Annotated in this window: 42 protein-coding genes (1 of these 42 running past the window's edge); 21 read left to right on the top strand and 21 right to left on the bottom strand. The window is 62.7% G+C overall.

The window, feature by feature from the left end; translation table 11 throughout:
• From gshB to DWU99_RS07770, 6 genes are all read left to right on the top strand, one after another.
• Window positions 1-24: the 3' end of a glutathione synthase gene (gene gshB, locus DWU99_RS07795; protein ID WP_115477448.1), read on the top strand. The gene continues 939 nt to the left of window position 1, outside the view; 24 of the gene's 963 nt are visible here — the last part of the coding sequence; the start codon falls outside the window, past its left edge; the stop codon is at window positions 22-24.
• Window positions 21-887: a cell envelope integrity TolA family protein gene (locus DWU99_RS07790; protein ID WP_115477447.1), complete on the top strand. Its 867-nt coding sequence runs from the start codon at window positions 21-23 to the stop codon at window positions 885-887. The genes gshB and DWU99_RS07790 overlap by 4 nt, the downstream gene beginning before the upstream one ends.
• 143 nt (window positions 888-1,030) lie before the next feature.
• Window positions 1,031-1,600, top strand: coding sequence for a YqgE/AlgH family protein (locus DWU99_RS07785; RefSeq protein ID WP_115477718.1), 570 nt, complete (start codon window positions 1,031-1,033; stop codon window positions 1,598-1,600).
• Window positions 1,597-2,052 carry a Holliday junction resolvase RuvX gene (gene ruvX / locus DWU99_RS07780; protein WP_115477446.1) on the top strand — a complete coding sequence of 152 codons (456 nt, stop codon included), beginning with the start codon at window positions 1,597-1,599 and terminating at the stop codon, window positions 2,050-2,052. Before DWU99_RS07785 ends, ruvX begins: the two co-directional genes overlap by 4 nt.
• 19 nt (window positions 2,053-2,071) lie before the next feature.
• The gene (locus DWU99_RS07775; protein ID WP_115477717.1) at window positions 2,072-2,998 is read left to right on the top strand and encodes an aspartate carbamoyltransferase catalytic subunit; all 927 of its coding nucleotides are present in this window, start codon (window positions 2,072-2,074) and stop codon (window positions 2,996-2,998) included.
• A gap of 86 nt (window positions 2,999-3,084) precedes the next feature.
• Window positions 3,085-4,851, top strand: coding sequence for a hypothetical protein (locus tag DWU99_RS07770; RefSeq protein WP_325048465.1), 1,767 nt, complete (start codon window positions 3,085-3,087; stop codon window positions 4,849-4,851).
• A gap of 134 nt (window positions 4,852-4,985) precedes the next feature.
• Here DWU99_RS07770 and DWU99_RS07765 read toward each other — a convergent pair whose 3' ends face one another.
• Window positions 4,986-6,155, bottom strand: a complete 1,170-nt coding sequence (locus tag DWU99_RS07765; protein ID WP_115477444.1) for a PilT/PilU family type 4a pilus ATPase — start codon at window positions 6,153-6,155, stop codon at window positions 4,986-4,988.
• A gap of 339 nt (window positions 6,156-6,494) precedes the next feature.
• Complete coding sequence (locus DWU99_RS07760) at window positions 6,495-7,532, bottom strand: type IV pilus twitching motility protein PilT (protein WP_115477443.1); 1,038 nt, start codon at window positions 7,530-7,532, stop codon at window positions 6,495-6,497.
• Window positions 7,533-7,817: 285 nt separating this feature from the next.
• Between DWU99_RS07760 and proC the strand changes: the two genes are divergently transcribed.
• From proC to DWU99_RS07745, 3 genes are read left to right on the top strand one after another with little or no spacing between them, the layout of a single operon-like run.
• Entirely contained in the window at window positions 7,818-8,639 is an 822-nt protein-coding gene (gene proC, locus DWU99_RS07755; RefSeq protein WP_115477442.1) for a pyrroline-5-carboxylate reductase, read from the top strand.
• 3 nt (window positions 8,640-8,642) lie between these two features.
• Window positions 8,643-9,218: a YggT family protein gene (locus DWU99_RS07750; RefSeq protein ID WP_115477441.1), complete on the top strand. Its 576-nt coding sequence runs from the start codon at window positions 8,643-8,645 to the stop codon at window positions 9,216-9,218.
• An 8-nt stretch (window positions 9,219-9,226) separates the two neighbouring features.
• Window positions 9,227-9,781 (top strand): hypothetical protein, encoded by a 555-nt coding sequence (locus DWU99_RS07745; protein ID WP_115477440.1) that lies wholly within the window; start codon window positions 9,227-9,229, stop codon window positions 9,779-9,781.
• 1 nt (window position 9,782) lies between these two features.
• On the opposite strand, the gene DWU99_RS07740 is transcribed toward DWU99_RS07745, so the two are convergent.
• Genes DWU99_RS07740 through pdxH form a run of 3 tightly spaced genes read right to left on the bottom strand, consistent with a single transcriptional unit; the run spans window position 9,783 to window position 11,660 of the window.
• Window positions 9,783-10,601 carry an ABC transporter substrate-binding protein gene (locus tag DWU99_RS07740; RefSeq protein WP_115477439.1) on the bottom strand — a complete coding sequence of 273 codons (819 nt, stop codon included), beginning with the start codon at window positions 10,599-10,601 and terminating at the stop codon, window positions 9,783-9,785.
• Window positions 10,602-10,621: 20 nt separating this feature from the next.
• Window positions 10,622-11,062 (bottom strand): secondary thiamine-phosphate synthase enzyme YjbQ, encoded by a 441-nt coding sequence (locus DWU99_RS07735; protein WP_115477438.1) that lies wholly within the window; start codon window positions 11,060-11,062, stop codon window positions 10,622-10,624.
• 10 nt (window positions 11,063-11,072) lie between these two features.
• Entirely contained in the window at window positions 11,073-11,660 is a 588-nt protein-coding gene (pdxH, locus tag DWU99_RS07730) for a pyridoxamine 5'-phosphate oxidase (protein WP_115477437.1), read from the bottom strand.
• Window positions 11,661-11,689: 29 nt separating this feature from the next.
• Here pdxH and DWU99_RS07725 point away from each other — a divergent pair, with 29 nt between their 5' ends.
• Both DWU99_RS07725 and DWU99_RS07720 read left to right on the top strand, forming a co-directional pair.
• The gene (locus DWU99_RS07725) at window positions 11,690-12,532 is read left to right on the top strand and encodes a kinase (RefSeq protein ID WP_233510964.1); all 843 of its coding nucleotides are present in this window, start codon (window positions 11,690-11,692) and stop codon (window positions 12,530-12,532) included.
• A gap of 347 nt (window positions 12,533-12,879) precedes the next feature.
• Window positions 12,880-13,638, top strand: coding sequence for a response regulator (locus tag DWU99_RS07720; RefSeq protein WP_115477435.1), 759 nt, complete (start codon window positions 12,880-12,882; stop codon window positions 13,636-13,638).
• A gap of 14 nt (window positions 13,639-13,652) precedes the next feature.
• Here DWU99_RS07720 and DWU99_RS07715 read toward each other — a convergent pair whose 3' ends face one another.
• A complete protein-coding gene (locus DWU99_RS07715) occupies window positions 13,653-14,489 on the bottom strand; it encodes an SDR family oxidoreductase (RefSeq protein ID WP_115477434.1) in 837 nt (278 codons plus the stop codon).
• A 25-nt stretch (window positions 14,490-14,514) separates the two neighbouring features.
• On the opposite strand from DWU99_RS07715, the gene DWU99_RS07710 reads away from it, so the two are divergent.
• The 4 genes from DWU99_RS07710 (at window position 14,515) to hemE (ending at window position 17,624) form a co-directional block, all read left to right on the top strand.
• Window positions 14,515-15,057 (top strand): shikimate kinase, encoded by a 543-nt coding sequence (locus tag DWU99_RS07710; protein ID WP_115477433.1) that lies wholly within the window; start codon window positions 14,515-14,517, stop codon window positions 15,055-15,057.
• Window positions 15,057-16,160, top strand: a complete 1,104-nt coding sequence (gene aroB, locus DWU99_RS07705) for a 3-dehydroquinate synthase (RefSeq protein WP_115477716.1) — start codon at window positions 15,057-15,059, stop codon at window positions 16,158-16,160. The genes DWU99_RS07710 and aroB overlap by 1 nt, the downstream gene beginning before the upstream one ends.
• Window positions 16,161-16,289: 129 nt before the next feature.
• Window positions 16,290-16,553 carry a WGR domain-containing protein gene (locus DWU99_RS07700; RefSeq protein ID WP_115477715.1) on the top strand — a complete coding sequence of 88 codons (264 nt, stop codon included), beginning with the start codon at window positions 16,290-16,292 and terminating at the stop codon, window positions 16,551-16,553.
• A complete protein-coding gene (gene hemE, locus DWU99_RS07695; protein ID WP_115477432.1) occupies window positions 16,554-17,624 on the top strand; it encodes a uroporphyrinogen decarboxylase in 1,071 nt (356 codons plus the stop codon).
• Between the two features lie 77 nt (window positions 17,625-17,701).
• On the opposite strand, the gene DWU99_RS07690 is transcribed toward hemE, so the two are convergent.
• Together DWU99_RS07690 and yoaA are read right to left on the bottom strand one after the other, a co-directional pair.
• Window positions 17,702-19,150, bottom strand: coding sequence for a sugar porter family MFS transporter (locus DWU99_RS07690; protein WP_425476806.1), 1,449 nt, complete (start codon window positions 19,148-19,150; stop codon window positions 17,702-17,704).
• Between the two features lie 281 nt (window positions 19,151-19,431).
• Entirely contained in the window at window positions 19,432-21,387 is a 1,956-nt protein-coding gene (gene yoaA / locus DWU99_RS07685; protein WP_115477713.1) for a DNA repair helicase YoaA, read from the bottom strand.
• Between the two features lie 110 nt (window positions 21,388-21,497).
• Between yoaA and DWU99_RS07680 the strand changes: the two genes are divergently transcribed.
• Window positions 21,498-21,887, top strand: coding sequence for an MAPEG family protein (locus DWU99_RS07680; protein ID WP_115477431.1), 390 nt, complete (start codon window positions 21,498-21,500; stop codon window positions 21,885-21,887).
• An 18-nt stretch (window positions 21,888-21,905) separates the two neighbouring features.
• Here DWU99_RS07680 and DWU99_RS07675 read toward each other — a convergent pair whose 3' ends face one another.
• The 7 genes from DWU99_RS07675 to hrpA form a co-directional block, all read right to left on the bottom strand.
• The gene (locus DWU99_RS07675; protein WP_115477430.1) at window positions 21,906-22,121 is read right to left on the bottom strand and encodes a hypothetical protein; all 216 of its coding nucleotides are present in this window, start codon (window positions 22,119-22,121) and stop codon (window positions 21,906-21,908) included.
• 4 nt (window positions 22,122-22,125) lie between these two features.
• Window positions 22,126-22,659, bottom strand: a complete 534-nt coding sequence (locus tag DWU99_RS07670) for a tetratricopeptide repeat protein (protein WP_233510962.1) — start codon at window positions 22,657-22,659, stop codon at window positions 22,126-22,128.
• A 2-nt stretch (window positions 22,660-22,661) separates the two neighbouring features.
• Entirely contained in the window at window positions 22,662-25,007 is a 2,346-nt protein-coding gene (gene mrcB, locus DWU99_RS07665; RefSeq protein ID WP_115477712.1) for a penicillin-binding protein 1B, read from the bottom strand.
• Window positions 25,008-25,142: 135 nt separating this feature from the next.
• A complete protein-coding gene (locus tag DWU99_RS07660) occupies window positions 25,143-25,982 on the bottom strand; it encodes an SDR family oxidoreductase (RefSeq protein WP_115477428.1) in 840 nt (279 codons plus the stop codon).
• Complete coding sequence (locus DWU99_RS07655; RefSeq protein ID WP_115477427.1) at window positions 25,979-27,664, bottom strand: tetratricopeptide repeat protein; 1,686 nt, start codon at window positions 27,662-27,664, stop codon at window positions 25,979-25,981. The genes DWU99_RS07660 and DWU99_RS07655 overlap by 4 nt, the downstream gene beginning before the upstream one ends.
• A 316-nt stretch (window positions 27,665-27,980) precedes the next feature.
• Window positions 27,981-30,104 carry a RelA/SpoT family protein gene (locus DWU99_RS07650; RefSeq protein ID WP_115477426.1) on the bottom strand — a complete coding sequence of 708 codons (2,124 nt, stop codon included), beginning with the start codon at window positions 30,102-30,104 and terminating at the stop codon, window positions 27,981-27,983.
• Window positions 30,105-30,190: 86 nt separating this feature from the next.
• Window positions 30,191-34,291 carry an ATP-dependent RNA helicase HrpA gene (gene hrpA / locus DWU99_RS07645; RefSeq protein WP_115477711.1) on the bottom strand — a complete coding sequence of 1,367 codons (4,101 nt, stop codon included), beginning with the start codon at window positions 34,289-34,291 and terminating at the stop codon, window positions 30,191-30,193.
• Window positions 34,292-34,779: 488 nt separating this feature from the next.
• Here hrpA and DWU99_RS07640 point away from each other — a divergent pair, with 488 nt between their 5' ends.
• The 3 genes from DWU99_RS07640 (at window position 34,780) to DWU99_RS07630 (ending at window position 43,059) form a co-directional block, all read left to right on the top strand.
• The gene (locus DWU99_RS07640; RefSeq protein WP_115477425.1) at window positions 34,780-37,359 is read left to right on the top strand and encodes a glycosyltransferase; all 2,580 of its coding nucleotides are present in this window, start codon (window positions 34,780-34,782) and stop codon (window positions 37,357-37,359) included.
• Window positions 37,360-37,514: 155 nt separating this feature from the next.
• Window positions 37,515-39,275, top strand: a complete 1,761-nt coding sequence (locus DWU99_RS07635; protein WP_115477424.1) for an autotransporter assembly complex protein TamA — start codon at window positions 37,515-37,517, stop codon at window positions 39,273-39,275.
• 7 nt (window positions 39,276-39,282) lie between these two features.
• Entirely contained in the window at window positions 39,283-43,059 is a 3,777-nt protein-coding gene (locus DWU99_RS07630) for a translocation/assembly module TamB domain-containing protein (protein WP_233510960.1), read from the top strand.
• A 24-nt stretch (window positions 43,060-43,083) separates the two neighbouring features.
• On the opposite strand, the gene DWU99_RS07625 is transcribed toward DWU99_RS07630, so the two are convergent.
• Window positions 43,084-43,857: a DUF899 domain-containing protein gene (locus tag DWU99_RS07625; RefSeq protein ID WP_115477423.1), complete on the bottom strand. Its 774-nt coding sequence runs from the start codon at window positions 43,855-43,857 to the stop codon at window positions 43,084-43,086.
• A 47-nt stretch (window positions 43,858-43,904) separates the two neighbouring features.
• Window positions 43,905-45,371 carry a DHA2 family efflux MFS transporter permease subunit gene (locus DWU99_RS07620; protein ID WP_233510958.1) on the bottom strand — a complete coding sequence of 489 codons (1,467 nt, stop codon included), beginning with the start codon at window positions 45,369-45,371 and terminating at the stop codon, window positions 43,905-43,907.
• A 216-nt stretch (window positions 45,372-45,587) separates the two neighbouring features.
• Here DWU99_RS07620 and DWU99_RS07615 point away from each other — a divergent pair, with 216 nt between their 5' ends.
• Together DWU99_RS07615 and DWU99_RS07610 are read left to right on the top strand one after the other, a co-directional pair.
• Complete coding sequence (locus DWU99_RS07615) at window positions 45,588-48,947, top strand: GH92 family glycosyl hydrolase (RefSeq protein ID WP_115477422.1); 3,360 nt, start codon at window positions 45,588-45,590, stop codon at window positions 48,945-48,947.
• A gap of 279 nt (window positions 48,948-49,226) precedes the next feature.
• On the top strand, window positions 49,227-51,314 hold the full coding sequence (locus DWU99_RS07610) for a M13 family metallopeptidase (protein WP_115477708.1): 2,088 nt from the start codon (window positions 49,227-49,229) through the stop codon (window positions 51,312-51,314).
• Between the two features lie 149 nt (window positions 51,315-51,463).
• On the opposite strand, the gene murD is transcribed toward DWU99_RS07610, so the two are convergent.
• From murD to DWU99_RS07590, 4 genes are all read right to left on the bottom strand, one after another.
• Entirely contained in the window at window positions 51,464-52,822 is a 1,359-nt protein-coding gene (gene murD / locus DWU99_RS07605) for a UDP-N-acetylmuramoyl-L-alanine--D-glutamate ligase (protein WP_115477421.1), read from the bottom strand.
• A gap of 1 nt (window position 52,823) precedes the next feature.
• Window positions 52,824-54,173 (bottom strand): UDP-N-acetyl-alpha-D-muramoyl-L-alanyl-L-glutamate epimerase, encoded by a 1,350-nt coding sequence (gene murL / locus DWU99_RS07600; RefSeq protein ID WP_115477420.1) that lies wholly within the window; start codon window positions 54,171-54,173, stop codon window positions 52,824-52,826.
• A 97-nt stretch (window positions 54,174-54,270) separates the two neighbouring features.
• Entirely contained in the window at window positions 54,271-54,651 is a 381-nt protein-coding gene (locus DWU99_RS07595; protein WP_115477419.1) for an endonuclease domain-containing protein, read from the bottom strand.
• A gap of 171 nt (window positions 54,652-54,822) precedes the next feature.
• Window positions 54,823-57,435, bottom strand: a complete 2,613-nt coding sequence (locus DWU99_RS07590; protein ID WP_267897507.1) for a bifunctional aspartate kinase/diaminopimelate decarboxylase — start codon at window positions 57,433-57,435, stop codon at window positions 54,823-54,825.
• Between the last annotated feature and the right edge of the window lie 236 nt (window positions 57,436-57,671).

Genomic DNA, 57,671 nt, shown 5'->3' with positions numbered 1-57,671 from the left:
GCCATTGAGAAAACCGCTGCGTGAATGCTGTTGCCCGCACCCCCGGCGATAACAAAATCGGGGCCACCTTCATCTTTTCGTTGCTGGTCCATGGCCTGCTGCTCTTCGGTATCGGTATCAGCTACGTCGCCACGCGGCCGGCGCTGCCGACGCTGGATGTCACGCTGGTCAACGTGGCCAACAACGAGGCGCCGGACAAGGCCGACTTCCTCGCCCAGGCCAACAACAAGGGGGGCGGCGACAGCGACAAGGCACAGCGGCCCTCGCAGCCTTTCTCAGGACTGCTGCCCACGCCCACCCAGGGCACGGCCGTGCAGCCTGTCGAAGCCACCACGCCGTCACCGCAGCAAGCCACCGACAGGCGCATGCTGACCACCTCTGGCAACGCCAGCTTCAGCGTCAACAGCGATACCGCCAAGGACGCGCGCGAGACCCCAGACAGCGCCACGGCCGATGAAGCGAACATCGAGCAGCAGGAAGCTCAGCTCGCCGCCGAAGTGCGCAAACAGAGCCAGGCGTACTCCAAGCGCCCGCACAAGAAGTACATCTCGGCCAGCACCAGGCAGTACGCGTATGCCGCCTACATGAACGGCTGGGTAAACCGTATCGAGCGCGTGGGCAACCTCAATTACCCGGAACAGGCGCGCGAGCAACACCTGCATGGCGACGTGATACTCACCGTGGGCCTGAATCGCGACGGCAGCGTCAACAACATCGACGTGACGCAAAGCTCGGGATACCCGGTGATCGACAACGCCGCCATGGCCATCGTGCGCCTCAGTGCGCCGTTTCCCTCGTTGCCTCCGGACAACAAGGAAAAGGTCGATATCCTTTACATCACGCGCACCTGGGAGTTTCAGCCGGGCGACGTGCTCAAGACACGCTGACGGGCTGTCTGGACGGCCCGCGACCGTGAGATCCCGCCTCACGCGCCAATAACATCGTGATAACTGTCCAGGTTGCCATTCAGCATCAGGCGGTGCCGTCCGTACCGCAGACGCGATACAGCTGCAGCGCTTACAATGCGCACATGCGCCCGAAGACTCCCCAATCCCTCGCGGGACAATTCTTGATCGCCATGCCCGGCTTGACCGAACCGCCGTTTTCGCGCGGCGTCGCGTTCCTGTGCCAGCACGATGAGGATGGTGCGGTAGGCCTGTTGGTGAATCAGCTGTCGGAATATCGTTTCGGCGACGTGCTTGCACAGATGAAACTCGGTTGCAGCGACCCTGAGCTCGTCGACGCGCCGGTGCTGATCGGCGGACCGGTGCAGCAAGAGCGCGGCTTTGTGCTGCATCGCGAACACGGTCACTGGGAATCGAGCTACCGCATCAACGGCGATTGGTCCGTCACCACGTCTCGCGACATTCTCGTCGCCATGGCCGCCGGCGAAGGTCCGCGACTGGCGCTGATGGCACTGGGATATGCGGGCTGGAGCGCCGGCCAGCTCGAGCAGGAATTGAAAGACAACACATGGCTCACCGCCGAAGCGAGCGAGCGCGTGGTCTTCCACACGCCGCTGGAAGAACGCTGGAGCGCGGCGGCCGGCCTGGTGGGCATCGATCCATTGCAACTCCCGGGCTACGCGGGACACGCATGAGCTGCGCACTCGGCTTCGACGTGGGCAGCAAGCTCATCGGCGTCGCGGTCGGCAATCGTGTCACTTCCAGCGCACGCGCCATCACCACCATCACCATGCGCGACGACACGCCCGACTGGGCGGCGCTCGATGCGCTGCGCAGCGAATGGCTGCCGGAAGCACTGGTGGTGGGCCTTCCGCTCACGCTCGAAGGCGAGGAACAAGCCGCCAGCAAACGCGCGCGGCGCTTCGCCGATCGCTTGCGCGAACGCTATCGCGTACCCGTCATGCTGGTCGACGAACGCCACAGTTCGCGCGAAGCGGCCGAACGTTTCGCCGGTGCGCGTGCCGCAGGCTTGAAACGTCGCCGCGACGCCGCGCAGATCGACGCGGAAGCCGCCGCCGTCATACTCGAACGCTGGCTCAACGACGGCACCGGCACGCCGTCAAACACCCTTCCAAGCACCGAATAACAACATCAAGATGGTCACCATGATTCCACGCATTCGCCACCTCACCACGCTGGAAAACCTCCCTCGCGAATGCATCGAGCGATTGCTCGATCGCGCCATCACCATGCGCGATGCCTGCGCACACGGCACGCGGAAGCTGGATCTGCTCAACGGCCGCACGATACTCAATCTGTTCTTCGAACCGTCGACACGCACGCGCACCTCGTTCGAGCTGGCGGCACGTCGCCTCGGCGCGGACGTGATCAACTTCGACATCGGCTTCTCGTCCACCAGCAAGGGCGAAGAGTTGTTCGACACGCTGCACACGCTCGAAGCGATGCATCTGGACGCCATCGTGGTGCGTCACAAAGTTTCCGGCACACCCGACGAACTGGTACGCCACGCGATGAGCGGCGTCTCGGTGATCAACGCGGGCGACGGCAATCGCGCGCATCCCACGCAAGGCCTGCTCGACGTGCTGACCATTCGCCAGCACCGCCCGGATTTCAGCAAGCTCACCGTGGTGATTTGCGGCGACGTGAAACACTCGCGTGTCGCGCGTTCCGACGTGCACGCGCTGACCAAGCTCGGCACGGGAGAAATTCGACTGTGCGGACCGGCAGCGTTGATGCCCGAAGCCAGCGAATTCCCGCACTGCAAGTTCTACAACGACTTCGACAAGGCCATCGAAGGTGCCGATGCCGCCATCATGCTCCGCCTGCAAAAAGAGCGCATGGCCAGCATCGACCTGCCCGACGAAGCAGCTTATTTTCGCGAATACGGCCTCGACAGCCGCCGCCTGGCCATGGCCGGACGCGGTTGCCTGGTGATGCACCCGGGCCCGATCAACCGCGGTATCGAGATCGCGCCGGAGGTGGCCGATGGGCCACAGTCGCGCATCCTCGAACAGGTGGGCAACGGCGTCTTCGTGCGCATGGCCGTGCTGGGTGAAATGCTGGCCAGATAAGGCCATTCGCTTATTTTTTCGGCGGCACTGCAACAAAGCGGGCATAATGTCGCCGTAAAATTTTACCCCCGGGGATGATTATGCGTATGACCAAGCGCGTACTGGCGCTGGCGCTCACTGGCCTCTTGCTGGCCGCGTGTTCGCACAAAGACAAGGATGCCCCTCTGGCCTTCGTGCCGGCGGATACGCCTTACGTATTGGCCAATCTGGACGTGCTGGATAACGACACGCGCCAAGCCATCCTCACCCAGATCGACGCCGAGATGCCGGCCCAGGTTGCGCAGATGAAAGCGCAGGCCGATCAACTGTCCAACACCGACCCGGACATGGCCAAGTACCTGCGCACGGTCGCCGGGGAGTTCGACGGTAAAACCGCCGAGCAACTGATCCAGGACACGGGTATCGACCCCAAGGGTTACATGGCGTTCTACGGCCTGGGCCTTTCTCCGGTGCTGCGTGTGCAACTGGCCAATGCGCAGGCATTTGGCAATTTCGTTACGAAGCTCCAGAACGATTACGGCAAGAAGTTCGACAGCGTCACGCTCGGCACACAGAACTATCAGCGCTACGTCGCACCCACCTCCCACCTGCAATTCATCATCGCGGTGGCAGGCAAGCAGGCGGTGCTGGCGATGTTGCCGGATAACGCGCCGCAACCCCTGCTGCGTCAGGCCCTGGGGCTGGACCGCCCGTCCAAGAGCCTGCAGGACGCCGATACCCTGACCGACCTGGCCAAAGCCAAGGGCTACGCCAAGTGGGCGGTAGGTGAAGTGGATCTGACGCGCCTGCTGCCGCTGGCGACCAGTGGCCAGGATCCCTTGTCGCAAGCCCTGCTCAAGACGCGTGCCGAAAGCGAGTCGGCCAAGACCGGCGAGCCGGTCACCAACCTGATGCAGGTACCTGCGACCTGCCAGACCGACGCCACCCGCATCGCCTCGCGCGTGCCGCGAATCAGCCTCGGCTACACGACGCTCGACGAGAAGCATCGCGACGTTCGCTTTGACGTGTCGCTGGCCAGCGATATCGTCAGCGCGTTCAACGGACTCAAAATCGAGCTGCCGGGCCTGGGCAGCGATCCGACCTCGCCCTTCGAGCTGAGCCTTGCCTTGCCGATCGCGCAACTGCGTGCGTTCTGGGGCGCCCAGGCGGACGCCGTGGCCGCCAAGCCATTCACCTGCCCGGTGCTCGAAAACCTCAACGACAGCTTCGGCAGCCTCGGCGACACGGTTCAGAAGGCGGCGGTGCCGCCCATCGGCGATCTGCTCGGCCTGCATCTGGCGCTGGACGGCTATACCCCCAATCCGGACGGCGGCATGCCGAAATTCTCCGGTCGCGTGCTGATTGGCACCAACAACCCGGCCGGATTGCTGGCCATGGCGCAAGTCACCAGCCCGTTGATCGCCGGCTTGAAGCTCACGGGCGACGGCAAGGCGGTGGAACTGCCGGCCCAGATCGCCAATGCGCTCGGCGAACAAGGCTGGGCGGCCATGGGGGCAAAGTCGCTCGGCGTCGCGGTGGGCAAGGATGAAGACGGCAAGCTGACCGACCTGCTGAAACAGCCGGGCGGCGATGCCGGCGAATTGATGCGCGTGCATCTGGATGGCGACATGTACAGCAACTGGATCCACCTGCTTCAACAGCGTGCCGAGAACGCGGCGAACATGGCCGCTGCCATGAATCCCGATGACTCCGGCAATCAGGACGAACAGAAAAGCGCCGCGGCCGCCTTGGCCAACACCAAGGCGCAGTTCGCGGCGATGGAGTCGGAGGCTGCCCACATCAAGGCTATCGGTGCGAATGTGCGCATGGACGATCACGGCCTGGTCATCACCACGCACACCGAGATCAAGTAAGACGTTGACCTAGCGCCCGTCGTTGGCCCGCTTCGCGGGTCAACGACGTTGAGGAAATTCGCACTCTCTCAAGAAACGTTCACAAAAAAGGAGCCAAACGGCTCCTTTTTTCTTTGACGAAACATCGCGAAAGATCAGCGGTGAAGGAACCCGCCGCCGAGTCCATTCTGGTTTGCGCGATCCTCTTCCAGCTCCACGCCCTCCAGGCCCTGCGACAAGGTATGCGCGTCGCCACCCTGCGACAGCTTGATGCGCAGGCGTACTTCGTTGGAGCTGTCGGCGTGGCGCAGTGCGTCCTCGTAGCTGATCTCGCCGGCCTGGTAGAGCGTCACCAGGCTTTGGTCGAAGGTCATCATCCCGAGGTTGGTGGATTCCTTCATCACTTCCTTGAGCTTGTGGATCTCGCCCTGGCGGATGTAGTCCTGCACCAGCGGCGTGCCCAGCATCACTTCAATCGCCACGCGACGCGCCTTGCCGTCTGGCGTGGGAATCAACTGCTGCGCCACGATGCCCTTGAGGTTCAGCGACAGATCCATGAACAACTGCTGGCGGCGATCTTCCGGGAAGAAGTGCAGGATGCGGTCGATCGCCTGGTTGGCGTTGTTGGCGTGCAGCGTGCACAGGCACAGGTGACCGGTTTCGGCGAAGTTGATCGCGTACTCCATGGTTTCGCGCGTACGCACTTCGCCGATCAGGATCACGTCGGGCGCCTGGCGCAGCGTGTTCTTCAGCGCGTTTTCCCAGGTATCGGTATCGATGCCCAGCTCGCGTTGCGTGATGATGCAGCCTTCGTGCTTGTGCACGTATTCGATCGGGTCCTCGATGGTGATGATGTGACCGGTCGAATTCTGGTTGCGATAGCCCACCATCGAGGCCAGCGAGGTCGATTTACCGGTACCGGTCGCGCCCACGAAGATGATGATGCCGCGCTTGGTCATCGCAAGCTGCTTGATCACCGGCGGAAGGTTCAGCTCCTCGATGGTCGGGATTTTCGCCTCGATACGGCGCAGCACCATGCCCACGCAGTTGCGCTGGTAGAAGCACGACACACGGAAACGGCCCACGCCCTGCGCGGAAATCGCGAACTGGCACTCGTGGGTTTTTTCAAACTCCTCGCGCTGCGCGGGCGTCATCACGTTGATCACCATGTCGCGCGACTGCTGCGCCGACAGCGGGCTCTGCGTGATCGGCACGATGCGTCCCTGCACCTTCATCGAGGGCGGCACGCCGGCCGTGATGAACAGGTCCGACGCTTTCTTGTGGACCATCAGTTTCAGGAATGAGGTGAAGTCGAATTCGCTCATGGCGATCTCCCCGAGGGATGCTCTGATCAATTTTCCGTAGGTGTCACCGGCCCTGTCTGTTCGCAGGCCACAGGGCCATCGGCGCAGGCAGACTGGCCGTCTGTCAAGACGATGGACCGAAGGCATGCGGACAGACAGGGCCGGCCCCGACGTCTTGGACTTAAATGATGGGGTGATGTCCAGAAGGCTCTCAGCCTGTGCCGCACGGCTTGGGAAGACGGCCAGTCTTCCCTGCGCCGCACGACACACCCTGAGAGCCTTCTGGACATCATGCCACCTACGGAAAATTGATCAGAGCATCCCTACAACATCGGAACCGGGGATCACCCCCGGCCCGTCTTACTTGAACACTTCCTTGTTCTTGGCGTAGCCAACGGCCTGCTGACGCGCGATCAGTCCGCGCTTCACCAGATCGAGCAGGTTCTGGTCCAGCGTCTGCATGCCGTACTGCTGGCCGGTCTGGATCGACGAATACATCTGCGCCACCTTGTCCTCGCGGATCAGGTTGCGGATGGCGGGAATGCCCACCATGATCTCGTGCGCCGCCATACGGCCACCGCCGACTTTCTTGAGCAGCGTCTGCGAAATCACCGCGCGCAACGACTCGGACAGCATCGAGCGCACCATCGGCTTTTCGCCCGCGGGGAACACGTCGATGATGCGGTCGATGGTCTTGGCCGCCGAGCTGGTGTGCAGCGTGCCGAACACCAAGTGGCCGGTTTCCGCGGCGGTGAGCGCCAGGCGGATGGTTTCCAGGTCGCGCAACTCGCCGACGAGAATGAAGTCGGGGTCTTCGCGAAGTGCCGAGCGCAGTGCCTCGTTGAAGCCGTGCGTATCGCGATGCACTTCGCGCTGGTTCACCAGGCACTTCTGCGAGGTGTGCACGAATTCGATGGGATCCTCGATGGTGAGGATGTGACCGTATTCGTTCTTGTTGATGTGGTCGACCATCGCCGCCAGCGTGGTCGATTTGCCCGAACCGGTCGGTCCCGTCACCAGGATCAAGCCCTGCGGCTGCTCGATCAGCTCGCGGAAGATCTTGGGGCAACCCAGATCGTCCAGCGTGAGCACTTCGGAAGGAATGGTACGGAACACCGCGCCCGCACCGCGGTTCTGGTTGAACGCGTTGACGCGGAAGCGCGCGAGGCCTGGAATCTCGAACGAGAAATCGACTTCGTAGAATTCTTCGTAGTCGCGGCGCTGCTTGTCCGACATGATGTCGTAGATCAGCGAGTGCACCTGCTTATGGTCCAGCGCCGGGATGTTGATGCGGCGGACGTCGCCATCCACGCGGATCATCGGCGGCAGGCCCGCCGACAGGTGCAAGTCGGAAGCCTTGTTCTTCACCGAGAAGGCAAGCAGTTCGGCGATGTCCATCGGATGTATCCCCTCAACCGATCGTCGGTTTGAAAAAATGCGTGCCGCAAATCGGGAAGACGGTGGTTTACCGCGGATGGACGTGCCGGCCATGGGCATGACTGCCCTGCCGCTCCCCCTCTCCCTTGCAGCCGACCTGATACTACTCGCGGCAATGGCCGGGCGGCCAGTCTTTCGTTAACACCCTTGCACCGCGAAGGCGCAGTTTGACGACCCCATCACCAACCCAAGCCGACGTCGGCTCCGGTAAGGTATGCCACCTGGAACCAGTCGGACCAAGGCAACATGACACGTATTGCATTCATCGGCGGCGGCAACATGGCGCGCAGCCTGATCGGAGGCCTGATCAAGACAGGCGTGGCCGCCGCCAATCTCCGCGTCGCCGAACCCCTCGCGCAGGCGCGCGAGGCCCTGGGGCGTGAGTTCGGCATCAGCACTTACGCCGACAACCGGCAGGCCGCGGCGGATACCGACGTGCTGGTCCTCGCGGTCAAGCCGCAGGTCATGCCGGCCATGCATGCCGAATTGCGCGATACCCTGCAACGCAATCGTCCACTGCTGATCTCGATCGCGGCGGGGGTGCGCATCGATCAGCTTGAACGGTGGTTCGGCAACCTGCTCCCTATCGTGCGCTGCATGCCCAACACGCCGGCGCTGATCGGCGCGGGCGCCACGGGTCTGTGCGCCAACCTGCGCGTCACGCCGCAGCAACGCGAACAGGCGCAGCACATCCTCGATGCAGTGGGCGTCACCCGCTGGATCCACGACGAATCGCAGATGGACACGGTCACTGCCCTCTCCGGCTCAGGCCCTGCCTATTTCTTTGCCATCGTCGAAGCGCTTGAGGACGCCGCTGTGGCGCAAGGCATGCCGCGCGACACCGCGCGGATCCTTGCCACCCAGACCTGCCTTGGCGCGGGACGCATGCTGGTGGAAAGCAACGAGGCGCCGTCCGTGTTGCGGCAGCGTGTCACGTCGCCCAACGGAACCACGCAGGCTGCGCTGGAAAGCTTCGCCGCCGATCAGCTGCCGCGCGTCGTTGCTCGTGCCGTAGCTGCCGCAACGCGTCGCGGCGCGGAAATGGCTGCCTCGTTGGACAAGGACTGACCCATGCCGTACTTGCTCAATGCGTTATCGATGCTGATCCAGGTCGCCTTTGGAGCTATTGCCACGCTGTTCCTGGTGCGGCTGCTCGCCGAAGCGACTCGCGTCGATTTCCACAATCCGCTCAGCCAGTTCATCTATCGCTATACCAATCCGGTGCTGGCGCCAATCCGGCGCGTGCTGCCCAATTGGCGACGCATCAACCTCGCCGCGTTGTTGATCGTCTGGCTGACCATGCTGCTCGAACGCGTGGTGATCTATGGATTGGCCGGTTACATGCCGGCGTTGCCGGGGCTGCTGGTGGCGTCGTTGGCCGATCTGCTCGACTTCGTGCTGTTGTTCTACATCATCGTGATCTTCGGCTGGTCGCTGCTCACCATGCTGTCTGCCGATCCGCATCAACCTGTCGTCCGACTTGCCGGCACCATCGTCCAGCCCCTGCTGCGCCCGCTGCGCGGAAAGCTCGTGGTCGGCAACATCGATTTTTCGCCGACGGTTGTGGTGATCATTCTGCTGCTGGCTCGCATGCTGCTTGTCGCCCCGCTGTTCGATCTGGGAGCGCGCCTTGCACAGGTGGGCTGACCGTTCCCATGAAACAACACTCGCTTCTGCTGGTTTTGTTGCTGCTACCCGCGATGGCGATGGCGCTACCCTCCGGACCGCCACAGGTCACCGTGCACGGTACGGTGACGACCAGCACCGGCGAGCATCCGGCATGGTTCACCTTGATCTGCACGCAAGGTAATGGTGCCGCACTCTCCCTGCAGCTGATGTTGAGCGTCGATAGCGCACCTGACTTTCCATTCGATGCATTCGAGGGGCCGCGTGCTCCAGCGTCGTATCAACCCAGCGCGCAACTACAAGCCGGGGATCGGCGATTCGCGCCAGCCGCCGTCGCTGGGTGGCGAAGCGGTGATGTAGACGGTGCGTTTGTGTTCGGTATCACGTCGGCACCCGGAAACGCCACAACGGCGACGCAGGTGGCAGCCGCACTCGGCAAGCCAGGCGTCAAGCTCACGTGGATACAACTGAGCGACAACATACAAACGCCACCGCTCTCCGCGACGTTCGCGCCGGATGATGCACAGAGCAAGGCGCTCAAGCAGATTGCGGCGCCCTGCCTTTCCAGTCACCCGGGCCGCTGAATCAGCGCTGGCGCTGCGCCCACTCGACAATCCGCGCGTGGATGGCATCGAGCCCGTCGAACAAGGCCGCAGGCCCCGGCTGCAGAATGATCGGCGACTTGATTTCGTGCATGTCGCCTGTGCGCACTGCCGGAATCGCATCCCAACCCGGCCGCGCCGCGACACGCTCGGAGCGAAAGCGCTTGCCGCACCACGAACCGAGAATGATGTCGGGTGCGCGCTGCACTACTTCATCGCCGTTGGCCAGGATGCGATGCTTGGCCAGCGATTCGCGCGCAAGTTCGGGAAACGCGTCGTCGCCACCAGCGATGCCGATCAACTCAGCGACCCAACGAATCCCGGTGATGATGGGCTCATCCCATTCTTCGAAGTAAACCTTCGGCCGCCGGGGCAATCTGGCCGCGGCGGCGCGCACGGCGGCGAGATGCGTCTCGGCGCGCTGCGCATACGACTCCGCTTTTTCGTACGCACCCACCATCGCACCCAACCGGCGAATGTAAGCGAGGATGCCCTCGACACTTCGGTGATTGCTGATCCAGACCTCGATGCCCGCATGAATCAATTCACGCGCGATATCGGCCTGGATATCGGAAAAGCCGATCACCAGATCCGGCTGCAGGGCCAGAATTTCTCCGACCTTGGCGCTGGTAAACGCAGACACTTTCGGCTTTTCCTTGCGCGCACGCGGCGGGCGCACGGTGAAACCGGAAATGCCAACGATGCGGTGCTCTTCGCCCAGGGCGTAGAGAACTTCGGTGGGTTCTTCGGTGAGGCAAACAATGCGCTGGGGAAACGAATCGCGTGATGTAGAGCTTGTCATGTAAGGCTGAAACCAGGAAATCAGTGACCGAGCACGGTGACGGTCACCTTGCGTTGATGGGGATCTATGCGGTGCTCCCATAGATAGATGCCCTGCCACGTACCCAGTTGCGGCTTGCCGCCATGCACGGGAATGGTCAGGCTGACACCGGTGAGAATCGCGCGCACGTGGGCGGGCATGTCGTCGGGACCTTCGGCATCGTGCTGGAAAATGGCATCGCCATCGGGCACGGCGCGGGCAAACCAGCGTTCAAGGTCGGTGCGCACCGCAGGATCGGCATTTTCGCTGATCAACAGCGAACAACTCGTGTGCGCGGTGAAAACATGGACGATCCCGACCTGCACGCCGCTTGCGGACACCAGTTGGGCGACTTTCTCTGTAATCTCGCTGAAACCACGTCCGCGCGTATGCACGGTGAAGCCATTTTGTGCGACATGTTCGGCGGTCGTGGCTCGGCTCATGGCGGATTCCTCAGGGGTAAAGAAGCCTGCTGGTCCAGGTCTGGCCGTGACGGTCCCACCGCACGCGTTCGTGCAGTCGGAAGTTGGCGCCGTACCAGAACTCGACCATGTCCGGCTCCACCATGTAACCACCCCAGTTTGCCGGGCGCGGTACATCGCGCCCGGCAAACTGCTCCTCGAAGTGAGCGACGCGCTGCTCGAAGACTTCGCGCTGCGGCAAGGTTTGCGATTGGAGCGATGCCCAGGCGCCAATCTGACTTCCACGCGGCCGGGTGGCGAAGTAGGCATCCGACTCTTCCGCCGACAGCTTGCGCGCGAGGCCTTCCACGCGTACCTGGATACCTTCACGCAACCGCTTCCAGTGGAAACACAGGGCCACCTGCGTGTGCGCGTCCATCTGCACGCCCTTGTCGCTCTGGTAATTGGTGAAGAAACGGAATCCGCGTTGATCGGCCCCTTTCAGCAGCACGATGCGCGAACTGACGCGCCCGGCGGCATCGACGCTGGACAGGGTCATGGCCGTCGGCTCCGGATCGCCGCTGGCGACGGCCTGGTCCAGCAACGTATTGAAAGTGTCAAGAATCTCGGGTTTCAGCATAGGGGCTTGAATCGTGGCGGACGCACGTCATGATTGAGGCAATGATGGAGGATGCTAGCACGCAAAATCAGGCCCTCGCCGGGCACCTGTTGGACCATTACGCCGGCCGCATCGCGCGGACGCACCGGCCGTACGTGCTCGGCCTGTCGGGTCTGCAAGGTAGCGGCAAAAGTACCCTGGCGCGGGTGATCAAGACCCAGGCCGAACATCGGGACTGGCCCACCGACGTGCTTTCGCTGGACGATTTTTATTATTCGCGCAGCGAGCGCGAGGCACTCGCCCATCAGATACATCCGTTGCTCAAAACGCGCGGTGTTCCAGGCACGCACGAAATCGAGCTGCTGCTTTCCGTACTCGCCGCGCTTCCGAATGCGTCGGAAAAGCTGCCCGTCACATGGCCGCGCTTTGACAAAGGACGCGACACGCGCACGCCACCCTCGAGGTGGCCGCGCGTTACCCGGCCACCTCGTCTGGTGATCGTGGAAGGTTGGGCATTAGGCCTGCGCCCACAGTTGGAAAGCGCGCTGGAGCAGCCCGTGAATGAACTTGAACGCACCGAAGACGAGGACGGGCGCTGGCGCCACTGGGTCAACAAACAACTGCGCGCGTACCAGCCGCTATGGCGCAAGCTCGACGCGCTGATCGTACTGCAGGCCCCGAACTGGGAAGTGATACGCGGGTGGCGCAGCGAAACCGAGAAAGAACTGCTGGCGCGCAGCGCCCCGCTGGCCATGAATCCCGAAGCCATGGATCGTTTTCTGGCGCATTTCGAGCGGCTTAGCCGACATGCCCTCGCCACGCTCCCCGTACTCGCCGATACCTGCGTGGAATACGACACCGAGCACCACGTTACGGGCCTGAGTCATAGTTGAGGCCTGCCTCCGCAGGCAGCTGACTTCAAATCCGCCGGGACAAGCAGCGTCGCATCTGAACCTTTGTGGGCAATCGTCCGACCCCGGAAGGCGGCCATGCTTTTAGGAATAGAACGATTGGCCCGTCCAGAGCGCGCGACCATAATCGGCATCGCTGAATCCCGGCAAGAAACAAAACGGGATTTCCAGCTCATTCGCTCTCGTCGTCTGTCTCCTTCCACTGTTTGGCGCGAGCGTCCATACGCCCAAGCGCGGCCCCATGATTTGGCGCGTTGAAAACGGCGCCCTGACGATGGCTGCCGAAAGGCGAATCACCTCATGTGATACAAGCAGCCGAATGTCGCCCCATGGATCCACAGCAGAACAACACCCGCCTCGAACAGCTCTCCATCCACGGCCGCCCGGTCCGGGTTGCCATCGCCGATGACCACCCGCTCCTGCTCGCCGGTCTTTCATATGAACTGGAAGAACATCTCGGCGTCACGGTCGTGGGATCGGCGGAGGACTCTTCCGAATTGGTCGAGCTCCTGAACAAGCACCCCGTCGATGTCGTCATTTCCGACTACACGATGCCCGGTGGCAACTACGGGGACGGAATAGCGCTGTTTGGATTCCTCAAACGTCGCTTCCCGGGCGTCCGACTCATCGCGCTGACCATGATGAGCAATCCGGCGGTCATTCGTTCCTTGATGGCGCAGGGCGTTCAATGCATCTTGAGCAAGGCCGATTCGCTGGTTTACGTCGCGGGCAGCCTGTATGCCGCGCTCGGCGCCAAACGCTACTACTCGCCTTCCATCGAAGCGATCCTGAAAACGCATCGGATCGAGGGAGAGTCGGGCGCTCCGTCGACCAGCCACCTGACCACACGCGAATTGGAAGTCGTTCGTCTGTTCGTGTCGGGGCTCACGGTAAGCGAAATTGCCGAGCGCCTTCATCGCAGCAAGCAGACCATCAGCACGCAGAAAATGAGCGCCATGCGCAGGCTTGGCATTCGTCGAGATGCCGACCTCATCATGTATGGCGTCAACGCCAACCTCACGTCGCAAGCTCCCGGCGTAAGAAGCGAGGTCACACGCTCCCATTCCGACGAAACCGTCGACGACTGATCTTGCGTTGCCTCTCAGCGCATGTTGAGAAGATGGGCGTAGCCCAGGCGCGCATCCGGCCACTGGAGGCGAAATCCGCTGTCACGCAAGCGTGCGTTGCTGAGCTTTTTGCTACCGATGGATGCAGGGGCGGGACCGTCGGGCACCGCGGGAGCGCCAATCCTATCGGCCAGATCCCCATACAGTTCATGCAGCGGCAACGGCGTGTCGTCCACACCGAGGTACAACGCTTGCGGCTCGTGCAACTGAAGCAGATGCACGATCGCTGCCGCAGCGTCATCGACATGGATGCGATTGCTCCAATGCACAGGCGCACGCGGCGCACACAAAAGTCCCGCACGCAGGCGCTCGATCAGCTGCAACCGACCCGGTCCATAGAGGCCAGCAAGCCGCAAGGCTGACGACGGTATCGACTGCGTTGACAGCAGATGCTCCGCTTCCAGCAACACCTTGCCGTTGAAACCGAGCGGCGCCGGCGGCGTGTCCTCGTCCACCCAATCGTCGCCGTGCTCGCCGTAAACCGCGCTGGAAGAAACGAACACGATGCGCTTGAGCGGCTGCCCATGCAAAGCACTCAGCAGGTGACGTAGCGCATCCACGAAAACCGCGCGATAAGCCTGCTCTTCGCGCACATCCGGCGTGGGCAGATAAATCAGTTGCGTGATGCGCCCGGGGAGCGCCGGCATCGTCTCGGGCCGAGTCAGATCGGCGCTCAACCACCGCACGGAAGAACCATCCTGCATCGGCGGATGACGCCGCAGCGCATAGACCTCGTCGCCGCGCGCCAGCAGCCGTTTCGCCACGCGCTGCCCCAGATCGCCGCATCCCGCCATCAAGACTCGTTCGGACATCTATCCACCTTGCTAAACTCGACGCATGAATCCTTCGTGCAACCTATTTCTCGTCGGCCCGACCGGCGCCGGCAAGACCTCGATCGGCCGGCAACTGGCCACCCGGTACGGCATGGAATTTCTGGACCTGGACCAGGAAATCGAGCGCCACACCGGCGTACCCGTCAGCAGGGTCTTCGACATCGAAGGCGAAGCGGGGTTTCGTCGGCGCGAAGCAGCCATGCTGGACGAGTGTAGCCGTCGACGGGGCATATTGCTGGCGAGCGGCGCCGGCGCCGTGCTCGATCCGGCCAATCGTCGCCATCTCGTCGAACGCGGTTACGTCGTATGGCTGCAGGTCACCGTCCCCGTGCAGTTGCAGCGCCTCGCGCACGATACATCGCGCCCGCTGCTGGCCGATGCCGACCGCCAGCAAAAGCTCGAAGGCATGGCCGCTGCGCGCACGTCGCTCTACGAGGAAATCGCGGACCTGATCATTCCACATGGCGGCGAACAGGAAGGCGTCGCCGCGGCAAGCGAGCGCTGTATCGCGCTGATCGATCAACACTGGAACCGGCAAGCCGCATGATGAGCCATTCGAAATCGCAAACCATCGACGTCGCACTCGGCGAGCGCAGTTACCCGGTATGGATCGGACGCGGATTGCTCGACGATCACGCACGCTGGCGCAGTACGCTGCGCGGCCGGCATGCCTTGATCATCAGCAATCGCACCGTGGCACCGCTGTATCTGGAGCGTGTCGCGCGCGGCCTTGAAGGGCTGCGCTGGTCATCGTTCCTGCTCGAAGACGGTGAGGCACATAAAACTTTCCAGAACGTCGGTCTCGCACTGGATGCGTTGGCAACGCTCGGCGCCACGCGCGATGCCTGCGTGATCGCGCTCGGCGGCGGCGTGGTGGGCGATCTCGCCGGATTCACCGCCGCCTGCTGGATGCGCGGCATCGACTTCATCCAGATGCCGACCACGCTGCTGTCGATGGTGGATTCCTCCGTCGGCGGCAAGACCGGCGTGAATCTTCCCGCAGGCAAGAACCTGGTGGGCGCCTTCCACCAGCCGCGTGCGGTGATCGCGGACATCGGCACCCTGGACAGTCTGCCCGACCGCGAATATCGCGCCGGCCTCGCCGAAATCATCAAGGGCGCGGCGATCGGCGATGCCGATCTCTTCACCTGGCTGGAACAACACGCCACGGCCCTGAACGCTCGCGAGGAAACGGCGCTGATACAAGCCATCGCCGCCAAGGTGCGCTACAAGGCCGGCGTGGTGGCCCTCGACGAAACCGAACAGGGCGAGCGTGCCCTGCTCAATCTGGGACACACTTTCGGCCACGCACTGGAAACCGCAGGCCACTACACCGCCCTGTTGCATGGCGAGGGTGTTGCCGTCGGCATTCTGCTGGCGGCCCGGCTTTCTGAACGGCTCGGCATGAGTGCCTCCGGCGACACGGAACGCCTGGAACGATTGCTCAAAGCCGTGAGCCTCCCCACCACGGTTCCCGCCGGGTTCGATCCAGATCAATTGCTTGCGCTGATGCGCCTGGACAAAAAAAACATCGCCGGCACCCTGCGCCTGATTCTGTGGCGTGGCATCGGCCGCGCAGAAATCGTGGCCGGCGTGAACGAAGCCGATGTACTGGCCGTTTTGCGGGACGCAACCCGTGGAAACCTTTGACCTTCCGCCTGCAGGGATGTGATGAACCGCCACAGTGGCCGCGCCATGGAGCCCCTCGCTAGCAACACGCCAGCCCTCTAGAATGTTGTTTCTGCGGCATGACAGCCGCACTGTTCAACCATGGACGCCATGCGCCTTTACCTGCAAACCATGCCAGCCTCGACCGAGGCGCCGCGCTATGTTCAGATCGTGCTGGAGCAGGATCTCCTCGGCGGTTGGACGCTGTACCGCGAATCCGGTACCCAGGGCGGCCGCGCCACGCTCAAGCGCGACCAGTATCTGGAACGCGACGAGGCCATCGCCGCTTTCGAGAAAGTGCGCGACGCCCAGCTCAAACGTGGTTTCCGCGTGATGTTTGCCCAGGGCATCGAAGGCCCTTACGGACGCCGATAAATGAGTTCACCGCTGAAGAACGACCGCTTGCTGCGCGCATTGCGCCGCGAGCCCATCGACACCACGCCCGTGTGGGTGATGCGCCAGGCCGGCCGCTACCTGCCCGAGTACCGCGCCACCCGGGCGAAAGCCGGCAGTTTCATGGCGCTGGCGCAAAACCCCGAACTGGCCTGCGAGGTGACGCTGCAACCGTTGCGCCGCTTCGATCTGGACGCCGCGATCCTGTTTTCCGACATCCTCACCATTCCGGACGCGATGGGCCTGGGCCTTTCGTTCGCGCAGGGCGAAGGTCCGCAGTTCGCCCGCCCCGTACGGAGTCGCGCGGACGTGGAACGACTCGGCGTGCCGGACATGGAGACCGAACTGCGCTACGTGATGGACGCGGTGCGCGTGATTCGCCGCGAACTCGATGGCCAAGTGCCCTTGATCGGCTTCTCCGGCAGCCCGTGGACGCTTGCCTGCTACATGGTGGAAGGCGAAGGCTCGCGCGACTTTGCCACCGCCAAAGCCATGTGCTGGAACGAACCTGTACTGGCGCACAAACTGCTCGACACGCTGGCGCAATCGGTGGCGGCTTACCTCATCGCGCAGGTCGTGGCCGGTGCGCAGGCGCTCATGGTGTTCGATACCTGGGGTGGCCTGCTCAGTCCGTCCGCGTTTCGCGAGTTCTCATTGCGCTACATGACGCGTGTGGTCGATGCGCTCAAAGCGGATCATCGCACGCGCGATATCCCGGTGATTCTTTTCTCCAAAGGCGCCGGTGCGCATCTTGCCGATATGGCCGACACCGGTTGTGCCGCGCTGGGCGTGGATTGGACCATCGATCTCGCCGATGCGCGTCGCGCAGTGAATGGCAAGGTGGCGCTGCAAGGCAATCTCGATCCCGCCGTGTTGCGTGCAAGCCCCGAGATCATTCGCCGCGAAGTGCGCAACGTGCTGGACAGCTACGGCAACCACCCCGGCCACGTCTTCAATCTCGGCCATGGCATCACGCCGGAAGTCGATCCCGAGCACGTCAAGGTGCTGGTGGACGAAGTGCACGATTACAGTCGAAGCGTACACGGCGGCTAACAACAGCCTGCAGGAAAGAAGCGCTACTGTTTCGGCACGGGCCGACATCATTCGACCCGTGCCTCTGCCTCACTCGCTCAGGAAGCGCGCATGTCTTCCAATTCCATGCCGCGCGTTTCGCGCACCGCGCGCATGACGAACAACAGCGACAGCAGCGCGAATAACGCATACAAACCGTAGGCAAAGCTCAACCCGATCTGAGCCAGCCACGGAAATGTGCTGGTAATGGCGAAGTTGGCGATCCATTGCGCGGCGGCGGCCACGGCAAGCGCAATCGCACGAATGCTGTTGGGAAACATTTCGCCGAGCAGCACCCACACCATCGGGCCCCAGCTCAGACCGAAGCACACCACGTAAGCATTGGCCGCCACCAGCGCGACCATGCCCCAGGGTGCGGGCAGGACTAGGTTCGCACCGCTTCCTGCAGCCTGCGAGAAACACCACGCCATCATGCCCAGCGTGACCGCCATGCCCGCCGAACCGATCAGCAGCAGCGGCTTGCGGCCGATCCTGTCGACCAGCGCGATGGCCACCAGCGTGACCAGCACGTTGACGATGGAGGTCACCACGGTGATGGAGAACGAATCGGCCTCGCTGAAGCCGACCGAGTGCCACAGCGTGGAGGAGTAATAAAAGATCACGTTGATGCCGACGAACTGCTGAAATACCGACAGCAAAATACCGACCCATACAATCGGCAGCAGGCGGCCGCCTGCACCTCGCAGATCTTTCAAGGTGGGTCGGTATTCCACCTTCAAACTATGCGCGATGTCGCCGATCTTGGCGTCCAAGGCATGATCGCTGTGCAAATCCAGCACTTTCGCCAGCACCACGCGCGCTTCGGCAGGACGTCCGCGCGCAACGAGATAGCGCGGCGATTCCGGCACGCCCAGCACCAGCACGCCGTAAATCAAGGCCGGCACCGTGGCGACGAGGAACATCCAGCGCCAGGCTTCCATCCCCAGCCACAGCATCTTCGACGCCCCGCCCGCCGTACTGGCGAGCCACGCATCGCTGAGCAGCGCCACGAAAATGCCCAGCACGATCGCCAATTGCTGCATCGAACCCAGGCGTCCGCGCACCTGAGCCGGTGAAATTTCCGCGATATACGCCGGCGCGATCACCGAAGCCATACCCACGCCGATGCCGCCGACCATGCGCCACAGCATCAGATCCCACACACCGTGTGCCAGACCCGAACCGATCGCGCTCAGCACGAGGAACAGCGCTGCCACCTGCATCGTGCGCACACGGCCCAGGCGGTCCGCCAAAGGACCGGCATACCACGCACCCAGCGCGGAGCCGAGCAATGCGCAGGAGACCGCGATGCCGATTCGCGCCGCGCTGAGGTCGAAACCCTGACGCACCGCATCAACCGCACCATTGATGACCGCGGTGTCGAAGCCGAACAGAAAGCCGCCGATCGCCGCTGCCGCCGCGATCAACACGACCCTGGCCGTGGTGCGCGCTTCTTCCCCTTGCGCCGCGCTTGCGTCCGTATTTGTATTTATGTGCATGGAAATCATGCTCCCCGCATGATGGATTCAAGTGATGGCCGATTCTGCGTACCGTCGCCAGTGTTGTCCTTGTGAATACGTATGCAGCGCCAAGACTCTAGCAGCATGCGCGAATGGGCTCCCTCTCCCCTCCGGCGCACGCGGGGAGGGCACATGGATGTGCCCGGTCTTGAGGAGCGAGGAAGACGGCTGGAGCGAGGGGCCACACTTGCCTCGAGCGTTATGGAGCGACAAGCGCCTGCCATGTTCCTACGCGTTGAACTTGCGTGCCTGCGAGGCTGGCCCTCACCCTAACCCTTTCCCCGGAGGGGAGAGGGAATAGGGAGCGTGGCGCGATTGAAAAACCGCTGCACATCCTCGACATCGCGTGTTCGCGGCATCGCCGGCAGGCTGTTGAGGAACAGTTTTCCGTAACCCTTGCTGGTGAGACGCGGATCGCACAACACCAGCACCCCGCGGTCATACACATCGCGAATCAACCGTCCCGCCCCCTGCTTGAGCGCGATCACCGCCGATGGCACCTGCCACCCCATGAAGGGATTGATGCCCGCCTGCTCCAGCGCCTCCAGGCGTGCCTGCAGCACCGGATCGTCCGGCGCCGCGAACGGCAGTTTGTCGATCACCACCACGGAAAGCGCGTCCCCTGCTACGTCCACGCCTTCCCAGAAACTTGCGGCGCCGAGCAGCACGCCATGACCGCTGGCGCGAAACTCCTCCAGCAATTGATGCCGCGGCGCACTGCCCTGCACGAACAACGGCCAGGGCACGCGGTCGGTCAGCAACTCGGCCGCACGACGCAAGGCGCGATGGGAAGTGAACAGCAGGAACGCACGACCATTGGAGGCCTGCAATACCGGAAGCACCGCATCGATCACGCGCTCGGTGTAATCGCGCACGGAAGGATCGGGCAGTCCATCGGGCATGTAGCACAACGCCTGTTGCGCATAGTCGAACGGACTTTCCAGGCTCAGCGTTTGCGGGTCGTCCAGACCGAGCTGGCGTGCGAAGTGATCGAAGTGTCCGGCCACCGACAACGTGGCGGAGGTATGGATCCACGCGGCATGCGTGCGCTCGCGCATCGCACGCAAGGGCGCGGCCAGATCCAGCGGCGTGGCATGGAGAGCGAAACCGCGCGGAAACAGTTCGTACCAGCGCACGTCCTTTTCGGAATGTTCTTCGATGATTCGATCAAGACGCTCCGCCAAGCTTGCCGCGCGCTCGTGCACATTCATGAAACCGCGCGAACGCTCGGCCTGCGACGCGAGCAGATCGGTCAGCGACGCGAGGAGTTCGCCCAGATCGTGCAAGCCCGCCTGCGCGCCGTCGCGCTGCAAGAGTTCATGGAACGGACCTCGCGTCGGCAACGGATCGAGCGTCAAACGCAGCTTGCGCACGGCTCCCTGCAGCGCCTCGACAGGTTCAAGCAGCAACCCGATGGCCCCCGTGATGCCGTTGCACTCGGACAGCGCGTCCTGCGCCAACTCGGTGAGCTGTCGCGCGCTCAGGCTTTGCGAAAAAAATTGTCCGGCCAGCTCGGGAATCTGGTGCGCCTCGTCCAGAATGAACGCTTGCGCACCCGGCAGGATTTCGCCGAAACCTTCCTGCTTCAACGCCAGGTCGGCAAACAACAGGTGATGATTGACCACCACCAGATCCGCCTCCTGCGCTTCGCGTCGCGCCGTCACGACGTGGCAGTCGTCGTAGAACGGACATTCCACGCCGAGACAGTTTTCCGGCGTGGACGTCACACGCAGCCACAGCGGTGAATCCTCGGGCACTTCGGCCAATTCCATGCGATCGCCGCGACGCGTGCGCGCCGACCACGCGCGAATCGCCGCCAATTGCTCGGCCTGGGTGCGATCAAAACTCGCGCCTTCGCGCACGGTCTGATCGAGTCGATAAAGGCACAGGTAATTGGCTCGGCCTTTCAGCAATGCGGTCTTCAACCGCGCGCCCAACACCGAGCGCACCTTGGGCAGATCGCGAAAAAACAGCTGATCCTGCAGCGCCTTGGTGCCCGTCGACACGATTACCCGTTCACCCGACAGCATCGCGGGCACGAGGTAGGCATAGGTCTTCCCCGTGCCCGTGCCGGCTTCGGCAATCAGCGTTTCGCACTCGGCCATCGCGTGCTGCACCGCGCGTGCCATCGCCTGCTGCGCAAGGCGCGGCGCGAAATTCGGCAACTCGCGGGCAAACGGGCCGTCGGCGCCAAGCAATGCGCCGATGTCATCCTGGTCGGTCATGCTTGCAGTATCGCGCAGCATCGACGTGCGGGGAACGGGTGTAACCTTCCGGACGTGATGCGCGAAGCTACGAAGTGTGCTGTCACGTCACCGCCACGAGGAGCAAAACCATGACCGTCGAACTGCAAATGCTGGCCTGGAGTGTCGCACTGGGGTTGTTGCAAGTCATCGTCGCCGCCACCGGCATGCTTGGACAACGCGGGCTGGGCTACGCTGCCAGTCCACGCGACGACGCACGAGGTCCCATGGTGGGCATCGCGGGCAGGCTGGACCGTGCCCAGCACAATCTCATGGAAACCTTCGCGTTCTTTGCCGCCGTCGTGCTTGCCGATTGCATGCTGCAACGTCATACCGCGACGACCGCACTCGGCGCGCAACTCTATTTCTGGGCACGCCTGGTTTATGTGCCGGTTTATGCGCTTGGCATTCCGTATCTGCGAACGCTGATCTGGACCGCGAGCATCGTCGGCATCGTCATGTTGCTGACGCCGCTTCTCTGAACGATCCCTTCGATACAGTCACGCAGCGCCTTCGATGCCGGCCGCGTCCACGACGCGGCCGATGCCGTCACGCTCGATGGCGATCATCGCGTCGCGCAGCGATGCAGCTACGCTATCACAGCCGGGATCGCGGCCGAACACACGCAAACCCATGCGCTGCTCGAAGAAACGGCGCAGCCAGCGTCCATAGGAACCCTGGCTGCCGACCAGCCCGATCCTTGGCGCGGTCGTCATCCGCTCAGAAACGCTGGATGCCGGGTTCCCGGCATGCTTCCACGTTCTTGTTGGCGGCCTCGGCACCGGCAGCGTCGTTGGCGTGCTGACGAATCTCGACGATCGTCTGCCAGTTGCGCGCGCACAGCGGACCTTGCTTGGAACCCAGCGACCACGACTGCTGTGCGAGTTTCGACGCAAGCTCGTAATTGCCCATATAGACGGCCAATTCGGCGCGGTCCTGCAGCACGTCCGGCGACTCGGGATTGCGCTTGAGCGCCATGTCCAGCTTCGCGGCAGCCGCATCGTATTGACCGTTGCGCTCGTCATCGCGCGCGGCGGCCTGCAATGCCGTGATACCCGGATCGATCAGCGGATGCACGTTGATCACCGATTTGTCGCGTTCACCCGCCGCCTGGATTTCGGCCACCATCGCGACATTGGATTTTCCCGTCGGCTTGGGCGCTTCCGGCGCCGGCTGCGCGCAGGCGGCAAGCAGAGCGGCTGCCATCGCAGCAGGCAGAAGGGGCGTGCGGAAAACAGGCGAACGGAACTGCATGATCATTCTCGGGTTGTGACGGTGGGCGCCGCAGGGGCAGTGGCGGCCGGAGCGGGGCTGCTCGAGCCAGAGCCGAAGAGATTACCCACCTTTTGCCAGAAACACCCCTCCGTATCCGTCGACAGCGAACCGGCGATCACCGGAACTTGCCGCGCGCCTTGGCATCCTGGGTCGCTGCGCTTGCCGTCGGACGGATTGATCCAGGCCATTTCCAGGCCTTCGCCGGGAGCTGCCGCCAGCGGCTCGGTAGGCAATTTGCGGAACAGCTCCTGCCAGGCGCGCAGCGCGCCGGTGGCACCGAACAGGTGGCTGGGTTTGTTGTCGTCGCGGCCCATCCAGAACACACCCAGGCGATCGCCGGTGAACCCGGCAAACCAGCTGTCGCGCAGTTCGTTGCTGGTACCCGTCTTGCCCGCGGTATGCAGCCAGGAAAGACTCGAATCGGCCAGCGAATGGGCCGTGCCGTAGGTCGCGACCTGCTGCATGGCCCACGTCACCAGGCGCACCGCCGGCTGGTATTCGCCCTGCCCGCTTTCCACTTCGTAGCGCTTGACGGTGCGGCCGTTGCCGTCTACCACGCCGGTCACTGCGAGCAATGGCAGCGCGTGACCGTCAGAAGCGAGGTACTGGTAAAGCTGCGCGACCTGGATCGGCGCCAGGTCGATCGCGCCGATCAGCAGCGAAGGACCGGGCTGGACGTCGGCAAGCCCGAAGGAATCCAGAAACGACTTGATACGCGGCACACCCACATCCAGACCGAGGTGGATGGTGGCGAGATTCCACGAATAAGCCAGCGCATCGACCATCGGCACCATGCCGTGGCTCTGGTTGTCGTCGTTATGCGGCGTCCACGGGGTGCCGTCGGGCTGGCGCATGCTGATCGGCGAATCGTCGAGTGCCGTGGCAAGGTTCCAGCGCCCTGGCTGCGTCAACGCCACGAGATAGACGAAAGGCTTGATGGTCGATCCGATCGGCCGCTGCGCATCCAGCGCGCGATTGAACCCCTGATCGCCCGGAATCTTGCTGCCGACCACGGCAAGCACGTGACCCGTCTTCGATTCGGTGATCACGGCGGCCGCCTGCGTGTCGTCGCCGCGCTTGCCGAGATTCTTGATGGCCGTATCGATCGACTGCTCGGTGTACACCTGCGTCGCAGGATCAAGCGTGGTGAAAATCGACAGATTGCCCTTCTGCAGGGTTTCCTCGTCGAAATCGTTGGTGATCTGCGCACGCACCAACTGCATGAAGGCGGGGAAGCGATCGTGCGGCAGCTGGCCATTCTCGATCACACCCAGCTGCGTGGCTTTCGCAGCCTTCGCCTGATCCGGCGTCAACAGACCCGTGCCTGCAAACTGATCGAGCACCAGATTGCGCCGTGCCAAGGCACGATCGGGGTAGCGGCGCGGATCGAACTGGCTAGGTCCTTTCACCAGTCCCACCAGCATGGCGATCTCCTGTGGACGCAGGTATTCCAGGCGCCGGCCGAAATAAAACTCCGATGCCGCCGCGAAACCACGCACGGCCTGATCACCCTGCTGACCGAGGAACACCTCGTTGATGTACGCCTCGAGAATGCGCGACTTGCTGTAGTGCATCTCCAGCAACACCGACATCAGCGCCTCGTTCAACTTGCGCCCCATGTTCTGCTCGCGCGTCAGAAACAGATTGCGCACCAGTTGCTGCGTGATGGTGGACGCACCTTGCACGGTGTGACCGGCGCGAAGGTCGGCAAACGCCGCGCGGAGAATGGCGGTGAAATCGATACCGATGTGATGTTTGAAATCGCGGTCTTCCACCGCTTGCAGGCCGGAGATCAGCAAGGGCGGCACATCGTTCAGTTGCACGATGCGCCGATCTTCCTGCTTGGCACCGTACACGGTTGCGATGCGCGCCGGATCGAGATGGGTTTCACGCAGCGACTTGCTGGTCGCCAGATCGGTCACCGAGGCCACCACGCCCTGCCCAAGGGTCACGCGGATGTGTTTGGGGAGCTCGCCGCCATCGGGCCCCGCGTAACCGCGCGAGGAAATGAAATAGCTGCCGCCCTGCCTGGCCCAGCTGCCGGGCACCTGGCCGTGACCGTCGGAGACATAACCGGCGAAGGTCAATTCCACTTCGAGCGTGGCCGGCGTCATCGGCACGTCTGGCGCGAGGCGCAGCGGCTGCGAATACACGCGCGTGGGCACCGCGAAGACAAGATCGTTGAAACGATCCTGCACCCGCTTGTTGAGGATCAGCGAGTAAGGCAGCACGAAACCGAACAGGAGGCCAGTGCAAACCCAGAATGGAATACGCAACCAGGGCCAGCACGCACTGGCGATCGATCGAATTCGGCTCAGAAAGTCCAACGCGGGAGTATCCAGGGCAAGGAGGGGCGGATCGGAATGGACCGAATCATAGAGCCCGGCACCCGGCGCCCGGATGAACGCCAAGCCCTTGGGCATGGCATAACAAGGGCGTCCGACGGCCTTGGCGCGGGCAAATCACGCCGGTGGACGCCAGCAGTCCGCATCCGGCCGGAAGGGTCGTGGCTGGATGCCCAGCAGCCGACTCATCTCCGTATTGTCGGCAATGAGATCGACCTCCAGGCGACTCAGCGGGCCGCGAAACCCGGGTACGCCGCGGCGCGCGAGCCGCAGCACCCATGCGGGCAACGGCAGCGGCAGGGTATCGACAGGCAGGCTGCGACGAACCCGCGCGAACATCTCGCTCGCCGGCAACCGTTCGCCTCCACCGATGGAAAGGATTTTCATGGCGGCCGCCGGCGTGTCGCACGCGGCCAACGCTGCGCGTGCCAGATCCTCGGCATGGACGGGTTGACGCATGCCGTGCCCCGCCGGCAAAGGAAACACACGCGTGCGCATCGCACGTTGCGCGACCGGTGTGAGGCTCTTGTCGAGACCAACGCCATAAACCAAGGTCGGGCGCAACACGGTCCATTCGCTACCGTGCCGTACGCATGCATCAGCCAAGGCGTCTTCGCCATCGCGCAACTGCCGCGACAGTTCGCGTTCGGTGGACACTTCGGAATAGCGCTTGGTTTCCGCACTCGTCGAGCTGATGGCGATGATGCGCGGTGCATGCGGCAAATCGGTGCGCTTCAGCCACGCGGCAAGCGATAGCAAAGGTCCTAAACTGAAAATGGCCGAGACGGACTCCACCGCGGGCATGCAATCGGGAAGACTTCCGGTCATCCAGGTCACGCCTGCCGTGGCGGCACGCGACACGCGACTCAACGCTACGACAAGTTCGCCGCGCGTACACAGCAGCGGCAGCAGATAACGCCCGATCTGACTGCTCGCACCGAAAACCAGTACCGTCATCCACCGCCCTGCATACGCACAGTGAGTTGTTGCACGCGCTGATCGTTTGGCATCAGCTTGCGTCCCTGCTCCAGCGACAAGGCCGCGTTGTTGCGATCGCCGCTATCGAATTGCTGCTCGGCCTGGTCGACCCACGCATCGGCCAGTCGCTGACGCGAGCGCAGCAGTCCTGCGTCGCCTGGCGAAAGATTGGTGAGCGCATCGAACAGCCCGGTCGCCTTGTTGAGGTTGCCCGCATTCAGCGCCTGATTGAACTGTTGCTGCACGCGGCCGGACAGCCCCTGCAGGCCTGCCAGCGCCTCCGGGTTGTTGCCATCGATGGCCAGTGCGCCTCGATAAAGGTCGTAAGCGCAATCGCCGGGTGGCGACATGATGTCGCCGTGCTGCTCGGCGACTTTCGCCCGCTGCACCATGTTGGCGACCTGCGTCTGTTGCTGCGGCGTCAAGCTGACCGAAGGTGTCGTCGGCGCCGTATCGCCATTTCCGCCTTGTGCAGGCGTAATCGGTTGCCCCAGCCGCGCACGCGCGGCCATCAGGTCAGAGGAGTTGGGCGCGAGCGCCTGCGCCTGGGCAAGCAGTTGCTTCGCCTGGTTGGTATCGCCGCTGTCCATGGCTGCATTCGCCTGCACGATCAGGGCTTCCGCCACCTGGCCCAATCCGGCCTTGGCCTGAGCGTTATTCGGATCGATCGCCAACGCGGCCTTGAAGTGCGCCAGCGCGGTGTCGTCGCCATCGCCGGCGACACGACCGGCGCGCAGCGCGTCATTGCCTTGATTGATCGCGTCGGTCAATGCACCGGAAGCCTGCGCCTGCTGCGCCGACAGCGATGCACGCAGGGTCGGCAATTGCGAGTAGTTGGGCAGCAACGCAGCAAGATGATCGATGCCCGCCGATGCGGTGGCGATGTCATTCGCAGCCAGTGCCTTCTGGATCTGCGCCGTCATCGCGTCGCCTACCTGATCCATGCCATGTCGCGCCACGGCGTTGTCCGGATCCGCCGTCAACACACGCTGATACAGCGTTGCCGCACCGTCCGGCCCCTCCAATTTGCCGTTGCTCAACGCCTGCTGTGCCTGCGTGATGAGATTCGAGGTCTCTCCCGAAGCAACTTGCGCCTTCGCAATCGCCTGACTCAGACGGTCGACGTCGCTGCCACCACCCAGCAGTTCCCGCGCATTGGTCAACGCCGACTCTGCCTCGTCCAGATGCCCCGCCTGCAAGGCGGCATCCGCGCGCGCGATTTCCGCCCTCCCCACATCGTTGAGACCCTGCCGCGCACTGTCGTTGTCGGGTTCGAGCGCACGCGCCGCTTCGAACAATTCGCGCGCGCTGGTGCCATCGGTACCGTCCAGATGCCCTTGCTGCAAAGCGACCTGGGCGCGATGCAGCACATCATCGAAATCCGTACGCGGCACCAGGCCACGCAGGCGGTTCTGGTTGAACCAGAGTCCGGCAATGACCGCCAGCAACACCACGATCAACGTAGGCATCAACCAGCCCGGCCCGCCCCGCTTGCGCTTGGGAGGCGTGTTCCGGCGATAGCCCGGATCGACCTTCATCGGTGGCAGATCGTCGTTCGGCTCGGCAGGTTGGCGCGGGCGATCCAGATGATCCAGATTGCCCAGCGTCGGTTCCGTACGGCCTGTGTATCCGGGGTCGTTGGGGTCGCGATTTCCGCTCATGGCTCGTGAGCTAGTGGATGAACGCACGGAGCTTAGCATTGCGCCACATCGCCGCGCTTGCGACAGGAAGTTGCGTTCAACCGGCGGCAGGGGCACAACACCCGCCCAAAGCCTTTGACTTTGGCTTTCGCAAAAAGTGCGCACAGCGCGCCGCTTTTGCTCCTGCTCTTGACCTTGGGGCCCCTTGGACCCGGCGGAGGGATGGAGGATCAGCCCGCAGGGGAGCAATCTGGCGATAGCGCCCAAACAAAATCCGACGCCACTGGGTCCCGGCCTGCGCCGGGACGACGAGCATTCGTCTCAGCAAAGAAAACGGCTACCCCGCCCCCACCCTCCGCGCCTCCACCACATTCGGCAACGCCACCAACCGATCCAACAACGTCGACAACTGCTCGAAATCGCGCACCCGCAAGGTGTAGCGCATCTCCACCTCGCCTGTACGCGCAAACAGACGGCTGGTCGAAGCAATGATTCCGATATTGGCGTTGCTGATCACGCTCACGACATCCTTCTGCAACCCCTTCCGGTCATAACCGTTGAGCTGGATGGTCACCTCATACGCCTGCACCGCGGCCTGCCCCCAGCTCACCTCGATCACCCGATCCGGATCGCGCCGGACCAGCCGCGCAAGACTGGCGCAATTGGCACGATGCACCGACACCCCGCGCGTACGCGTGATGAAGCCGCGCACCGGATCGCCCGGCAACGGCTGGCAGCAGCGCGCCAGCACCGTCAGCAGATTGCCGACGCCTTCGATGCTGATCGCACTGTGATCGAACACCGTCGGCCGCGCCGTCACCGGCGCGCTGGGCGGCTCCGGCGGCAACTGCGACTCCTGCAGCACGCGCGCCACCTGGCCCGGACTGATTTCGCCGAGCGCGAGCGCGATCAGCAATTCGTCATGCGTCTGCAAATTGAACAATGCCGGCAATTTCGCCAGATCCGCATCCGGCATCGCCAGACGCTTGAGCTCACGCTCGAATAGAGTGCGCCCCGCGGCAAGATTGGCCTCATGCGCGCTGCGGCGGAACCACGCGCGCACCTTGTCGCGTGCGCGGCTGGTATTGAGATAACCGTGGTGCGCCGACAACCAGTCGCGACTCGGCTCGGCCATCTTGGCTGTGAGAATTTCGACGCGATCGCCGCTGTGCGGTTGATGCGTCAAAGGCACGATGCGCCCGTTGATCTTGGCGCCACGACAACGATGACCCACTTCGGTGTGTATGTGATAAGCGAAGTCGAGCACGGTCGCGCCATGCGGCAGATCGACCACCTCGCCCTTGGGTGTCAGCACGTAGACGCGATCTTCGAGCAGTTCCGTCTGCAGCTCCGCAGCGAGTTCTCCTTCGTCGCCGCGCGGCTCGAGCAGCTTGCGCATCCAGGCGATCTTCGCTTCGAAATCCGCGTCGCCGCTGCCGCCTTCCTTGTAGCGCCAATGTGCCGCCACGCCAAGTTCGTTGGCGCGATGCATGTCGTGCGTGCGTATCTGCACTTCCAGCGTCTTGCCGTGCGGGCCGATCACCGCGGTATGCAGCGAGCGATAGCCGTTGCTCTTGGGGCGTGCGACGTAATCGTCGAACTCGCCGGGCAAATGCGGCCATAGCGCATGCACCACGCCAAGCGCGGCGTAGCAGTCGGCCACGGAATCGACCAGCACGCGCACGGCGCGGATGTCGTAGAGATCGGAAAACTCCACGGCCTTGCGCTGCATCTTTTTCCAGATGGAGAAGATGTGCTTGGGGCGTCCCGCCAGATCCGCACGAATATCCTCGCCGCGCAAGGCTTCGCCCAGCTCGTTGAGCGTATCGCGGATGAAGACTTCGCGATCGCCGCGGCGCTCGTCCAGCAGCTTCGCAATGCGCTTGTAGGTATCCGGTTGCAGATATCGGAAAGCGAGATCTTCCAGCTCCCATTTCAGCTGCCAGATACCGAGCCGGTTGGCGAGCGGCGAATGGATATCGCGCGTGAGACGCGCCAGCTCCTGTCGCTCGTCCTCGGGCAGCGTACTGGCCGCACGCATGCGCGCCAGCTGACGCGCCAGCAGAACGAATACCACGCGCAGGTCACGAATGATCGCCAGCAACAGGCGACGCAAGCCTTCCGAACCACCTTCGGGCGGACGCTGCGCATGCAACGCCCACACGCGCTCGGCCGCCATCTGACCTGCGACCAGACGCTGCAATTCATCGCTCAACGACGATGCGCGCTGCTCCCAAACCGGGGGATGGCAATGTGCGATGTCGAACCACAGCGCCGCCGCCTGCGTGTTTGCATCGCAGCCGAGCATGGCCAGCAGATCGAGCACATCGCCGCACTCGTGTTCGTTCACGCCGTTATGCGCACATACGGCCAGCACGTCGGCCAGCGCGGCAGGCAGTGAGCCTGCACGCGACTGCCACGCCGCTAAGTGCCCGGCAGCCGTGGTAGTGGCATGAACCATGTTGCGTCGTTCCCTTGCGTCACGGCATGCGAATCATGCCGAGCGGACGGCCAGCATAACGCCAGTCGGCAGCCTCGGGGATAGCCTCAGCGTATGGTTTCCAATGCCCTGGCCAGTCGCTTGGCCGATACCGGTTCGGGCGTCTTGAGCTCTTGCGCGAACAACGAAACGCGCCACTCCTCGATCAGCCAGCGCAACTCATTCAACCCCTCGGCGCCGGCCGCGCGATGGTTCAGGTATTCGCGCCAATACGGCGATACCTGCAACATGCGCTGCTGGTCTTTGGTCGGGTCCTGGCGCAGGCGCTCGGCACGCAAGCGCATGGCTTTCAGATACCTGGGGAAATGCGCCAGGCGCGTCGTCGGCAGTTCGCGCAGGAAACCCGGAGCAAGCATCACGTCGAGCTGCTCGTTGAGATCGTCGTAGCTGGCGCGAGCAAAGCCCATCAGCGGCGGTTGCAGCCAAGGCTTGAGATCGGCCTGCGCCTCGATCACCGGCTCGGCCAATTTGAGGCGCTCGACCGCCGCCGCGAACAGATCGCGTGCAGCGTGGACTCGCAATGCCTCGAAGGCAGCCGCGCTGCGCACATTCAAATCCTGGGTGGCGAGCAGATCGGTGAAGCCGCCTTCTACCAGGTCTTCGCGAAGACCGTCGATGCTGCCGAGCGGCGCGTATTTCAATGACATCGCGTTGGCGATCGGAAGACGCCTGCGCGCCTGCTTCATGTCGCTGGACAACGCATTGCGCAACAGGCGCTCCACGCCCTTGATGTGTGCAGGCTTCGCCTCGTCGCGGCGTTCGAACACGCGCAGCGCCACCGCATCGCCGAGATCGACAAGGGCGGGAAACGCCAGCAAACCGCCTTCGGAGCGTACTTGCTCAGGAATTTCCTCGAAATCCCAGCTCGCAACGTCTTCGCGCGTGAGCTCGATATCGGTCTTGCGCGAGAACGCCTCGCGCGCCTGTCCTTCCCATTGCGCGCGCAGCGCGGCGAGATCGCGTCCGCTTGCCAGCGTGCGGCCTTTTTCGTCGTGCAAGCGATAACGCATCGCGAAGTGTGGCGGAAGCTGCACGGACGAAAAGTCGCTTTCGCTGATCTCCACGCCCGTGGTGCGCCGCAGGAAAGCGACCAGTGCCTTACTCAACGTTTCGTCCCGCAGCGCTTCCGCTTCGACGAAAGCACGCGCAAAATCAGGCGCGGGCACGAAATTGCGGCGCAACGCCTTGGGCAGGCCACGAATCAACTCCGCCACTTTTTCACCCAGCAAACCAGGCACCAGCCATTCGCAACGCGCAGCAGGCAATGCATTGAGCATCGCCAATGGCAGATGCAGGGTCACGCCGTCGGCGTCGTCGCCGGGGACAAATCGATACTCCAGGCGGTAGCGTTGCGGCGGCATATCGAGCGAGGCTGGAAACGCCTTGGGATCGAGCCCCGAACCACCGACCATCACATCGTCGATCGACCAGCGCAAAGCCGCCTGCTCCGCAGGACGCGCATGGCGATACCAGGCATCCAGCGCGCGGGTGCCGGCGATCTCCTGCGGCAACTTTTCGCGGAAGAAATCGACCAGTTCGTCTTCGTGACGAATAAGCCCTTCGCGACGCTGTCTCGCCTCGATGCCGCGCGCATCTTCAAGCACGCGCTGATTGGCGCGAACAAAATCGGCACGCGCGTCGATGTCGCAACGCGCGAGCGCTTCGCGCAGAAAAATATCGTGCGCCAGAACGGGATCCTGTTGCTGGAAGGTCACGGGCCGGCGTTCGACCAGGACGAGGCCAAACAGACTGATCTGCTCATACGCCACCACTGTGCCGCGCTTCTTAGACCAGTGCGCGTCGCGGCAGCTTCGACGCAACAGATGCGCGGCCTGTTGTTCGACCCATAGCGGTTCGATGCGTGCGCACATCATGCCCCACACGCGTCCACCGATATCGAGGATTTGCGCCGCGAAGATCCAGTTCGGCGGTGTCTTGGCGAGTGCGGAGCCGGGAAACACCTGGAAGCGGCGTTCGCGGGTGCTGCGGTAGATGCCTTTTTCATCCTTCTGGCCGACTTGCGTGGGCAAGCCTGCCAGCAAGCTGCGATGAACGGCTTCGTACTGTCGCTCACCCTCATCCTCACTCCCTCTCCCCTCCGGGGAGAGGGCTGGGGTGAGGGGCCGGTGCTTGCGGGAAGGCGCATCGGCACGGCTTTCTTGCGCACTCTTTTCGCGCACAGTGGTAGTTGCTCGCGAGGTTGGCCCCTCATCCCGACCTTCTCCTCGCTCCTCAAAGCCGGGGCCATCCATGGCCCCTCCCCGCGTGCCCCGAAGGTGAGAAGGGGAAGTGAAACGCCACCCTATCTCCTGCACCACCAGCAACAGCTGGCGATGCAGCTCACGCCACTCGCGCATGCGCAGGAAACTCAGGAAATGTCGCGAACACCAGTCGCGCAATTTCGACTGCGTCAAATCTTCGTGTGCGCGGTCGTACTCGCGCCACAGATTCAACACACCCACGATGTCGGACTTGGGATCGGCGAACGCAGCATGCGCCGCATCCGCCTGCTGACGCGCATCGGCAGGACGTTCGCGCGGATCCTGGATGCTGAGAAATGCCACCACGACTAACAGCTCCCGCAAACTGCCGAGCTTCTCCGCTTCGACCAGCATGCGCGCCAGCTGCACGTCGATCGGCAGGCGCGCAAGCGTGCGGCCGATCCCGGTAAGCCCACGCTTCTCATCGATGGCGCCGATCTCGGCCAGGCGTCGATAACCATCGGCGACCACGCGCGGATCGGGCGATTCAAGAAACGGAAACTCGTCCACCTCGCCCAACTGCAAGGACAGCATGCGCAGAATCACGTTGGCGAGCGAGGAGCGCAAAAGCTCCGGATCGGTATACGCCGCGCGCGCGGCGAAGTCCGCTTCGTCGTACAGGCGATAGCAGGTGCCCGGCCCCACACGACCGCATCGCCCTTTGCGCTGGTCGGCCGCTGCTTGCGATACCGGCTCCACATGCAGACGTTCGAGCTGGCCGCGCTGGCTGTAGCGCTTGACGCGAGCGGTACCCGTGTCGATCACATAACGAATACGCGGAACCGTCAGCGAGGTTTCGGCAACATTGGTGGCCAGCACCACACGCCGTTTCGGCCCAGGCTTGAAGACGCGATCCTGATCGGTGGCGGACAAACGCGCATACAGCGGCATGATTTCCGTTTCGCGATATTGCCGTCGCGACAACAGAAGGTGCGCATCGCGGATCTCCCGCTCCCCTGGCATGAACACCAGCACATCGCCGCGCGGGTCGTCATGGGTGATTTCGTCCAGCACGGCAGCGACATGTTCCGCACTGCCCTGCTGCATGTCGCCGCTGCGCTGGTTGCGGCGCGCCGCCGTTTCATCGACGGAACGCCAGCGCACCTCCACGGGATAGGCGCGCCCTTCCACCGACACCACGGGCGCCTGATCGAAGTGCTCGGCAAAGCGTGCCGTATCGATGGTGGCGGACGTGACGATGATCTTCAGGTCCGGCCGCTTCACCGCCAGTCGCTTGAGATAGCCGAGCAAAAAGTCGATGTTGAGGCTTCGCTCGTGCGCCTCGTCGATGATGATGGTGTCGTACGCCGACAGCCACGGATCGCCCTGCGTCTCGGCGAGCAGGATGCCGTCGGTCATGAACTTGATCAGGCTCTGGTCGGACACCTGATCGGTGAAGCGCACCTGGAAGCCGACCTTGTCGCCCAACTGGGTGCCCAGTTCTTCCGCCACGCGGCGTGCCACGGATCGCGCCGCAAGCCGGCGCGGCTGGGTGCATCCGATCAATCCGGCCTCGCCGCGTCCGGCAGCCAGGCACAGCTTGGGCAGCTGGGTGGTTTTGCCTGAACCGGTTTCGCCGGCGATCACCACGATCTGGTGCTCGCGGATCAGCTTGACGATCTCCTCCGCACGCGCGGTGATCGGCAGCGATTCGTCCAGCCTGATCGGCGGTTTGCCTTGTGCGCGACGCTGCCTCCGCTCGGCGGACGCGGCGATGTCGGCGGCTAGTGCCTCCAGCTTCTTTTCGTCGGGGCGGCGCGACAATCCCCGCCACCGGCCCAGCAGGCGGCCGAAATCGCGGCTGGAAACGGAATCCAGCGATGTGCGCAACGCACGTAGACAGGTTTCCGCGGAAACCGGGGGTGTATGGGGGTTCGAATCACTCATGCAGACATACATGATAGCCGGAGGCTATCGCGAGCATCTGCGGCGGGCGACGACTGCACCAAGCACACTCCTCAGGGGAGGCTGGCAGGGGGTTGCACGCACTGGCCAAACTCGCTGTACGGAAGCCTGTGCCGCAACCATACGGAGCATCGCATCGTCGATCGCCTTGCGCGTCAGCCTGATGAATGGCTACGCGTGCTCCCGACTTACGCGTAGTACACCCCGACAAGCCAGCTGTCGCGGCCCGTACACGGGGTGCCAGCATCCATTGTCCTGTGCGCCAAGGATGAGAAGATGGGCTGCGGCCGGCCCGAATGCAGGAGTGCCCTGACCTCGTGCTGACCGCGTCCGTCGCAATTTATTGAGCCAACCGGCGTCGATTGGTTAAGCTCCTCGGGCTTGATGCGCCTCGAAAGAGGTACCTAACGGGGATTTTCTTGAGCGCCGCACCCACCCAATCAAAAACCTGGCCATCGATTTTCACCGCCATGCTGCTGGCGTTGGTGGTGGCGGCGTTGAATATCGGCCTTTGGTGGTGGAGCAATCTCCCGCATGGCCCCCAGGACTGGCGCGGCCAGATCAACGGCCTCACGGTCGCGCTGTTCCAGCGCTACCAGAACCCGTTCAACCAGGATTACCCGAGCGACGACCAGATCGACAGCGATCTGAAGCTGTTGCGCCAGTACACGGGTCGCATCCGCACCTACTCCATGCAGGTGAACCCGCAAACGTACCGACTGGCCCAGAAAGAAGGCCTGAAGGTGATGGCCGGCGCCGAGATCGACACCCGCCTGGACAACAACGAAAAGGAAATGGACGCGCTGATTGCGCTCTCCCGACGCTATCCGGACACGATTGAACGCGTGATCGTCGGCAACGAAGTGCTGTTCCGCAACGATCTGCCCGTCGAGAAGATGATCACCTACCTCGACCGCGCCCGTGCGCATATCCAGCAACCCGTGTCGATCGCCGAACCGGATTACATCTGGCTGAAGTACCCGGAACTGGCCAAACACGTGGACTTCATTACCATCCACTTGTTCCCGTTCTGGAACGGCATAGCGGTGTCGCTGGAAAAGGACAAGGACGGGTTGGACGTGGGGGCGGTCAGGGCAGCCGAAGACAGCTACCTGAAGATACGTCAAACCTTCCCCAACAAGCACATCGTTGTCGGCGAGGTCGGTTGGCCCGCGAACGGCGACCGCCGAGAACGCGCCTACCCGTCCATCTCCAACCAAGCCATCTTCGACCGCGAATGGCTGATCTGGTCCCAAGCCCACAACGTCGATTATTACCTGTTCGAAGCCTTCGACCAGCCGTGGAAGGAAAACCTCGGCGAAGGCCGCACAGGTGCCTACTGGGGCATCTTCAACGCCGACCGCCAGCTGAAATTTCCCTTCGTCGGTCCGGTGACGGAAGACACCGGCTGGCCGTGGAAGGCGTTGGCCGCCAGCCTGCTCGCGCTGATCCCGATGATCTGGTTCGGCATCCGTTTCCACCGTTTCAAGCTGACGGGCCGGCTGTTCTTCGACATGCTGATCCAGCTCGCCTGCGGCCTGATCGTGTGGTCGGTCACCCTGCCGTTCAATTTCTACCTCGACTGGATCGACTGGAGCATGCTCGCGCTGCTGTTCCCGGCGCAGGTGGCGATCCTGGCGATCCTGTTGATCAACGGCTTCGAATTCACCGAGGTGCTATGGCGCCGCAAGTGGATTCGCCACGCCGGCATGCTGGAGCCCGATCCGGTCGAGAAGCAGCCGTTCGTGTCCATCCACCTGGCCTGCTACAACGAGCCGCCGGAGATGGTGATCGTCACGCTCGACTCGCTGGCAGCGCTGGATTACCACAACTACGAAGTGCTGGTCATCGACAACAACACCAAGGACCCGGCGATCTGGAAGCCCGTGCAGGAGTACTGCGAGAAACTGGGTTCCCGCTTCCGCTTCTTCCACCTGGAACCCTGGCCGGGTTTCAAGGCCGGCGCCCTGAACTTCGGCCTGAAGGAAACCGACGCGCGCGCCGAAGTGGTGGCCGTGATCGACGCCGACTACGAGGTGCGCGCGGACTGGCTGTCCACGCTCACCGGCTACTTCCACGACCCGAAGGTGGCCGTCGTGCAGTGCCCGCAGGCGCACCGCGATTTCGAGCACAACCGCTTCCGCCGCATGACCGCGTGGGAATACGACGGCTTCTTCCGCATCGGCATGCACCACCGCAACGAGCGCAACGCCATCATCCAGCACGGCACGATGACGATGGTGCGCCGCTCCGCATTGGAGGGCACCGGCGGCTGGTCGGAATGGACGATCTGCGAAGACGCCGAGCTAGGCCTGCGCCTGATGCATGCCGGCTACGAACTGGTCTATGTCGATGAACTGATGGGCAAGGGCCTGACGCCCGCCGACTTCAAGGCATACAAGAGCCAGCGCTATCGCTGGGCCTTCGGCGCGATGCAGATTTTGAAAGGCCGCTGGAGCTGGATGACGAAGAAAGGCCCGCTGAGCGGCGGCCAGCGTTTCCACTTCCTCACCGGCTGGTTCAGCTGGTTCGCCGATGCGCTGCACCTGATCTTCACGCTGATGGCGATCTTCTGGACCGCCGGCATGGTGGGCCTGCCGCAAACGTTCAGCCTGCCGATGCAGCTGTTCCTGGTTCCCGTGATCGGCTTCTTCTTCGCCAAGGCGATCTTCGGCTTCGTGCTGTACCGCGCCCGCGTGCCATGCAGCTGGTATGACACGATCATGGCGTCCGTGGCCAGCATGAGCCTCAGTCACGCGATCGCGCGAGGCATCCTGCATGGGTTGACGCGCAAGAAGACCTCGTTCGTGGTCACCGCAAAGAGCCGGCGCCTGGGCGGCAGCAACTTCGCCGCGTTCGCTCCCGTGCGCGAAGAGATGCTGATGCTCTGCGCGCTCGCGCTGTGCGTCGTCGGCATGCTGATGAGCGCCATCTCGCACTTCACCGAAGGCCGGTTGTGGATCTTCATCCTGTCAGCGCAGGCGATCCCGTATATCTCTGCATTAGTTGGCGCATGGATCGCGCACAGCTCGGGTGACGCGGCAGGCTGACGCTACAGCCTACGGCGCCTGAACCCTCTTCCCCATGGGGAGAGGGCAAGCGCGACAAGCATGCCTTCAAAATAAGAGCGGACTTAATGCACGGTCCACGCGCAACTCGCTAAGCTGCGCCTTGCGATGCCGACACGAGGATGGAACCCCGACGCATGCGCCGGATCCACCGCTACAGCCTGCTTTTGCTTTTGCTGCTCCCCACACTGAGCCATGCCGGGGTGCAACTGGTCGTGGACGGTGTCGACGATCCGCTCAAGGCCGCCGTCATCGCCGGCGTCAGCCTGTCGCAATACGCCACGCGCGACGTGAGCGAAGCGCAGGTGCGTCGCCTTTATGAACGCGCCGATGCACAAGTGGGAACGGCGCTGCAGCCCTATGGCTACTACGAGGCGCACGCCACCGGCAAGCTGGAACAGGTCGGCAAGGACTGGCGCGTGACGCTGCACATCGCAGCGGGTGAGCCGGTCAAGGTCACATCGGTGGATATTCAGCTCGATCCGACCGCCGCGAAACTCGCGCCCATCCGATCCGCGCGTCGTGGCATCGACAAGCTCAAGGGCCAACGACTGGACGATAACGCATACGACACCGCGCGCGATGCCCTAAGCCACGCCCTTACCGCGAACGGCTATCTCGATGCGCGGCTTACCGTGCGCCGCGTGGACGTCCATCGCGGCGAACGCACGGCAGCCATCCACCTGGCCTGGGACGTCGGCCGCCGCTACCGCTATGGCCAGGTTCACTTCGAAGGCTCGCAATTCCAGCAAGGGTTTCTCGATCGCTACATCCCGTTCAAGCCTGGCGACTACTTCGATCAGAACCAACTGCTGAAATTCCAGCAAGCACTGAACGGCGCGGACTACTTCTCGATCGTCAATGTGATGCCGCAAATCGACAGTGCCAAAAACGGTATCGTCGATATCGATGTCGAACTCGCGCCGGCCAAACGCACGATCTACTCCGCGGGCTTGTTCCTCGGCACCGATACCGGCGTCGGCATACGCGGCGGCGTCGAAAGCCGCTGGGTGAATCAGTACGGGCACAAGTGGAAAAACGACATCGTGCTCGCGCAACGGCTCAAGACGGTTACTACGCAGTACACGATACCGTTGCCGGGCGACAACGAGCGCAGCCTGAATTTCGGCGCAACCTATCGCGATGCCAACACCGTTACCTCGCAATCGCGCACGCTGGAGCTGGTCGCCAACGAAAGCGAGCTGTGGAACGACTGGGTACGCACGGTCGGCCTGCACGCACTCTCGGGCACCTTCTCCGTGGGCAAACGCTCCGATGAGCCGGAAAGCACGCCGGGCGTCGAACACGGCAGCAGCACGCTGGTGTACGCCGAAGGTTCGCTCACGCGCAAGCAGGCGGACAATCTCGACTTCGTGCGGCGCGGCTGGTCGCTCAGCTTTGCCGCGCGCAGTACCGCAGGCGATCTGCTTACGTCCGCGCGTTTCAGCCAGATCACCGCGGACGCCAAGTGGATTCGCGCGTTCTGGCGCAACAATCGAATCATCCTGCGCGGCAGCTACGGCCACACCTGGACCGACGACTTCGCCGCGCTGCCGCCTCAATTGCGCTTCTTCGCGGGCGGCGATCAGTCGATTCGCGGTTATTCGTTCCAGGCCATCGGTCCGGAAAACAGTTACGGACGCGTGATCGGCGGCGACAACCTGCTGTTGGGCAGCGCAACGCTGGAACACTACTTCACGCCGCGCTGGGGCATCGCCACGTTTGTCGATGCCGGCAATGCGTTTGACGGCACGAACGTGAAACCCAAAATCGGCACGGGCATCGGCGTACGCTGGCGTTCACCGGTCGGCCTGATCCGGGTCGACGTGGGTACGCCCATCAACGACGCGCAACGCCACGGCGTGGAACTGCATCTCGTGATCGGGCCGGATTTGTGAGGCATATGTGAACAGCACACCCGCACCCGCCTCTCGACGCCCTCGCTGGCTGCGCGCCATCGGCCTGGTGCTGCTGGCGGTATTCCTAGTGATCGCTGGCAGCGTTGCCTGGTTGCTGTGCACCGGCGCAGGCTTGCGCTTCGCATTGGCGCGCGCCCAGGATTTCACGCACGGCGCGTTGCAGGTACAGCAGGCGGAAGGACGATTGATAGGCCCGCTGGATATCGGTGTCTTGCGCTACAGCGATGGCGAAGGCACCGACGTCGACATCGCCGGCCTGCATCTGGACTGGCACGTCGCCACCCTGCTCTACAAACGCCTGCATGTCACCGATCTTCGCGCGGATCGCGTCGATGTCGCGCTGCCTAAATCGCAAGGTTCGTCGTCATCGAGTGGACTTTCGCTGAAGCCGCCGTTGGCGCTGGTGCTCGACGGCGTGCATGTCGGACCAGTGACGATCACGCAAGATCATCAGCCGGTGTTTGCCTCCTATCAGCTCGACCTCGCCGGCCGCTGGACCAACGACGGCATCGACATCGATCGACTGGCGCTGCGCGCACCGGAGGGACATGCAAATCTGGATGGGCAGCTCGGCATCGGCCGACGTTATCGCGGCAAGGGACGCGCCGATATCGCGTGGAAGATCGGCGGCGTCGACTATGCCGGCAACATCACTGCGCAAGGCAACGGACGCAAGGCACAGCTCCAGTTGTCGCTGACGGAACCGATGCTGGCGCAGTTGCAGCTGACCATCGACCAGCGCAAGAACAATGCGTGGACCGGCAAGCTCGATGTACCAGCGTTCAATCCGAAGCCACTGCTCGGCGGCAGTTCGCTCACCAGCCTTGCCGCAAATCTGCAGGGCAGCGGCGATGCTTATGGCGGCGACCTTTCGGGCGAACTGGATCTCAACGACTATCACCTGCTGCTGCAACCGCTGCAGGCGCAATTCGACAAGGACTTCAAGACACTCTCCCTGCAGCAGCTGCAGCTTGCGTCGCCACAGATCAAAGGCGTGGTCAACGCCACGGGAACCGTGCAACTGGATGCCCATCCCGTTAGCGCGGACCTCGACATCGGCTGGAAAAACCTCGAATTGCCCGCGAGCCTCGTGGGTCAAACGCTGGACAGTCAGGGTCGCCTTGCCGCGAAGGGAAGTACCGATCGCTATCACGCCGAAGGCGATGTCACCATCGGTCCGCCGGGCAAGCCAGCCAAGCTTGCGTTGAATCTCGACGGCACGCCGCAACAGATCCAGTTGCACACGCTCAACCTGCTGCAACCGCAAGGACAACTCGCGGCGAGCGGCACGCTGATGCTGCAACCGTATTTCGGCTGGCAATTCCAGGCAACGGCCAACAAGTTCGACCCCGGACAATTGTTTGCCGAGTGGCAAGGCCTGCTGGATGCCGACTTCGCGACGCAAGGCACGCTGACCAAGAACAGCCCGAACGTCACGCTCGATCTGCGCAAGCTCGACGGCACGCTGCGGCAGCGACGCCTGCACGGCAATGGCCGCCTGCATCTCGCGCCGAACAACGTGGTGGATGGCACGCTGGAACTCGCTTCCGGCAACAGCACCGTGAAGCTTCTCGCGCGCCCGGGCAATCGCAACGACGCCGATGTCACCTTGGCTATCGCGTCATTGGGCGATTGGCTGCCGCAGGCCGGCGGGCAGCTGAGCGGCCGCTTCGATGTCCGCGGCGCGTTTCCAAAACTTTCCGTCAACGGAAACGTGCAAGGTCAATCTGTCGCATGGCAGGGCCAAACCGTCAAAGCGCTTGAGCTACAAGCCAACATTCCCGATGTCGCGGCGCTTGGCGGAAAGCTCGATCTCGAAGCATCCGGTGCCGAACTCGGCGGGCTTGCGTTCCGTCAGATACGCGTGAATGGCCAGGGCACCTCCGCGCAGCACCGGCTCACGCTCGAGGCGCAAGGCGAGCCGCTCTCCACAACACTCACGCTGAGCGGCTCGTTGAAGGATACGAATTGGAACGGCACACTCTCCTCGCTCACGCTTGACCTGCAAGGCCTGCCGCGCTGGCGTCTGCAGCAAGCCGCTCGACTTGGCTGGAATCAAGGCAGCGCAAGTCTTGGCTCACTGTGCCTCACTGCGGGCGAGCCCCTGCTGTGCCTCAGCGGCACGCAGGACAAAACCGGAAACATCGATGCCAGCTATCAGTTGCATGCCGTGCCGCTCACGCTGGTCATGGATGCCCTCGGCAATGCCGATATCCCGGTCAGTGCGGAAGGCAGCCTGGAAGGCCAGGGCAAGATTCATCGCAACGCCGCAGGGAATCTCACAGGCAACGCTACGATCACCTCACCGCAAGGTCGTGTCGTCTACCGCGAACATCCCGATCAGCCCGCACTCACTTACAACAACCTCGCGCTGAATGCGACGCTCGCGCCAGGCAATCAGCAAGTGACGGTACGTACAACGATCAACGGGACCGGTCGCCTCGATGGTCAGGCCAGCGTCAGCGGCGCGCAGCAAGCGCTCACCGGCCAGCTCAGCTTGCACCTGGACAACCTTGCATTCATCGATCTGTTTACCGACACGCTCGCGAACGTGAAGGGTCGCCTCGATGGCGATTTCCGATTCGGCGGCACATTGCAGGAGCCGACGGTGACCGGTCAGGCCAGCGTGCTGGATTTTGCGGCGGAAGTTCCCGATGCCGGCCTCAAGCTCAACCAGGGCCGTGTGACGGTCAGCGCTTCCAATACGCGGGAGCTGCGCATCGACGGCAGCGTGCAATCGGGCAAGGGTTCGATCACCCTCGCGGGCGTGGCAGGCCTCGATGCGCAAACTCCGAGCACACTCACACTGAAAGGCCAACAATTCACCGCCGTCGATATTCCTGCGGCCAAAGTGGCTATTTCGCCGGATGTGCTGGTGCGCCGCGATGCGCAGGGCATCAATGCCACCGGCTCGGTGCGATTGGACACCGCCGACGTCAACCTCGACAAACTGCCGGGCAGCGGCGTCAACAAGGCATCGCCCGATATCGTGGTCGTCGATCAGCCGCAGCAGCCGGCCAGCACGAATGCGATGCCGATCAACGCATCGATCAAGGTGGATCTTGGCCAGCACACGCACCTGGTCGGCATGGGTCTCGATGGACGTTTGAGTGGCGTACTAACGGTCAATGAGCGACCCGGTCGTGAGACGACGGGTCAAGGCCAGATCATCGTCAACGGCACTTACAAAGCTTACGGCCAGAACCTGCAGATCCAGCGGGGGCAGCTGCTGTTCGCCAGCACGCCCATCGACAATCCCGGCCTCAATATTCGCGCCGTGCGCAGCCTCACGCCCAACGCCACCATCGATGAAGGCCAGCAGGTCGGCCTGATGATTTCGGGCACGGCGCAACGTCCGATATTGACGGTGTTCTCCAATCCCGCGATGGAGCAATCCGACGCGCTGTCCTATCTCGTTACCGGCAAGCCTTTGTCACAGGTGAAAGGCAGCGAAGGAAACATGGTCAATACCGCCGCGCAGGCGCTTGGCTCGGCCACCGGCAATTTCCTGGCCAAGAGCGTGGGCGGCAAACTCGGTATCAGCGATATCGGCGTTTCCAGCAGCGATGCTTTGGGCGGCAACTCTGCCTTCACGGTCGGCAAATATCTCTCGCCTCGGCTTTACCTCAGCTACGGCGTGGGATTGTTCGAACCGGGACAGGTCATCACGCTACGCTATCGCCTCAGCAGACGCTGGAATTTCGAAGCGCAGAACGCTACCGACTTCAATCGCGCCAGCCTCAACTACCGCATCGAGAAATGACGCGCTGAAAGCAAAGGCGCTGCGTTACCGCTTGTGCGCGGAACACCCGCAACCTTCCTCGTGATAGCGCCCGGTGGGTTCCACGGTGCCATGCCTGTCGTATTTGTCGTGCGGCCGCACCCAATCGCCCAGCGAATGATAGGGACCGTTCTCCGCCCGCCCCTTCGGGCTGACATCCAGGAACGGATAGATTCCCAGGAACATCTCGCAACCGCGACCGAATGCGGCATAGGTGAGAAAAATCTCGCCTTTCTCGTTCTTGTAGAAAACGCTGTCGCCCGACAGATCTTCCAGTCCGGGATCGGTTTCGCGGAAGTTGTAGAAAGCCTTTTTCGCCTGAACTTGCTCCGGCTTGAACGACACGTTGAAGTCGTAATTGAAATCGCTGCGATACGAGGAGGCAAACGGAAAACGCCAACCCATGCGCGAACGCAGCGCTTCAATCTCTTCGATCGGCGCGCGCGCAATGGCCACGTACGAAAGGTCGTGGTTCTGAAGATGCACCAGAATGCCCTCCAGATGATCGACTTCCAGCGCGCAACCCACGCAATGGTGCTGCTGCCCCGGACCCAGCATGTAATGCTTGACGAACAGTTGGCTTCGCCCATCGAAAAGGTCCGAGAGCGTCCGCTTTCCCGACGGAGCATCGAATTCGTAGTGCTTGTCGACCTTCACCCAGGGCAGCGCGCGCCGTTCGGCATTCAACTGATCGCCGAGACGCATGTGTTCTCTTTCCTTGATCATCAGGGCGCGGCGCGCCTCCAGCCATGCTTCGCGCGAAACCACTTCGTGACTCATGCTTGCCTCCGTTCCGATTGATGCCAACGCCGAATAATGCGTACCGATCACTCCACGGCCACAACCTGCTCGCCAACACCTTCATGCCTGGTGCGCAGAAGCACCGCCCCGAGCAAGGCAGCGAGTGCAGCGAAGCAGGCACCGGCCAGAAACGCCGATTGATAACCACCCGCCAGCGCGAAACTTTGCGTGCCACCCGCCAGTTGCAACGCCTGCGTGCGTGCCGCGGCGAGACTGGCGAGCACCGCAAGCCCGAGCGAGCCGCCCATCATGAAAGCGGTGTTGACCACGCCTGAGGCCAGTCCCGACTCGGAAGGCCCCACGTCGCTCATCGCCGCCAGCAATACGGGATTGAAAGCGATACCCGCGCCGAGCCCCAGCAACACCATGCCAGGCAGAATGTCGGGAAGAAAATGCCCCGACACCGGCGCACGCGAAAACAGCAGCAGCCCGCACGTCGCCAACACCAATCCCGCCGCCAACGGACGACGGATGCCGAAACGCATCACCAGCCTGGCCGACAGCCCCAGCGAAAACACCGCCATGATCAGGTTGGCGGGCAGAAACGCCAGCCCCACTTCCATCGGCCCGTAACCCAGCACCAGTTGCATGTACAACGCCGACAGGAAGAACCAGGCGAACATCGCGGCGGCCCACAACACGCCCACCACATTCGACACAGCGAGATTGCGCAGCTTGAACAGCCGCAGAGGCATCAACGGCACGTGCACGCGCGTTTCGATCCAGAAAAACGTAAGCAGCAACGCAAGCGCTATCGCCAGTTCGCTCAGCGTGCGCGTCGACAACCACCCGCTCTGGCTGCCATTGACGATGGCGTACACCGCCAGCATCAATGCAGCCGTCACGGTGAACGCGCCGAATACATCCAGGTGACGCGAAGCCGCGGTGCCGGGTGCCGCCGGCAACAGACGCAACGACATCACCATCACCGCCGCGCCGATCGGCAGATTCACCAGAAACACCCAATGCCAACTCAACGTGCTGGTGAGCAAGCCGCCGAGCATCGCGCCGAGGCTGCCGCCTCCCGCGCATACGAAGCCGTAAACGCCCATCGCCTTGGCGCGATCCGCAGGCTCGGTGAACAGATCCATGATCAGCGACAAGGCCACGGCCGTCACAACGGCGCCGCCCAACCCCTGAACGCTACGCGCCACCACCAGCGCCAACTGCGTCGTGGACAAGCCGCACGCGAGCGACGTCAACGTAAACAACGCGATGCCGATCAGGAACAAGCGACGATGTCCGTAAAGGTCGCCCAGCCTGCCGCCCAGCAACAGAAAACCGCCATAAGTGAGCATGTACGCATTGACCACCCAGGCCAGCGCCGTGTCGCCGAAGTGCAGATCCGTCTTGATCGACGGAAGCGCGACGTTAACGATGGTGGTATCCAGCACGATCATCAGCACGCCCAGGCACAGCACGATCAAGGCCAGCCATCGGCGATCCGGGTGCATGGCAACGTGAGGGGCCTGCCCGGTGGAAGCGGTTGTCATTATCTCTCCTGCATGGGTTGCAACATGGCGAGCGGCCGCCTCTCCCTACCTAACGTCGAACGAGCCGCACCGATATCGACATACCCCGACCGGCCACGAAGCGCAAGAAATGGCATGCTGCGCTGCGGTTTGACACTCGTGATTTAGATCGATTCAAATCCCGATTTCCGCGCGTTCCGACCGGTCGTACTCGGCACGACCCGACAGGGGTGACAGATGCACAAGGCACCAGGCAACACGAAACGGCTTTTTCGCCAAAACTTCATCTTCGCGGCACTCGCCCTGTTCACGACACTGGTCTGCGCGGATCAGAACGACACGTTCTATCGCTCTTTCGAAGCCGGCGAACCCGCGCCGATCGCCAGCCACGCCGGCGACGCATTCGCCATCGAGGTTGGCGGCGGCCCCTCGGCGGCCGATGCGTATACCGCCAAACCCGGCGTCGGCTTCAGCGGTCTGCACTCGCTGCACTATCACGGCGACGCGGGCGGCAAGCAGGGAGCCGCGGTCTTTGATGTGGATATACCCGTCCAGGCCGATACGCAGCTTTCGTACCTGCTCTTCCCCTGCATCGTTGCGAACGATTTGCGCGATCCGTCGACCTATGTGGCGATCGATCTCGTCTTCGACGACGGCAGCCGCCTTTCCGCCACGGATGCGCGAGACCAGCATCGCATTCCCGCCAATGCGAACGCGCTCGGTGCCAGCCGCACCGTCTACGTCAATCAATGGAACAAGCTGTCGGTCGACATCGGGCACGTTGCCAACGGCCGCCGCATTCGGCATATCGTGCTTGAGCACAACGGCCCTGGGGCACACTTCGAGGGCTTTCTCGACGATCTGCGCATCGGCCCTGCGCCCCAACAGACTTCGGACCAACATCCCAGCGATGATGTCTATACGCTGCGCGGCACAAACTCCGGCTACGTATTCTCGCGCGGCAACAACGTTCCCGCTGTAACGTTGCCGCACGGCTTCAATTTCTGGGCACCGGTGACCGATGCAAGCTCGGACTGGATGTACCAATACCAAGAGCGCAACGATGCGAACAACCGACCGCGCATCGAAGCCTTTTCGCTCTCGCACGAACCCAGTCCGTGGATGGGCGATCGGCAGACCTTCCAGCTGATGCCCGCCGCCGTCGCCAGCGGCGCGCCCAGTGCCAATCGCGCCGCACGGGCGCTGAGCTTCAGCCACGCCAACGAAATCGCGCACGCGCACTACTACAAGGTGACGTTCGACAACGGCATCGTCGGCGAGATGACACCCACCGATCACGCCGCCGCGCTTCGCTTCACGTTCCCCGGCAAACGCGGCCAGCTGGTGTTCGACAATCGCACGGATGAGGGAAGCATCACGCTTGATCCTGCGCACCGCAGCTTCAGCGGGTATTCCGACGTAAAGAGCAGATTATCGACCGGTGCGACGCGGCTGTTCTTCTATGCCACCGTCGATCAAGCCGTCAGCGAGAGCGGCCGCTTGACGGGCGAGGGCCGCGATCATGTCACGGCGTGGTTCGGCTTCGACACGTCCAAGAACAGAACGGTGAACGTGCGCATGGCGACGTCGCTGATCAGCCTGGATCAGGCCAAGCGCAATCTCGCCATGGAAATCGGTGCGCACGACAGCTTCGACGACGTGCGCGACAAAGCGCAACAGATCTGGGACAAACAGCTCAGCATCGTGAAAGTGCAAGGCGCCAGCCGCGACGAACGAGTCACGCTGTACTCCAACCTGTACCGATTGCTGATGTATCCCAACTCGGCCTATGAAAACACCGGCACGGTCGACAAGCCGGTGTATCAATATGCCAGTCCGTTCTCGCCCGAAGTCGGCACCGATACGCCCACGCACACCGGCGCGCGCATCGTGAACGGCAAGGTGTTCGTCAACAACGGCTTCTGGGATACCTATCGCACGGCATGGCCGCTCTACACGCTGCTGATGCCGCAGCAAGCGGGCACGATGATCGATGGTTTCGTGCAGGAATACCGCGACAGCGGCTGGATCGCACGCTGGTCGTCGCCCGGCTATGCCGATCTGATGGTCGGTACCAGCGCCGATGTGGCCTTCGCCGATGCGTGGCTGAAAGGCGTGCATAACTTCGATGTGAGTTCGTTCTATCAGGCGGCGCTCAAGGACGCGACCGTCGTCAGCCCTCTGGCCGGCACGGGACGCAAAGGTCTGCAACGTTCGATCTTCAACGGCTACACCGACACCGGCATCAAGGAAGGATTTTCCTGGTCGATGGACGGCTATATTGCCGACTTCGCCATCGGCAACCTCGCCGAGGCGCTGGCCAAACAACACGACGCAAGCGATCCGTACAACGCGCAATACGCCGTCGACGCCCACTACTTCCTCGATCGCGCGCTGGATTACGTCAACCTGTTCAATCCCGGCATCGGCTTCTTCGTCGGTCGCGATGCGAGCGGACAGTGGCGCTATACCAAACAGAATTTCGATCCGCTCCGTTGGGGCGACGATTACACCGAAACCGATGGATGGAACATGGCGTTCCACGCACCACAGGATGGCGCCGGACTGGCCGCCCTGTACGGCGGACGCGCCGAGTTGGCCGCCAAACTGGATCAGTTTTTCGCGACGCCCGGCATCTACCACGTCGGCGGCTACGGCGAACCGATCCACGAGATGCGCGAAGCGCAGGCGGTACGCATGGGCCAGTACGGCCACAGCAATCAGCCGTCGCATCACATCATCTACATGTACGACTACGCGGGTGAACCGTGGAAGGCGCAAGACAAGGTGCGCGATGTGCTCTCGCGTCTCTACCTGGGCAGCGAGATTGGCCAGGGGTATTTGGGCGATGAAGACAACGGCGAGATGTCGGGCTGGTGGCTCTTCAGTGCCGCGGGTTTCTATCCGCTGCGCATGGGTACGCCGGAATACGTGATCGGCGCGCCGTATTTTCCGCATATGGATATCGCGCTGGAAAACGGCAAGCACATCGTGATCAACGCGCTCGAGGTCAGCGATACCAATCGTTACGTCCAAAGCCTGCGCGTCAATGGCCAGCCGTGGAACAAGCTCACCTTGCCGCATGCGTTGCTTGCGGAGGGAGCGACGCTGGATTTCACCATGGGACCGAAGCCATCCCGCTGGGGAAGCGACGAACAGGCGTTGCCACCCTCGCTGTCCACCACAGGCGCGCCCTCGCCCATGCACGACCTGGTTGGCCCTGGACAGGGGACGCCCCGCAGCGAACCCGAGATTTCCAATCTCAACGCGCTGTTCGATCACAGCAGCGACACCGAAGCGCCATTGCCACGCGCGCAGTCCATTGTGAGTTGGCAATTCCTGCAACCGCGCACCGTGGCGATGTATACGTTGACCTCGGCCACGCAAGCACAGGCGCCTTCCGACTGGACGCTGGAAGCCTCCGACGATGGGCAACACTGGACGGTGCTGGAAACGCGCAAGAACGAGCGATTCCCTTGGGCACGCCAGACTCGGGCTTTCGATATCGGCAACCCTGGGCAGCACCGTTACTACCGGTTCCGCTTCGATAACGAAGCGCCGACGGCATTGGCAGAAATCGCACTGCTAGGACGCTGATACGCGTTCCCTTATCGTCACTCCCTCTCCTCTCCGGGGAGAGGGTTGGGGTGAGGGGCCACGCTTGCCGAAAAATACATCCGAGCAAGCAGGTTTCAGATTTTTTTGCTGTAAGTACAAATGTTGCCTTTGGGCAAGATTGCCCCCTCACCCCAGCCCTCTCCCCAAAGGGGAGAGGGAGTCGATCGAGGCATGCATCGACTAGCCCAAAAGTCATGCTCACAAGGCTGCCGCCGCGGTCTAAGGTGGAGAAATCTTTCCCACAGACAGGTGATCGCCATGCAGCGGTTTAGACGGATTCTCACGGCGGCAATATTTGGAAGTGCCACCACCCTGATGGCGGCACCTGCCGCATTCGGTGCCGATCCCGCCACTCATACCCACCCAGGACCGGACATCGGCATCGATCTGTCCGGCGTCGATCACACCATCCGGCCGGGTGACAATTTCTTCGACTACGCCAACGGCACGTGGTTGAAAACGGCGCAGATCCCGGCTGACCGCTCCAGCACCGGCACCTTCTTGAAAGTGTATGAGCTGGCCGAGAAACGCACGGCCAACCTGATCCAGAACGTCGCCAAGCAGCATCCCGCCGCCAGCAGCAATGAGCGCAAGATCGCCGATTACTACGCCGCCTATATGAACGAGGCCGCGATCGAGCAGCATGGACTCGCTCCACTGAAAGATCGGTTCGCGCGGATCGATGCGATCAAGACACACGACGATCTGGCCAGCGTGCTCGGCAGCGAACAGCGCGCCGATGTCGACCCCATCAACGACACTAATTTCCATACTGAAAATTTGTTCGGCCTGTTCGTAACGCAAGGTCTGGAAGACCCCGATCGTCCGATGGCCTACCTGATGCAGGGTGGCATTGCGATGCCAAGCCGCGATTACTACTTGTCGCAGGACAAGGAAATGGCGGATGCACGTGCGAAGTACGCGAACTATGTCACTGCTCTACTGAAGCTCGCTGGCACACCGGATGCGGATGCTCAAGCCAAGGCAATCATTGCCCTGGAAACCAAGATCGCGCAGGCACAGGAAAGCCTGGTGGACAGCCAGGATGTGCACAAGGCCAACAATGTGTGGAGCATGCAGGACTTCGCACAGAAAGCACCTGGACTGAACTGGATGGCCTACTTCAAGGCCGCCGGCCTCGGTGATCAGGAGCACATCGATGTATGGCAACCCTCCGCCACCACCGGCCTTGCCGCACTGGTAGCCAGCGAGCCGCTTGATACCTGGAAGCAGTACCTGCGCTTCCACGCATTGGACCAGTCCGCACCGCTGCTGCCGAAAGCGTATGCGGACCTCAGCTTTGATTTCTATGGCACCACGCTGCAGGGCACGCCCAAGCAGCAGCAACGCTGGAAGCGCGCCGTCGCCGCGACCAATACCGATCTCGGCGATGCAGTGGGCCAGATCTATGTGAAGCAATACTTCCCGGCCTCGTCGAAGGCGAAGATGGAAGCCATGGTGAAGAACATCATCGCTGCCTTCGCCGACCGCGTGGATACGTTGTCATGGATGACGCCAGCGACACGCGCCAAGGCCAAGGAGAAGCTCCAAACCCTGCGTGTAGGCGTGGGCTATTCGGAGACCTGGCGCAGCTATGCCACGCTGGACATCAAGGCGGACGATCCGCTCGGCAATCACGAACGCTCGGTGGCGCTGGAATATCAGCACCAGCTCGCCAAACTGCATCAGCCGATCGACCGTGGTGAGTGGTGGATGACGCCGCAAACCGTGAACGCGGTGAACTTGCCGCTGCAAAACGCACTCAACTTCCCCGCCGCCATTCTGCAGCCGCCGTTCTTCGATCCGAGTGCCGATGCCGCTGCCAACTACGGTGCAATCGGTGCAATCATCGGTCATGAAATCAGCCATAGCTTCGACAACACCGGCGCCGATTTCGATGCACAGGGCAAGCTTGAAAACTGGTGGACGCCGCAAGACGCTGCCCACTTCCAGGAAGCCACGCAAAAGCTGGTCAAGCAGTTCGACCAGTACGAGGCGCTGCCCGGCCTGCATGTGAATGGTCAGCAGACGCTGGGCGAAAACATCGCCGACGTATCCGGCCTTACCGTGGCCTATGCCGCCTATCACAAATCACTCGGCGGCAAGCCAGCTCCGGTCATCGATGGCCTCACCGGAGACCAGCGCTTCTTGCTTGCCTTCGGCCAGGCCTGGCGCTCCAAGATCCGCGACGCCGCCCTGCGCCAACGCCTTGCCACCGATGTGCATGCGCCCGCGAACTTCCGCGCACAGACGGTGCGCAACATCGACGGCTGGTACGACGCGTTCAATGTGAAGCCGGGCGAAAAGCTTTATCTCGCACCAGATGATCGCGTGAAGATCTGGTAACGCAGCAGCTTAAGACCCCTCCCCTCCGGGGAGGGGTCTGGGCGAGGGGTCACGCTTGCAAACCGCAGGCTCAAGGCATGCTTCGATGCAACTCGTCGCCAAGCTGCTCAAAATGAAAGACGGAAAGCGGCTACCTGCGTAGCCAGTTATCAGGCGATGCCCAATCCAGCGATACCGGCCATGGCTTTGTCGTCGAATCCAGCCATTTCGGCGAAACGCCGACCACGTTCTGCGTAGTCGTGAAACTGATCGAAACTAGGAGCCCCCGGTGAAAGCAGCACAACGCCACTTTCCGGTGTAATGGTGCGCGCCATCTCGATGGCATCGTCAAGCTTGTCGACGTCGCCGAGTGGAATCTCGGATTTGCTCGCACGCAACGCTGCAGCGATACGCGGACCGTTCGCGCCCTGCGTCACGATGCGCAACGCCGAACGCGCGGCAACGGCCTGCACGAAGGGAGACCAGTCGAGGCCGCGATCATGCCCGCCAACGATCACAGTGACTTCGCGGCCGCGCAAACTGTCGAGTGCGGCGATGGTCGCCAGCGGCGTGGTGCTGATGGAATCGTTGATCCACTGCAGTCCATCGCGTTCGCCCAAGGGCTGCAAGCGATGCGGCAATGCCTCGAAACTGGAAAGCGCCGGCACTGCCGCAGTGGCGTCGAAACCCATGATCTCCAGCGCAGCCAACGCCGCGCAGGCATTCAGTGCGTTGTGCAGGCCGGGAACGGAAAGCTTGTCCAGCGCCAGCACCGATGCTTCGCCGCGACGAATGAACCCGTCCGCCACATACCAACCGTCCAGGTTGCCAAACAGTTGGCGATGCGGATGGGTAGCCGTTTTTTCCAGTAACGATGGTTGCTCCGCATTGACGAGCAACTGTTGCGCCGCATCAGCCAACTTGAGCTTGTCGGCAACGTAGCGTTCGCGCGAACCGTGCCAGTCGAGATGCTCCTCGTACAAGCTGGTGATGACGCCAAGTTCCATCGCTCCGGCTTCGCCGGTTTGGAAACTGGAAAGCTCGATCGCCCATAGATCGGCTTGTTGATCGAGCAGTTCGAGCAAAGGCAGGCCAATATTTCCCGCCAGCGCGGTGCGCACACCTAAAGCACGGGCGAGGTGCGCAAGCAGCGCCGTGGTGGTGCTCTTGCCTTTGGTACCCGTCACGGCGACGACGCGCGCTTGCGGATTTTCCGCAAACCACAGTGCCGTACCGGATATGAAACGCGTGCCTTGCGCTTGTGCGGTGAGAATCGCCGGTTTGTAGGCGGAAATGCCGGGCGATTTGATCACCACGTCGTACGCGCTGAGCGCGATGGCATCCGGCTCGTGCGCGTACACGCGTAACGCGGCGTCGAATGTTTGCGCGTCGGGCGCTTCCGCTTCGCTGCAATACAAAGCGAGCGACAGCTCCGGAGCACGACGACGCAAGGCGCGGATCGCGGCGCGCCCTTCGCGCCCGAAACCCCAGATCGCTACGCGCTGCCCGGCAAGTTCGGCGATACGCATGTCAACCGATCGCCGCGAGCGCCGGCTGCAACCGCTCGGGTACGCGATGATCGCCCGCGGGCTTCAACCAAGGCTCCAGCGCCAGCTCGGCGACATCGAGCTGCGGCAGGATCTCGCTGCGGAAACGCGCAACGATGGCATCTTCCTGCCACTCCGGCCGCTGGCTCAACGCATACATCGCGGCGCGCGCCTCGGCACCCTCGCCCACGCATTCGAACGGTTTGTGGTCGTGGTATTCCAGCAAGGCATCGAAACCTGCGGTTTGCGCTTCGTCATCCAACACGTTGCGGCCGAAGATGGCCAGCAAGCGCGGCTTGGGCAGAAACGGCGCAAGTGCGAGGAACACGAAATGGCATTTGGGGCATTCGCCGCACCAGCGATCCGCCGGCTTGGGGCCCAGTATCTTGAAATTGCGATTGCAGCTGGAGAACACGTCGAAGTACGGCGTGAGCTTGGCGAATGCGCGCGTAATCGCAAGCTCGGAGTAAGGACGCAACAGCGAGCAGTAATGGAGATCGGCCGCCACATGCGTGTGCAGCCAGTCACCCAGTAAGCGCTCGAAGGCGTAGCCCTTGCTCCACTGGTGGTTCACCTGCTGACCGTCGTATTCCAGCGTGGCGGCGGAGGCGGAACGTTCGTTGGCGAAGGCGATGCTGTCGTAGCCGTAGAGAATCGCCGCGACAGCGAGCACCGCCGAATTCACCGCCGTCACCGGAATATGTCCATTCCATGCGCCGAGCCGATTGAGCTCGAACAAGCCCGGAGCCAGTTCGCGCTGAATATTGAGCGTGGGCAATCCCGTGCGTTCGGCGCACGTGGCGATCAAGGGCGAATTGCCCACCCACACGGCCGTTGCCTGGCCTCCGATGTGTTTGATCGCTTCGACAGCGACCAGCGAATCCTTGCCGCCGCCGATGGGAACGAGTGTGCGCTCGGGGAGATGCAGAGTCGCCGCCTTGACCATGCCGGAAGGCTCGCCGGAACGCGGAAACGCGATGCGCCCGCGCAGGTCCAGGCCGTTGCGATACGCGAATTCGGCAAGACCATGCAGGTACAGGGCCTCGAGCAAATCCGCGGTGGCATCGTCCAGCGGACCGTTGGAAAGCTCGATCTTGGGCGGAACACCGGCTTTGTAATAGCTGATGCCGGCGATCAGGTGCAGAAGTTTCAACGCCGCTTCGAAGGCATGCTTGCGCTCGGCTGTCACGGCAGGTGCCGCAGGAAAGCGCACGCGTTCGATCAGTTCCTCGCCGTGGTCGAAGGCATAGACCAGCTCCGCGACGCCATGGGCGTACGTGCAACGCACGAAGCGGAAGACTTGGGTCAGGCGGGGTTGGATCGGGTGGGTCACTCGAAATGCTCCGGATCTATTTCTAACTTGTCGCGAGCGTCGCCCCTCACCCCAGCCCTCTCCCCAAAGGGGAGAGGAAGCAGAGCCACACTGCGCTTCACTCCCTCTCCCCTCTGGGGAGAGGGCTGGGGTGAGGGGCCGCTCTTGCCAAAGCCTCCAAAATCACCTCAAGCACCGCTTCCGTATTCGTCAAAACGTCATTGTTCCAGAAACGCAGCACACGGTAACCCATTCCTTCGAGTCGAGATGTGCGATCGGCATCCTCTGCCATCAATTCCGCATGTTGCCCGCCGTCCAGTTCCACGATCAGGAGAGCATTTGGACAGATGAAGTCGACGATGTAGCGATCGATTTCATGCTGTCGGCGGAATTTCCATCCTGAGAAGTGGCGATTGCGCAGATGGCGCCAAAGCAGGTGCTCAGCGTCGGTCATATTTCTGCGCAATCCCCGCGCACGATCTACATGCAAGCGTTTCATCCTGAAACACGACTCCCTCGCTTTGCTCCTTCTCCCCTCCGGGGAGAAGGTCGGGATGAGGGGCTGCTCTTGCGATAAAGCCCCATCAAACCCCTTTTGATTTTGCGTTACCGCAAGAGCGTCCCCTCACCCTACCCTCTCCCCAAAGGGGAGAGGGAAAAGCGTGGAGCATCAGTCGAGGATGATCTCTTCCGCCTCATCCCGCAGATTGTACGGCGAGGACATGACTTTCCCGTAGGCACCGGCCTGGGCAATCAGCACCACGTCGCCCTCCTTCGCCTCGGGCAGCCGGCGATCGGAACCGATCACGTCGCCGCTTTCGCAAATGGGGCCCACGACCTGGTACAGCGCTGTCGCCGGCTCATCGAGACGGGTGAGATTGACGATTTCGTGCCAGGCGTCGTACAGCGCCGGGCGGATCAGGCTGTTCATGCCCGTGTCCACGCCGAGATAACGCCAGCTGCCCTTGCCCTTCTGCTGCGTGACGCGGGTGAGCAGCACGCCGGCGTCGGCCACCAGGTAGCGGCCGGGCTCCATCCACAACTTGTAGTGCGGATAGGCAGCCTTGACCTTGCGCAACACCTCGTCCAACGCCGCGACGTCGAGTCGCGCTTCGCCCGGATGCGAGGGCACGCCCAGACCGCCGCCGATATCGAGGAAAGCGACGCTGCCGATACGCTCGGCGAGGCTGGCCAACTGGCCGTACACCTCGCCCCAGTGCTTGTCGTCGAGAATGCCCGAGCCCAGATGCGCGTGCAGACCGCGCACCGTCACGCTGTGCGTATCTGCAAGGCGAAGGAACGTGTCGATCTGGTCCACCGGCAAGCCGAATTTGCTGCCGCTGCCGCCGGTACGCACTTTCTCGTGATGGCCAAGGCCGCGACCGAGATCCACGCGCAGTACGATTTCGCGCCCGCGGAAAACCTCGCCCCAATGTTCCAACGGATAGAGCGAATCGAGCGAAACAGTGGCGCGCGTGCCGAAAGCCCACGCGTAATCCTCGCGCGGCGCGAAGTTAGGGGTGAACAGCAGCGGCGCCGATTCGGGAACGGCCGCCATCACGGCTTTCAACTCGCCCGGCGACACGCACTCGAAGCCGAACCCTTCTTCGGCCAGGGCACGCAGGATTGCAGGGTGTGTGTTCGCCTTCACCGCGTAGTGCAGGCGATCCACCGCAGCAAGCGTTTTCAGGTTGCGTGCCTGCTGACGCACCGTAGGCATGTGATAGACATAGCGCGGCGTCGCTTCGGCACCCAGTTGCAGCAGCCGATCGCGAGATTCCGTACGCCACCAGGCATCGCCGGCAGCCACCACTTCGCCACTGCCATACAGGCTTTGCCAGCTGGGTCCGAACAACGCGCTGTCGTCGGTGCGCAGCGCGCCCGCGGCGATCAGCATTTCGTGCAGGCGCGGAATGAGATCGTCCACCACGCTCTCGTCCACGACGAAGGTGAGGTTGAGGTTGTTCGACGATTGCGAGATCAGATGCACGCGCAATTGACCGAATTCCGCCAACACGCCCGACAAGGTATGCAGCATGGAACGCATGCCTCGACCGGCCAGCGTGATCGCCGCGCAAGGTGCGATGACTTTCACGCGACATACCTTGGCCAGGTCGCTGGCAAGCGCGGCGACCGCATCGGAATCGAGCAGGTTTTCCGTAGGATCGAGCGATACGGTGACGTTGGTTTCGGCCGAACTGATCAAGTCCACCGAGAGGCCATGCTGCTTGAACTGCGCGAACACGTCGGCCAGGAAGCCGACCTGCTGCCACATGCCTACCGATTCCATCGACACCAGCGTGATGCCCTTGCGTGCGCTGATCGCTTTCACGCTCGGCGCATGCTCGCGCACTTCGGGGCCGATCACGGTGCCCTCGAGCTCGGGCCGATTGGTGTCCTTGATCAGCATCGGCACGCGCGGTTCGCGCAGCGGCGACAGGCAGCGCGGATGCAGCACTTTCGCACCCGTCGAAGCAATTTCCTGGGCTTCTTCGTAGTCGAGTTTCTGCAGCAGGCGCGCACCGGGCACCTGACGCGGATTGGCGGTGAACATGCCGGCGACGTCGGTCCAGATTTCCACGCGCTGCGCTTTCAGCAACGCGCCGAAATAGGACGCGGACGTATCCGACCCACCGCGACCAAGCAGCACCGTGCGGCCCTGCGATTCGCGCGCGATGAAGCCTTGGGTGATGAACACCTCGCCGAGTTTGGCCAGGCGCGTGTTCAACGCAGGATCGGGCTTGGCCTCGACCATCGCCGACAGCAGCTTGGTGCGCTCGTTCTGATTCGGCAGCGCCACGGCAGCGAGACAATCGCGCGCATCCACCCACTGGGTGGGCAATCCGCTGTGGCTGAGAAAGGCCGCGCCGAGTGCGCTCGACATCAGCTCGCCATGCGCCTGCATCAGGGCAGACCACGCCAGTTCGCCAAGCACGGCCGGGCCTTCTTCGGCCAATCGCGCCAACTCGGTGAGGCGCACCGCGAGCGTATCGGGAACCGCCAGCTGCATGTGATCGAGCAGGTCATAATGACGTTGCGCGATCATCTTCGCAGCCTCGATCCGTTTGCTTTTGTCTTCCTGCGCGCACAGTTGTTTGAGTGCGTCGGTGATGCCGGTGAGCGCGGACACGACCACCAGCACGCGCGCGCCTTCGGCACGACGGCTGGCAACCAGCTCACGGATGTTCTGCCAACGAGGCAAGGTGGCGACACTGGTGCCGCCGAACTTCATCACGATCCAGGGAGCGCCGGCGGAAAGCGGCGCGGAGGCGTTGGAGGTCACGGTTTCTCTGTCAGGGTTGCGGGGAAAACAATCCTGCCAGTGTTGCGCTGCATCAGCCGGAATGCAACCGGTGATTGGGAATATGGGTTTGGACGGCTAAACGCCACCAACCCTGCTCTCTCTACTCATACGGCAACCTACTCCCTCTCCCCTCCGGGGAGAGGGCTGGGGTGAGGGGGCAATCTCGCGATAGAAATAGTTCGAAGCGAGGTTCTTTGGGGGGCTGGAAGCCAACC

Source organism: Dyella psychrodurans, from assembly GCF_003363265.1.
GTDB classification, from domain to species: domain Bacteria; phylum Pseudomonadota; class Gammaproteobacteria; order Xanthomonadales; family Rhodanobacteraceae; genus Dyella_B; species Dyella_B psychrodurans.
This window is presented reverse-complemented; position numbering and strand designations above follow the sequence as displayed.

What these genes read in the sequence shown, in the direction of transcription:
- DWU99_RS07740 (WP_115477439.1), bottom strand. Translation starts at nt 10,601, where the DNA reads ATGACAAGCTCTACATCACGCGATTCGTTTCCCCAGCGCATTGTTTGC.
- DWU99_RS07745 (WP_115477440.1), top strand. Translation starts at nt 9,227, where the DNA reads ATGAAACAACACTCGCTTCTGCTGGTTTTGTTGCTGCTACCCGCGATG.
- DWU99_RS07610 (WP_115477708.1), top strand. Translation starts at nt 49,227, where the DNA reads ATGCAGCGGTTTAGACGGATTCTCACGGCGGCAATATTTGGAAGTGCC.
- ruvX (WP_115477446.1), top strand. Translation starts at nt 1,597, where the DNA reads ATGAGCTGCGCACTCGGCTTCGACGTGGGCAGCAAGCTCATCGGCGTC.
- DWU99_RS07620 (WP_233510958.1), bottom strand. Translation starts at nt 45,371, where the DNA reads ATGACAACCGCTTCCACCGGGCAGGCCCCTCACGTTGCCATGCACCCG.
- DWU99_RS07670 (WP_233510962.1), bottom strand. Translation starts at nt 22,659, where the DNA reads ATGCAGTTCCGTTCGCCTGTTTTCCGCACGCCCCTTCTGCCTGCTGCG.
- DWU99_RS07650 (WP_115477426.1), bottom strand. Translation starts at nt 30,104, where the DNA reads ATGGTTCATGCCACTACCACGGCTGCCGGGCACTTAGCGGCGTGGCAG.
- DWU99_RS07785 (WP_115477718.1), top strand. Translation starts at nt 1,031, where the DNA reads ATGCGCCCGAAGACTCCCCAATCCCTCGCGGGACAATTCTTGATCGCC.
- DWU99_RS07690 (WP_425476806.1), bottom strand. Translation starts at nt 19,150, where the DNA reads ATGATTTCCATGCACATAAATACAAATACGGACGCAAGCGCGGCGCAA.
- DWU99_RS07595 (WP_115477419.1), bottom strand. Translation starts at nt 54,651, where the DNA reads ATGAAACGCTTGCATGTAGATCGTGCGCGGGGATTGCGCAGAAATATG.
- DWU99_RS07750 (WP_115477441.1), top strand. Translation starts at nt 8,643, where the DNA reads ATGCCGTACTTGCTCAATGCGTTATCGATGCTGATCCAGGTCGCCTTT.
- murD (WP_115477421.1), bottom strand. Translation starts at nt 52,822, where the DNA reads ATGCGTATCGCCGAACTTGCCGGGCAGCGCGTAGCGATCTGGGGTTTC.
- DWU99_RS07720 (WP_115477435.1), top strand. Translation starts at nt 12,880, where the DNA reads ATGGATCCACAGCAGAACAACACCCGCCTCGAACAGCTCTCCATCCAC.
- DWU99_RS07640 (WP_115477425.1), top strand. Translation starts at nt 34,780, where the DNA reads ATGCTGCTGGCGTTGGTGGTGGCGGCGTTGAATATCGGCCTTTGGTGG.
- DWU99_RS07710 (WP_115477433.1), top strand. Translation starts at nt 14,515, where the DNA reads ATGAATCCTTCGTGCAACCTATTTCTCGTCGGCCCGACCGGCGCCGGC.
- pdxH (WP_115477437.1), bottom strand. Translation starts at nt 11,660, where the DNA reads ATGCTGAAACCCGAGATTCTTGACACTTTCAATACGTTGCTGGACCAG.
- hrpA (WP_115477711.1), bottom strand. Translation starts at nt 34,291, where the DNA reads ATGAGTGATTCGAACCCCCATACACCCCCGGTTTCCGCGGAAACCTGT.
- DWU99_RS07680 (WP_115477431.1), top strand. Translation starts at nt 21,498, where the DNA reads ATGACCGTCGAACTGCAAATGCTGGCCTGGAGTGTCGCACTGGGGTTG.
- DWU99_RS07655 (WP_115477427.1), bottom strand. Translation starts at nt 27,664, where the DNA reads ATGAGCGGAAATCGCGACCCCAACGACCCCGGATACACAGGCCGTACG.
- proC (WP_115477442.1), top strand. Translation starts at nt 7,818, where the DNA reads ATGACACGTATTGCATTCATCGGCGGCGGCAACATGGCGCGCAGCCTG.
- DWU99_RS07635 (WP_115477424.1), top strand. Translation starts at nt 37,515, where the DNA reads ATGCGCCGGATCCACCGCTACAGCCTGCTTTTGCTTTTGCTGCTCCCC.
- aroB (WP_115477716.1), top strand. Translation starts at nt 15,057, where the DNA reads ATGAGCCATTCGAAATCGCAAACCATCGACGTCGCACTCGGCGAGCGC.
- DWU99_RS07715 (WP_115477434.1), bottom strand. Translation starts at nt 14,489, where the DNA reads ATGTCCGAACGAGTCTTGATGGCGGGATGCGGCGATCTGGGGCAGCGC.
- DWU99_RS07735 (WP_115477438.1), bottom strand. Translation starts at nt 11,062, where the DNA reads ATGAGCCGAGCCACGACCGCCGAACATGTCGCACAAAATGGCTTCACC.
- hemE (WP_115477432.1), top strand. Translation starts at nt 16,554, where the DNA reads ATGAGTTCACCGCTGAAGAACGACCGCTTGCTGCGCGCATTGCGCCGC.
- DWU99_RS07725 (WP_233510964.1), top strand. Translation starts at nt 11,690, where the DNA reads ATGATTGAGGCAATGATGGAGGATGCTAGCACGCAAAATCAGGCCCTC.
- DWU99_RS07675 (WP_115477430.1), bottom strand. Translation starts at nt 22,121, where the DNA reads ATGACGACCGCGCCAAGGATCGGGCTGGTCGGCAGCCAGGGTTCCTAT.
- yoaA (WP_115477713.1), bottom strand. Translation starts at nt 21,387, where the DNA reads ATGACCGACCAGGATGACATCGGCGCATTGCTTGGCGCCGACGGCCCG.
- DWU99_RS07760 (WP_115477443.1), bottom strand. Translation starts at nt 7,532, where the DNA reads ATGGACATCGCCGAACTGCTTGCCTTCTCGGTGAAGAACAAGGCTTCC.
- DWU99_RS07615 (WP_115477422.1), top strand. Translation starts at nt 45,588, where the DNA reads ATGCACAAGGCACCAGGCAACACGAAACGGCTTTTTCGCCAAAACTTC.
- DWU99_RS07770 (WP_325048465.1), top strand. Translation starts at nt 3,085, where the DNA reads ATGACCAAGCGCGTACTGGCGCTGGCGCTCACTGGCCTCTTGCTGGCC.
- DWU99_RS07660 (WP_115477428.1), bottom strand. Translation starts at nt 25,982, where the DNA reads ATGACGGTACTGGTTTTCGGTGCGAGCAGTCAGATCGGGCGTTATCTG.
- DWU99_RS07775 (WP_115477717.1), top strand. Translation starts at nt 2,072, where the DNA reads ATGATTCCACGCATTCGCCACCTCACCACGCTGGAAAACCTCCCTCGC.
- DWU99_RS07765 (WP_115477444.1), bottom strand. Translation starts at nt 6,155, where the DNA reads ATGAGCGAATTCGACTTCACCTCATTCCTGAAACTGATGGTCCACAAG.
- DWU99_RS07700 (WP_115477715.1), top strand. Translation starts at nt 16,290, where the DNA reads ATGCGCCTTTACCTGCAAACCATGCCAGCCTCGACCGAGGCGCCGCGC.
- DWU99_RS07625 (WP_115477423.1), bottom strand. Translation starts at nt 43,857, where the DNA reads ATGAGTCACGAAGTGGTTTCGCGCGAAGCATGGCTGGAGGCGCGCCGC.